We start from the raw sequence: 57,671 nt of genomic DNA, 5'->3' as shown, positions 1-57,671 counted from the left end.
CAGCACGCCAAAGCCAATAGCAAGCTGCTGAGCTAACCGAAGCTGAGTGAACATAAGGCATCCTTTAAGCATTAAATTAAGATCGTATTGTGATACTGAGGCATCTGAAAGTATTTATTTAATTCAAGTGTATACCATACGTAAATAAACCTTTGACAGATGTAGTAAATCACACAAAAGTAATAAGTGTCTCATATACATCTAAATAATGTGCGTTCTTGTCAATATCTCGTTATCTCTGTCAATTATGAGCCATACTGAGAGAGTCCACCATGAGTCGTTTCTGGCATGTTCAATGTGATGGTGTGGCAATTATTTAAAAAAATAATTTTTTTTGCATCCATCTAAATCAATAGCGCGTAAATGTTATTGAGTACGCTAAAACGCACTTAAAACCCAAGATAAAAAAAACATTCTGAGGTAACAACGATGACTAAATCTAAATTGGCAATGGCTTCTATCATGTCCGGTATTATTGCGCTAAGCGCTGTCACTGCGACCCCAGCTCTGGCTGCAGGTAAAGAGAAATGCTATGGCGTTGCAAAAGCGGGTAATAACGACTGCGCAACGAAAAACAGTTCTTGCGCTGGTACATCTAAAACTGATTTCCAAGGTGATGCCTTTATCGCAGTGCCTAAGGGCATGTGCTCTAAACTTGCGGGTGGTAGTCTGACGTCTAAAGGTTAAGCCTTATGGTTTAGCTGGGTTTATATCAGGAGCCTTCTGTGGTTAGCGGTTCACTGCGCTAACGGGTTCCTGAGCCTCTTTTATTGTTCTCCAGAAATTCGTTATTCACTTTCTAAGAAACATTTTTATTCACTTTGAAAAATAAGAGATGGAGTGCTCACCATGGATACTGTGAAGGGGTTTTCTGTGCCTGCGGCGAGTATTGGCATGGGGCTGCGGGCACCACACTATAATGACCTGCTGTCAGAGCTGCCGAATGTTTCCTGGTTGGAAGTTTACAGTGAAAACTATCTGGATGAGCAGAGTGTCCAGCGTCATATTTTACGCCAGGTCGCACAACACTACCCATTAAGCCTCCACGGTGTCGGACTATCTCTTGGCTCTGGGGATGCCTTAGATTCTAAACATCTTGCAGCGTTAAAGGCCTTAGTAGATGAGTTTCAACCGGCATTGCTGTCAGAGCATCTGAGTTGGAGCGCGGTATCGGGTCGATACTTTAACGACCTTTTACCAATTCCTTATACCCATGAGAGTCTTGAGCAATTTTGCCGGCAGGTTGAGATGGCTCAACAGGCACTTGGGCGTCAGATCCTGATTGAGAACCCTACGGCCTATCTGAATTTTAAGGCGTCTGTTTTTACGGAATGGGATTTTTTAAACCAGGTTGTTGAGCAAACAGGCTGTGGTCTTCTTCTTGATCTGAATAATATCTATGTTAACGCCGTAAACCACGGTTTCGACAGTCTCGATTATTTGAACAATATTGACCTTGATGCAGTGGGTGAATTGCATCTGGCTGGCTTTTCAGTCAATGACTATGAGCAGGGCCGTATTCTGATTGATACCCATGGGAACCGTGTCAGCGACGAGGTATGGCAACTGTTTGCACAGGTTAGGCATAAGCTGGGCTGCCAGGCTCCCGCTTTGGTGGAATGGGATACGGATATACCTGAAATGTCTGTTTTACTGGATGAAGTTGGTAAAGCTGAGCGCGTTCAACAGTTGGGTATAGAGGCATTGGCGGTATCAGGCTTGGCTTGTGAGTATGGAGTTAACCATGACTGACTTTGCTTCCGCAGCAGCTGATGTACCGCCTGCTCCTGAGCTCTATCGTTTACAGCAGCAGTTTGCTCAGGCGCTGATATCACCTGCATCGTCCGTGGATCACCCTAAGCTCTATCAAGGTATTCAGGAGACGCATTTTGATGCGGACCAACTGTTGCAAATCTACCGGAATAACTTTGTTCTAAGTCTGACAGAGGCTTTGGAAGTGACTTTCCCTGTGCTTCAGGTGATGGTTGGTGACGAATTTTTTGCCCAGCTAGCCAAAGCATTTATCCGTACCGTGCCGATGTCAAACGCTGCGGTGGCTGAGTTTGGCGGGGCTCTGCCGGACTTTATGCTTGATCTGGAGCAGCTGAAGGAGATGCCTTATCTCGCTGACTTAGCGCGCTTCGAGTGGGCTTATTCTGTGCGTATTAATCGTATTCCCACGACAGAGCCTTTTCCTTATCAGGGTTTATCTGAGGTCGGCGAAGATGATTATGAGCGGATTCACTTTATGGTTAACCCCGATATCACGCTTTTTCAATCCCCGTGGGCGATTATCGAGCTGTTTCGCCGCTTAAAAAACTGGCTTGAACGACAGGCGGATGCCGGGAAAGGTGATGTGCTTATCTCTGACGACGATGATCCCTTAGCAGGGTTTCAGTTGGATCAGCCCCAGAAGGGCTATATTGCAACCTCAGGTTTGGCAGAAGTGCTCTATCAAGAGCTAGACGACGGCGTATTTTGTCTGCTGGAGCATTGCCAGGCGGACAAACTATTTAGCCAGTTTGAGTACGATGCGGCTGACCTCTTGCTACAGGATGTCATTCGTACGGGGCTAATCACTGGATTTGGCGTTCTGAAAAACGCACAGAATAAAGGAATCGAAGAATGACATCACTTGCCTTATGGTATGACCGCTTTTTTAGCGGATTCGAAAAGCTTGCCAGTCCATTGTTGTTATTGTTCGTTAGGCTATGGGCGGCCAAAGCTTTTTTGCAATCCGGGTTAGTTAAAATCCAAAGTTGGGACAGTACCCTGTATCTGTTCGAAGAAGAGTATCAGGTTCCTCTGCTACCTTGGGAGCTGGCGGCTTACCTTGGAACGGCAGCGGAGCTGATTCTGCCCCCGCTTTTAATTCTAGGGCTGATGAGCCGAGGAGTGGCCTCTGCACTCTTTGTCTTTAATATTATGGCTGTGGTTTCCTACCCCGCTCTGTGGGATCAAGGGTTCTACGATCACCAGTTATGGGGCTTGATGTTCCTGATAACGGCTGTTTTTGGCCCTGGGGGTTTATCGGCAGATCACCTATTGAAGAAGACACTTTTTCAGGCGAATAAAAATATCTAGCCTAAAGGATATTCTTAGCAGAATGGTGCGTTATTAAGGCTCTTTAGGTAACGTACTGTTTGCGTTCACTGGGGCATCAAAGATACTAAGCCCGCAATGAGGGCAGTGTACTTGATGGCCTAGTTCTAACTTTTTATTGTGAATTATTTGGTTTAGATCCTCTTCCGAAATACCGTATTTCCGACTTAGACCCTTTAGCATCCCTTGTTCATATTCGGTCAGATTGCCATCTTCTAATGCGTTAACAACCTCCGCAACCATGGCGGACTTTCGATTTTGTAGCTCTTCTGAAAAGCGCGCGGCTAACATACCCGCAGGCAGAGCAACCGTACCAACCCCCAGTAGCATAATCATAATCGCGAGCATCTTCCCGCCTGCCGTTACGGGTGTAATATCACCATAACCAACGGTTGTTAAGGTAACAACGGCCCACCAGATCGCATCTAATACACTTTTAAACGCTTCGGGTTGCGCGCGATGCTCTAGCGTAAACATCACGCAGGCGGCGATAACAACCAGTACCAGCACGGCAAAAACAGCGGAAGCTAAGGATGCCAGCTCAGACGATACCACTTTAAGGAAAATATCCATGCTGCGAATATAGTGGGATAACTTTAGTAGTCGTAACAGTCTTAGAAGCCGCAGATAACGAAGGTCAATGCTGATAAATAGTGAAAGATAAAACGGCACAATAACGATCAGATCAACTAAGGCGATAGGTGAAAAAATATAGCGTAACTTACCTTTGAAGCCCGGCCCAAACTTAGGGTTATCGGCACTGACCCAGACTCGAATAAGGTATTCTAGGGTGAAAATAGCAACAGAGAATAGCTCGATATAATGAAATAATCCTTGATAATCACGGTTAATGTCGGGAATAGTCTCGACAATTACGACGGAGACATTAATCACGATTAAAAAGATAATAAACCCGTTAATCAGTCGGCCAATGGGTGAAAGAGCCATTTCGCCATCCAGTAAATGATAAAAGCGTTGGCGTAATAGCGATTGACTCATAGGGCTGTGATCCTGATGGCGGGTAATATGTGGTTTAAGTAGGGCTTAAAGCGATCAAGGGTAAAAAGATTATACCGGCAAGTAAACGGCTTATTGATTGAGTACTTAAATAACCGTTTAAATAGATGCTTTGAATAAACGTTTAATCCACGGGCGATGATGACGCGGGGACATATTATGCCAATAGAAAAAGAGATACCGGCGTTAACAACAGAGCGTCTAATATTGCGAAGCTATACTGACGCTGATTTAGATGATTATCTTGCTATGGTTTCGAACCCAAATGTCGTGCGATATGTGGGGCAAGGTACACCATTAAACCGTGAGCAAGCATGGCAAAGTATGGCCTATTTAATGGGGCATTGGTGGCTGAAGGGTTTTGGGCTTTGGGCCGTAGAAGAACGGGCAACAGGCCGAATGATTGGGCGTGTCGGTCTGTATCAACCAGAAGGATGGCCTGGATTAGAGTTAGGCTGGATGATTACGGAGGCCTACTGGCTTAAGGGTTTTGCTTATGAAGCGGCTCAGGCCGCTCTGGCTTATAAGCAAGAGCATTACCCTGATAAGCCACTGATTAGTCTGATTCATAGCGAGAATACAGCCTCAATTAAACTGGCTCAAAAACTAGGCGCTACATTTGCCTTCAGCCGAGATGTTGGTGATATTCAAGTGCTAGAGTTTACTTATTGAGATAGGGCTGATTAGGGCGGATCAAAGACCATTAGATTTTCTGCTCTCAAATTTCAGAATGAATAACTCAGAACAAGGATATCGTTTATGTCTCAACAACTTCCTCCCGTTACCTCGGCGTCATTAGACGTTTTTGATGCAACACATTTGCAGCCATTGCATCCCAATCTTGAGCGCTGGCGCGTACAGTTTAATCAACTGTTGGCAAGCTTGCCGCCGGAGAAAATCGCAGCAACACCGATAAGTGCCCGTCAGGCTTTAGCGGGTATTACGGCACGATTTGTTACCCAAGGGCCGGCACTATTTCGGGTTGCAGATGGCGAGTTAACCTCTGATAACAATAAGGTTTTACCTTTAAGACTTTATCAACCTGTTGAACAGCCAAAAACGTTAATGTTGTTTGTACATGGTGGTGGCCATATGGCCGGTAGTATTGAGGTTTATGATCCTATCTGCAGGCGTTTAGCAAAAGCGTCAGGCTGTGCCGTACTGGCTATGGATTACCCCTTAGCACCCGAAAACCCTTGGCCTGCAGGCATTGAGTCCGTTGCTGAATTAATGCAGAGATTGCCAGAGGTTATTCAGTCTTTTGATCTGTCTATAACGCTAACGATCAGTATAGTTGCAGACTCTGGTGGTGCGGCTATGGCGGCGACACTCTGTCTGCAGCAGCCTAAAAATATAGCCGGTTATCCAGAGTCTTTGGTGTTGATCTATCCCAGTTTAGATTACCGAATGCAGTCAGATTCTATTCAGCAGTTCTCCGAGGGGTATTTTCTTACGGAAGAACGAATGCGCTGGTATTTTGATCAGTATCTTCAGGGAAAAGCAGAGCCATTATCCATCTCGCCACAGGAGATGCCGGTACCGAAAAGTTTTCCTAGAACGCTGATAATGAGTGCCGGTTATGATCCGTTAAGAGATGAAGCGGGATTTTTCTTTGAAAAATTAAAGCATGCAGATATTTCTGTAACGGGGATTTGCTATCCACAGATGCTACATGCCTTCTTTAATTTGGAGTCCTTGGTGCCAGAAGTTTGTGATGATGCCTATAACGCCATCAGCCGCTTTGTAGCGGCTGATCTGACTAATAGGTAGAGGGTGATTAGAAATAACAGGGGGGTTAGCGTTGCTTTGCTTTTTTCCCTGTTTTTACTTCCCAGCAACGTACTTTTTGCACCAGATTACCGCTAATTTCTATAGTTTCAAGACGATAAGGGCCAATTTTGAGGCAGACTTGAGCTTCTGGAATTGATTCTAGGCGCTCAATAATTAAGCCGTTTAGCGTTTTAGGGCCGTCAATAGGTAGTGCCCAGTCTAGGGTTTTGTTGATATCTCGAATACTGGCGGTGCCATCAACCTCAAAGTTGCCTTTGGTATCTGGTTTGATGTCTTCATTATGGCCGCTCATTGGAGAGGTAAAGTCACCAACAATTTCTTCTAAAATATCTTCTAGAGTGACAATCCCCATGACATCACCGTACTCATCCACGACGATACCAATTCTACGCTTTAAGCGTTGAAAGTTGAGTAGTTGGGTCTGTAGAGGGGTGGTTTCAGGGATAAAATAAGGTTCACGAGCTTCTGCCAGTAGATCTTCTTTAGCCGGTACAGGCAGAGCCATAAAACGTGAGGCATTGCGCATATGTAAGATGCCTAGCACATTATTGATATCACCTTTGTATAGAACTAAGCGAGTGTGACGGCAGTTCTTCACCTGATCCAAAATAGACTCAATGGGATCGTCTAAGTCGATACCTTGAATATCATGGCGAGGAATCATAATGTCGTCTACTGTCATTGACTCTAAATCTAAAATGCTCAGGAGCATGGTTTTATGGCGACGAGGAATCATCGCCCCTGCCTCTAAAACTACTGTGCGTAATTCTTCAGGGGTTAATTGGTCATTGCTGTTGTCATTTTGGTTAATCCCCATCACCTTGATAAGCCCGTTGGTTATGGCGTTTACCATAAAAACCAAGGGGTACATCAGTTTTAGTAGAGGGTTTAAAATTAAAGATGCGGGATAGGCGACGCGCTCTGGGTGAAGTGCAGCCAGTGTTTTAGGGGTCACTTCGGCAAAAATAAGAATGACAAATGTCAATAACGCCGTGGCTATGGCGATACCTGCATCACCGTACATTCTTACCGCAATAACGGTCGCAATTGCTGATGCCAGAATGTTAACGAAGTTATTACCGATCAAGATGACACCGATCAGCCGGTCAGGGCGCTCAAGCAGGCGGCTAACACGTAGAGCAGACTTATCACGGTTCTTGGCGCGATGACTTAAGCGATAACGGTTAAGAGACATCATGCCTGTTTCAGAACTGGAGAAAAAACCGGAGCAGATAATCAGAAAAGCCAATAGTCCGAATAATATGCTAAGGGGGGTGTCGTTCAAGAGAGCGGGTTTCCTTTCAGGTTTATAGAATGGCGATTAACTCACATTTATAACACAGAGTTGGTATCAATTTAATGACACTTGCCGCGTTAGTTGATCGCCGGTGTCTTGCGTTAACAATATGAAGTGCAAAGCCTGTGATGCGCAAGTCTTCATTAGTTTAACAGAAATTCGAGGGCTATTTTGCTGCCGAAATAACCTAACGCTAATAGGCTTGCTCCACCTAATGTCCAGCGAACAGCGGTCATTCCACGCCATCCCAGCCAGCGATGCCCTGCTAAAAGTACAGCAAATACTAGCCAAGCCATAATACTGAGCGTTGTTTTGTGTACCAAATGTTGGGCAAATAAATCTTCAATAAAGATAAATCCACTTCCAATCGCCACAGTCAAAACAATTAAACCACTGCAAATGAGTTCAAACAGTAAGCGTTCCATCGTTTGTAGCGGTGGAAGCACCTGAATGATGCCACGGGTTTGTTTATGCTTAAGCTGGTAATTTTGAATCGACACCAGAAGGGCTTGGCAGGCTGCAATAACAAGCAGGCTGTAAGCCACAAGGGATGTCAGTATATGTAGAGTTAACCCTGAGGCTAGGCCATTGGTTGGCGCTGAAACTGGTCCCCATATAGCATAGGTTAAGGCCGCCATTGACATGGGAAATACACCAATAGCTAAGTTCAAAACAGGTTTCTTAAGACTGCTAAGCAAGAGCATTAGACTAATCGTAAATGTTGCTAAAATCCCCATTTCCGTCAAGCCTAGGTGTAAACCATCAGGCTGAAACATTGCTAACCAAACACTCAGGCCGTGATTGAGTATGGCTGCGCCGCCTAATAAGCGTATCAACGTTGGACGACTAGGGGCTTTACTTTGAAGTGCAAGCAGTTGATAGGTGGCCGCAGCACCGTAGAACACAATGGCGATCAGAGCTAGTGCAATAGCATCCATAATCTGTCAATTATCCCGTATAAATGCAGCTGAGCTGAAAAAATGAAGAGCTTTTGCGGCTCAAAAGAGAGGAGTCAATAGTAACTGATTGCGAGGTAAGCTGCACTATTACGAGTTGTACAATCATGGTTAAAGCCTATTTGCCCATAGATGCCAAGTGCCCGCACTGGTTATAATGCTCACAATGATCAAAATTATAATATTGAATCTATATCTGCTGTTGAAGCAGCGAGGATGTTTGGATGTTTGAGAATTTAACCGATCGCCTTTCGAAAAGTCTACGTTCCATCACCGGTCAGGCGCGACTGACTGAAGATAATATTAAAGATACTCTGCGTGAAGTCCGCAAGGCCTTGCTTGAGGCTGATGTAGCGCTTCCGGTGGTTAAAGCCTTTATTGAGAAGGTTAAAGAACGTGCGGTTGGTCAAGAGGTTAGCAAAAGCTTAAGTCCTGGTCAGCAATTTGTAAAAATTGTCCAACAGGAACTTGAGCAGATTATGGGTGAGGCGAATGAATCGCTAAATCTAAATGTCAGTGCTCCTGCGGTTATTTTAATGGCGGGTTTGCAGGGTGCGGGTAAAACAACCTCTGTTGCGAAATTAGCCCGCTTCTTAAAGGAGCGTGAGAAGAAAAAAGTTCTGGTTGTTTCTGCGGATGTTTATCGCCCTGCGGCGATTAAACAGCTGGAAACCCTAGCGGGTGAGGTTGAAGCCGAATTTTTCCCAAGCTCGACTGATCAGAAGCCTTTAGATATTGCTCTTGCCGCGATTGCTCATGCTAAGATCCAGTTCTTTGATGTTGTGATTGTAGATACTGCGGGTCGTTTGCATGTCGATGACGACATGATGGACGAGATCAAAGGGCTGCACGCTGGGGTTAATCCGGTTGAAACCCTATTCGTCGTTGATGCGATGACCGGCCAAGATGCTGCTAATACCGCAAAGGCTTTTGGTGATGCGCTACCATTGACCGGTGTTATTCTAACCAAGGCTGACGGTGATGCCCGTGGCGGCGCCGCGTTGTCGGTACGTCATATTACCGGTAAACCGATCAAGTTTATGGGTATGGGGGAAAAGGTTGATGCCTTAGAACCTTTCCATCCTGATCGTGTCGCTTCCCGTATTTTGGGCATGGGCGATATTCTGTCTCTGATCGAAGAAGCAGAGCAAAAAATAGATAAAGAGAAAGCCGAGCGATTAGCGAAAAAAGTTAAGAAAGGCAAAGGATTTGACCTTGAAGATTTTCGTGATCAGATTCAGCAGATGAAAAATATGGGCGGCATGGCCGGTCTTATTGATAAGTTGCCAGGCATGGGGCAGATGGCTGAAGTTGCCAAAAGTGGTGCAGCGGAAAAAGAGATGGGCAAGCTGGAAGCCTTGATTAATTCCATGACTCCGATGGAGCGCACCAAGCCAGATTTAATCTCAGGTTCTCGTAAACGACGCATTTGTGCAGGCTCAGGCTTGCAGATCCAGGATCTGAATCGTCTGTTAAAACAACATAAACAGATGCAGAAAATGATGAAAAAGATGGGAAATAAAGGCGGCATGTCTAAAATGATGCGCGGTCTAGGTGGTATGATGCCATCAGGAATGGGCGGCGGCGGTATGCCTCCACGTTTCTAAGAATCGATTTAGCGGGTTACGGCTGACCCGCTTGTAAAAAAGATCTTTGTTAGGATCTTTTTTATTGCTTTGAAAACAAGGTGCTAGGCGTTAGTCTAGCGCACTGTTTACAGCTTTAGTCGAAAAAATGTCATTTCTGAAAAAGAAATAACATCATGAGGCTTGCGTTTCGTTTGCGTAAGCCTACAATAGCGCGCACATTTTCAGACTGCCATATCTGCTCAATCGTGATGAAAAATTACGGTTGTTGCGGAATATTGTGCTTTTGTGGTTCCAAAAGACGGTGTTTTCACTTAGAATATGCCGCCTTTCGGGCCGAAAGGCCGTTAATGAAAGTCTGTAGCGAAATTTTGAGAACTCCGAACATAGGATAAAAAGGCAATGGTAACCATTCGTCTTGCTCGTGGTGGCTCTAAGAAGCGCCCGTTCTATCATTTGACAGTAACTAACTCTCGTAGCGCCCGTAATGGTCGTTTTATCGAGCGTGTTGGTTTCTTCAATCCACTGGCCAAAGGTCAGGAAGAGCGTCTACGCATCGATCTTGAACGCGTAGAACACTGGACAGCTCAGGGTGCAACTCTGTCTGATCGTGTTGCTCAGTTGCTGAAAGACGCAGCTAAGTAATAACTGCTGCCTGAAAAGGCCGCAGTAGCGAATTCCAGTGATGACCACTGATGTGGTTGTTACTTAGCTCTTTTGTGGTTTTAATTTATATTTTAACTGACAAAGAGTTGATTCAGTTTTTGTGATAAGCAAGGGCTGAATTAATATTAAGAGAGAGTAAGTCAGGCTTATGTCAGAACCAGAAGATTTTGTAGTCCTCGGTAGAATTACAAGTCCTTTTGGCATTCAGGGCTGGGTTAAGGTTTATTCTTTTACCGACCCGATAGACAGTATTCTCCAGTATAAGAAATTATCTTTGTGGAAAGATGACAAGCCATTAGGCGAGTTTGAAGTCAGCAAAGGTAAAAAGCACAGTAAAGGGCTTGTCGTTCTTTTCAAAGTGGTTGCGGATCGTAATCAGGCTGAAGCGCTGTGTGGTAGTGAAATTCGCTTAGCGAAGGATGTACTACCCGAACTGGAGGCAGGTGATTACTATTGGCACCAATTAGAGGGGCTAACCGTTTTCACTCCTGAAAATGTCAATCTGGGCACGGTGAGCTACCTGCTTGAAACGGGTGCTAATGATGTACTCGTGGTTAAAGCAACACCGGATAGTATTGATGACGCTGAGCGTTTGATTCCTTATTTGGTGGATCAGGTAGTGAAAAAGGTCAATCTCAGCGACGGCACAGTGCTTGTTGACTGGGATCCTGACTTCTAAACTGAATTTCAGCGATGGGATCAGTTTCTATTAAAGAGATTAAACTGTGTGGTTAGGCGTTGTATCCCTGTTTCCAGGGATGTTTGATGCAGTTACTGAGTATGGTGTAACTGGGCGAGCAGTTAAAAAACAACTGTTATCGCTAGAATTCTGGAATCCTCGTGATTTCACAACAGATAAACACCGCACAGTCGATGATCGCCCCTATGGTGGCGGTCCTGGTATGCTGATGAAAGTTCAGCCTTTACGCGATGCTATTTTAGCCGCTAAAGAAAAAGCCGGGCCGGATGCTAAGGTGATCTATATGTCTCCCCAAGGACGTCCTCTTGATCAAGAAGGGGTACGTGAGCTGTCTCAACGCGACCGCATTGTACTTGTTGCGGGTCGCTACGAAGGCATCGACGAGCGCGTGGTGGAGACATTAATAGATGAAGAGTGGTCAATTGGTGATTATGTTTTAAGCGGTGGTGAACTTGCCGCTTTGACCCTCATCGATACAGTATCACGGTTGGTTCCCGGTGTTCTCGGGCATGAAGACTCTGCTGAAGAGGATTCATTTTCCGATGGATTACTAGACTGTCCACACTATACAAGACCTGAACGAGTTGACGATCTTGATGTGCCGGACGTTCTTTTAAGCGGGAATCACGCAGCCATTCGTCGGTGGCGCCTTCAGCAATCTCTGGGTCGAACTTGGTTAAGGCGACCAGACTTGCTGGAAAAGGTCGACCTGGACGATGAGCGCCAGGCATTGTTGGAAGAATTCATCCGCAATCATGACGGTTCGCGCTAATGCGCAAGTCGAGCGGCTTAAATCTAGGAGCGAGCTAATGAGCAGCAAAAATACAGTAATTCAGGCGCTTGAAGCCGAACAAATGAGCAAAGAAATCCCTGTGTTTGCACCAGGTGATACTGTTGTTGTTCAAGTAAAAGTTAAAGAAGGCACCCGTGAGCGTCTACAGGCGTTTGAAGGTGTTGTACTAGGTAAGCGTAACCGTGGTTTGAACTCTGCGTTCACAGTACGTAAGATTTCTCACGGTGTTGGTGTTGAACGTACTTTCCAGACTTACAGCCCAATTGTTGACAGCTTGTCTGTTAAACGTCGTGGTGATGTTCGTCAGGCGAAACTGTACTACCTACGTGAACTGAGCGGTAAAGCTGCACGTATTAAAGAAAAGCTGTCTTAATTTATTAAAATTAAGTCAACTTACTGAAAAAACGGGTAACCTCTCACAGGGTCACCCGTTTTTTTATGCCTGCTTAATCCCTCTTTTTATGACTACTTGTCCACAGGCTTTCCTTTCTTTTCCTTCCGATAACATCTCCATGTCATAATAAACGTCCTGTATAAATTTTTAGGATAAGTCATAGCGGGAACCATTTATGGGGCTTTCAGTCTTAGACTTGTACTCAACACGCTATCAGCCTATTGTTTGCCGTTTAGTTTCTATTCTTTAATAAACCATCCTAGTTGAAATAGTGGGATGGTCGTGTCTATTGATCAGGATCTCTGTGATGAAAACAACTCCATTGTTACTGCAGCTGCAAGACGTTTGTACTCAGACAAAACGCTTGCTGATTGCTTCAGTTTGCCTTTTATTTGCTGCTCATGCTCAGGCCGCCACGCCTGAAGAGATGATCCTAAAAAAATTAGAAGGGGCCGGGCCTAACATTCCTGTTAATGAGGTGCGGCCTTCCCGTGTTGAATCTATTTATGAAGTGGAGCTAAGCACGGGCGAGATTCTTTATAGCACCGCTGATGGCGGCTATATTTTCACAGGTGATATGTACCAAGTCGCCCCGCAAGGTTTTAAAAATATTACAGAAGAACGTCGTATGGCGGCTAGAGCAAAAGAAGTGGCTGCACTGGATGAAAACCAGATGGTTGTTTTTCCTGCTACCGGTGAAAAGAAAGGTCAGATCACGGTATTTACGGATATTGACTGCGCCTATTGCCGTAAGCTGCACCAGGAGGTGAAGGAACTTAATGACATGGGAATTAGTGTGCGTTATTTAGGCTTCCCTCGCGCGGGTGTAGGCTCCGGTTCTTATTATTCGATGGTCTCCGTGTGGTGCTCCGAAAATCAGCAAGATGCAATGAGTCGAGCTAAGCGTGGTGAATCAATTGATGAGAAACAGTGTGAAAACCCCATTGCGGATCAGTATCGTTTAGGGCAACAGCTGGGTGTACAAGGCACACCGGCTATTTTCTTAGACGATGGCCGTTTATTACCCGGTTATATGCCTGCTAAACGTTTGGCCACAGCCCTAGGCTTAACGCTTTAACGGATCTGGCTTTTACCTATTCTGGTTCAATCGGTTAACTGAATTTAAACGTCCTTAAGAAATATCTTCAGGGCGTTTTTTGTTATTTAGCTCTTTTTCAAAGCATGGCTTGCCTTTCAGATGCTATTTATTAGGTTTGAAATGACCCCTTCGAAGAAATAACGCTGACATTTGCTTTTCAGAGGCCACCCTTGGTTTTTCTCCGACAGAAAAAACGCTAAGATGGGGCGTTCAACGGTAATGCAGCGAAGACCGCTAAAAGCAAGGTATCGTTAAAAGATAGCCGCTGCGCTCTCTGTGATGACTCACATCGAGATAAAACCGAAATAGAATATGCTGAAACAGGCATACCAGTCGTTTATGCAAGATAACAGGCAAGAGGGTCTCGTATTGAAACCGGTAAAAGTGGGTATATGTGGTTTAGGTACTGTTGGTAGCGGTACGGTTAATGTTTTGATCCGTAATGCTGAAGAGATTGCCCGTCGTACTGGTCGCCCTATTATTGTTGAGCAGATCGGTGCCCGTCGCGACAACCCCGCATGTGATACAACAGATATTGCTGTAACCCGTGATATTTTTGATGTGGTAAACAACCCTGAAATTGATGTGGTTGTTGAATTGATCGGTGGTTATGATGTCGCCCGTGAATTGGTGATGACCGCCATTGAGAATGGCAAGCATGTTGTTACGGCGAATAAAGCCCTAATTGCAGTGCACGGTAATGAGATTTTTGAAGCCGCTAAAGCCAAAGGTGTTGTGGTTGCCTTTGAAGCAGCAGTAGCCGGTGGTATTCCGGTTATTAAAGGTATTCGTGAAGGTTTGGCCGCGAATAACATCAGCTGGCTGGCGGGTATCATTAATGGTACTGGCAACTATATTATGACGCAGATGCGTGATTATGGCCGAGAGTTTGATGATGTACTGCAAGAGGCTCAGGACTTGGGTTATGCCGAAGCTGATCCAACCTTTGATGTTGAAGGTATTGATGCGGCCCACAAGCTGACGATTCTTGGATCTGTCGCCTTTGGTATTCCGTTGCAGTTTGATAAAGCTTATACCGAAGGTATTAGCAAAATCACGCCATTGGATATCGAACAGGCCGATGAGCTGGGTTATATCATCAAGCATTTGGGGATTGCTCGTCGCACGAAAGAAGGTGTTGAGCTGCGTGTACACCCTACACTCATTCCAAAAGACCGACTGATTGCTAATGTTCACGGTGTACTGAATGCCGTTATGGTGCATGGCGATGCCGTTGGCCCTACGATGTATTACGGCCCTGGCGCCGGTGCTGAACCAACAGCATCTTCTGTTGTTGCGGATATTATTGATGTGGCTCGTACGATGGGTGCTGACTATGCCAGTCGTGTGCCACCGCTGGCCTTTACTCAAGATTCGCTGGATAACGAAGCACCTATCCTTTCAATGGAAGATGTTGTCACTGCGTATTATGTTCGCCTGCAAGCGGTTGATCGCCCTGGGGTTTTGGCCCGTGTTGCAACGATCCTTAGCGATAAAGGCATCAGTATTGAGGCTATTATTCAGAAAGAAGCTAAAGATAGTGAAATGGTGCCGATTATTCTGATGACTCACAAATGCCAAGAACTACAGATGAACGATGCGATTCGCGAAATTGAATCTTTAGTCGATATCTGCGGTGAAGTTGTGCGTATCCGTGTAGAAGACTTGAATAGCTAAAAAACACATCAGATTGACAAAAATGTTCGCCCCGTACTCGACTAGGATGCGGGGCTTAATAACCGGCCTGTACCTTGAGAGGTCGTTATGAACCCTGAATACGAGAATCACACCGTGCGTTATATCAGTACTCGTGGCCAAGCGCCCGCCCTTAACTTTGAAGATGTTGTTCTGACCGGTCTGGCTAGCGATGGCGGCCTGTATGTGCCAGAAACCATTCCTCAGTTTTCAGCCGAAGAAATCGCCTCTTGGGCAGGATTGTCTTATACCGAGATTGCGTACAACGTCATGCACGCCTTTATTGGTGACGAGATTCCGGCTGATACACTGAAAAGCATGATTGACGATACCTATGGTACGTTCAAACATGATGCCGTAACCCCGCTTAAGCAACTGGATAGCAATCACTATTTACTAGAGCTGTTCCACGGCCCAACGCTGGCCTTTAAAGACGTGGCGTTGCAGATGTTGGGTCGCTTGCTGGATCACTTTCTGGGTAAGCGTAATGAGCATGCCGTTATTATGGGGGCAACGTCCGGTGATACCGGTTCTGCGGCCATTGAAGGCTGTAAGCCTTGCGAGCATGTGGATATCTTTATTCTGCATCCGTATAACCGTGTATCGGAAGTACAACGTCGTCAGATGACAACGGTATTGGCAGATAACGTATTTAATATCGCCGTTGAAGGTAATTTTGATGATTGCCAGGCGATTGTTAAAGAGAGCTTTAATAATCAAGGCTTCCTTGGCGGCAGCACTCGTTTAGTGGCTGTTAACTCGATCAACTGGGCGCGCATTATGGCGCAGATCGTCTACTACTTTGTTTCTGCTGTTGCAGTTGGCGCACCGCACCGTAAGGTATCTTTCAGTGTACCGTCGGCTAATTTTGGTGATGTATTTGCTGGATATATGGCTTATAAAATGGGCTTGCCAGTGAATCAGTTTATTGTTGCCACTAATGCCAATGATATTCTGCATCGTGTGATCAGTAAAAATGACTTCAGCAAACAACCGTTGATGCATACGCTATCACCGAGTATGGATATTGTGGTATCTAGTAATTTTGAACGCCTGCTATTTGATCTATACGACAATGATGGCGCGGCGGTTGAAGACCTATTAAATCGTTTTAACAATGAGCCTGTACAGCTCGAACAAGCGCGCTGGGATAAAGCCCGTGAGCTATTCGATAGCCTAAGCGTTGATGATGAAGCTACCATCGATGTTATTAAAGAAGCTTTTGAGCGCACCGGTGAGCTGCTTGATCCGCACACGGCAACGGGCTACCGTGCCGCAGAAACTTGTAACCGTGATAAGTCTGTACCTATGATCACATTGGCTACCGCTCATCCGGCCAAATTTGAAGATGCTATTGTTAAAGCGGGCTTTGAAGGTGCTCCTTTACCGCCTCATATGGCCGATCTGATGGAGCGTGAAGAGCGCTTTACCGTTCTACCGGCTGATGGCACAGCCATTCAGCAGTTTGTTATCGACAATAAGCGTTAGTCGATAGACGCTAGGTTAAGTTGGCGGTAGCTTGATAGGCAAAAGGAAAAGATAAAATAAAGGGGAGCCAAGGCTCCCTTTTATCTATTCTACTGGCTCAACCCAATCGTGTTTATTTTATCTCGCCTATACTTTGTAAGTCTATTTATCTCACGCCTATTTGTCTTGTTTCTAAAGTATCTGCCGTATTGGCTCTATAAATAGAAGAAGCGTTTTCTATTGGCTAGAGATTTTCTATTGAATACCCGTCTTTAAGGTAAGAGGATTCACTGTGAATAAAGGTGTTAAAGCGACTCGGTCTAACTTGGTGCGCTGGGTTAGCTGGTACAGTATTTGGACGGCCTTGGTACTGGTTTTGGTCTTTAGTCGTTATGGCGTTTATATGGAAACGCCTAGTTCATTTTTAGGTTGGAGCTATTTAGCGACAACATGGATTGGGCATGGCTTTTTTCTTTCCATCTTAATTTTGCCTTTCGTTATTATTCTGGCTTTACTGATACCTGTTCACTTCGTTATTAAGTGGTCTTTGATATTACTATCGAGTCTTGGAATAGCCCTTGTTGGCTTAGATAGTTTGGTGTTTGATCAGTATCGGTTTCATATCAATGGTTTTGTCATTAACTTGCTGATCAATGATACAGACGGTCAGATTTTTGACTTTTCGCTAAGCTCCCAATTAATGGCTATTGCTGGTGTTATCGGTGTTGTTGTTATGCAGTGGTTTATTGCTGGGCTACTATGGGAAAAGCTACAAGCACTCTCTAATGCAGTGAAGCTGCGTTATCTATTACCTTCTTTATTTATGGTAACGCTGACCAGTCATTTTATTCATGCCTATGCTGATGCGCTGTATAAATTTGATGTGACTAAGCAAGCTCGTTTTTTCCCACTACACTACCCAACAACAGCCCAAAAGCAATTTGAACAATGGGGCGTAGTAGATCCTGATGCTGCCGAACGAGCCCGTTTAATGACGGTAGGTAGCGGAACCTTAAACTATCCACAACAGCCTTTATCTTGCCAGAGACAAGATAAGCCGATGAACCTACTTGTTATCGCCGTTGATTCTTGGCGCTTCGATACTGCTGATAGTAAAACAGCGCCTAATGTGGCGCGTTTTGGTAAACAGCACGGAACACTCTTTGCGCAGCATTATAGTGGCGGTAACGGAACTCGAACGGGCATATTTAGTCTCTTTTATGGTCTGCCTGGAACCTACTGGGGGGCGATGAAATCAACCGCCACACCTCCGGTTATCATCGAGCAGTTGCAAAATCAGGGGTATCAGTTGGGCATCTTTGCAAATGCTAAACTAACCAGTCCTGCATTTGATAAAACCGTGTTTTCCTCTGTGCCAGATCTGCGTATTGGTACTGATGCGCCATCATCTCCTTTACGGGATATCAAGCTAACCGATGACTGGCTCGCTTGGCTTACAACGCAGCAAACCCGTACAGATAAACCCTTCTTTGGTTTTCTATTTTATGATGCGCCGCACTCTTATTCTTCTCCAGAGGGATATCCTGAAATATTTGCTCCGGTATGGGATGAGGTGAACTATTTGGAATTAAATAATAACTTTGATCCTGAGCCTTACTTTAACCGCTATAAAAATGCGGTTCATTTTACCGATAGTCAGATTGGCCGCGTTCTAAAAGACCTTGAATCAAAGAACTTGCTAGAAAATACCTTGGTGGTGATCACCGGAGATCACGGTCAGGAATTTAATGATCTGAAGAAAAACTACTGGGGGCATGGTGGGAATTTCTCTGATTATCAGATACGTGTGCCTCTGATTATGGCAGGAGGCCGTTTCTCCCGTGGTGCTGTTATCAACAAACGTACCAGTCATTTTGACCTAGCGCCAACACTTCTAAAGGATCTACTGGGCTGTACTAGTTCTGCTCAAGATTTCAGCAGTGGTCAGCATTTGTTAGAGCGTAAAGGGCGGGACTGGGTTCTAGCAGGCTCAGTGAATAACTACGGTGTTATTCAGCCGGATAAAATCACTGTAACGTACCACTCCGGCCAATACGAAGTGGTGGAGCCGGATTATACGCCGATGAAAAGTGATGCCTTGGACATTAACGTTATGAAAGATGTTATGAAAGAGATAGGGCGTTTTTACCAGTGAAACAGTCTTCTTCCTCACTATCTGTATCTTTAGCATCGCCGGTTTTTCTGCCTCGACCTCAGAATCCGATAGTGTTGGCTCAAGCAGCACAGCTTGGGCTACCTCCTTTGCTGGCCAAGATTTTAGCGGGCCGCATTCAAGGGGATCGATTTAATTTGGCTGGCATTGTTGATCCTGCGTTAAAGCATATCGCCAAGCCCAGTTTGCTAAAAGATTGTCAAAAGGCTGCAGAGCGTATTGCTCAGGCCGTTATCAACGGTGAGCGTATCGGCGTACTAACTGATTATGATGTTGATGGTATCACCTCTCATGCGGTGCTTTATCGTAGTTTAACCGAGCTATTTGGCGTGGCGGAGTCACAGATATTTAGCTTAATTGGCCACCGTATTAATGATGGCTATGGTGTAAGTGCGGGTTTAGTCGCTCGTATTTTACAGCAGGATTTACTGCCGAATATTATTATCACCGCAGATTGTGGCTCTAGTGATGAGGCAAGGCTTACCTTGCTGAAACAAGCCGGGATTGATGTGATCGTTACGGATCACCATGCGTTGCCTGAAGAGGGTGTTCCGGCTTCAGCGTATGCGATGGTTAACCCTACACAGCAGGGCTGTGATTACCCTGATGCGACAATCGCTGGCTGTATGGTGAGCTGGCTGGTTATGGCTCAAGTGCGAGATGTTTTGATTCAACAGGGTCGGTTAGCGGATCGTTCACCAAAATTAAGTTTTTTACTCAGTTATGTTGCGCTAGGCACCGTAGCGGACTGTGTTTCCCTAGGTGAAAGCGCGATTAATCGCGCGGTTGTCTCTACAGGGTTAAGCCTGATCAATCGTTTTGACCTACCTTGTTGGCGATCAATTCGTAAGCTGTTGCGCAAAGACAATGAGTTTTTTAACGCTGAAACCTTAGGTTTTCAACTGGGGCCGCGTATTAACGCCCGTGGACGTTTGGACGATCCCTATGCGGCTTTGCATTATATGCTGGCAACGACGGATCAGCAGGCAGAGCACTATCTGGCCATTCTGGATCAGGATAACGAAGATCGAAAAAGCATCGAGCAAGATATGGTGCGCGATGCTTTCGAGCTAATAAAGCCTCAACTGGCCGAAAATTATCAGGGTTTAACGGTCTTTTTAGAGAACGGCCATGCAGGCGTGCAGGGGATTGTTGCGTCACGTATTACACAAAAAACAGGCAAACCCAGTATTGTGCTCTGTCCTGCTTTGAATCCAGAGCATTTGTCGGGCTCTGCTCGAAGCGTGGAAGGAGTGCATATTCGTGATGTTTTACAGCAAGTGCATCAAATTGATGCGCAATTGATGGTCAAGTTTGGCGGCCATAAAGGGGCGGCAGGCTTAACATTAAACCGCTCAAGCTTCGATTTCTTTGCAAAAAGCTTTAATCAATCGATTATTTTAGCCCTAAAAACAGAGGTGTTACGGCCTGTTGTAAAAATCGACGAAACGTTACAGCCTTCAGAAATTTCAGAACAAACATGGCAACTGGTACAAAAACTGCAACCTTTTGGAAGAGAGTTTGAGGCACCTTGCTTCACCGGTGTATTCCTTGTTGAACAATTAAGGGCTGTTGGCGCGGATCAAAGCCACTTGCAACTTTTGCTCAGCGATGAAGGTGGGTTACAGGCCTGCAAAGGGATCTGGTTCAAGGCGTTAGCTGGTAATCAACAGATCGATTTTAAGGAAGGAGATCGAGTAGAGACCGCTTACCAGTTGAGTTTAAACGAGTTTCGAGGACGTCGAAGTATTCAATTAATGATTGAATATGCTAGAAAGATTTAACGCCTTACATACAGACTAATGGCTCGTAGCAGATCTAACTTTATAGGTTGGCAACAACTCATTTTTTTAAGGCTTACGTGGCGATATAATATTCGTTAAAACAACTTGGCACTTAATACATTTATTTTAAGGGCTTTGGCTTGTCACTGTTTTGTCAGAAACATCGATTAGGATGACGCAAGCTTTTGGCCCTTAACATTATCTTACTTGTGGCGAACACAGATCAAAGTCACAGAAATTCGTTGAAAAAATGGCGAATCTGACTATTGCCATGCGGGCGCAGGATGTTTAAAGTAGCTCCTGCGATTGAAACAATAACGGTTTAACATTGGCTGGGACGTTTAAATTAACGGCCAGTCAGTACACCGAAAATTTCTGCATTAATGCAGAGCGATTGAGTAGAGAAAGGAAATTATCAAATGAAAAAGACTCTTATTGCTACCGCTATTGCTGGTGCTATGAGCTTCTCAGTAGCTGCACAAGCTGCTCAACCTGCTCCAACAGTATATGGTAACCTCCAGATTGCTTTGGATCTTGAAGATGATGCGAACGCATTTGACAATGGTTCTACCATTGGCTTTAAAGGTGAAATGGCTGAAGAGAACGGTTTAACTGTTTTCTATAAAGCTGAATTTGAACACAATGCTGGTGCTGAGAAAGCGGCTGGTGGTTTGACTACTGGTGACCAAGCTTATATCGGTGTTAAAGGTAGCCTAGGTCAAGTTCGTGTTGGTTCTATGGACACTCTAGTGAATGATTTCATTCATGATGCAGTGTACGTACCTGAGTTCTTTGGTTTTGATTCTGCTTTCGGTTCTGGTGCTGGTAAAGAAATTCAGCAAGTTCAATACCAAGGCGACTTTAGCGCTGTTAAAGTAGGTGCATCTGTACAGATGAACACCAATACTGCAGCAAACAAAGATGAAGAAAACTCTGTTCAGCTTGTTGTTGAAGTGCCTGTAGAAATGGTATCTCTACGTGCAGCTTATGATTCAGCAAACAGTGAAGCAGCTGTTGCAGCTGTTGCATCTATCGACAACATCACTCTAGCTGCTAAATATGAGCTAGGTGAAGATGCTGCTGGTGATGACCTGAATGTAATGGGCGCATCTGCAGATTATAACTACGGCATGGGTAACGTTTATCTGATGGTTTCTGATTCAGATGCTAAGGGCGCAGATACTCAAGCAGCTCTAGGCGCTACATATAGCCTGACCAGCAGCCTGTATGTTTGGGGTGAGTTTGGTTCTGGTGACTACGATAAGAGCGAAACCTTTGGTGGTTCTTATCTAGGTGCTGTTCTTTCTTTCTAATCTCCTGATTAGCTAAGATACCGAACAAAAAGAACCAGCCTTCGGGCTGGTTTTTTTGTGTCTGGGTTTTATGCCGCGACTTATTCTGCCCGTTTGAGTATACGGAGCAGGTTCTGACGACCTACAAGTTGAGGTAACATTCACACTCTGACAGAATAGTGAGCACTAAAATGTGGGTCGGGCTTCAGCCCGTCAGCAAACCTGCCTCTAGCCTGCGAAACCTTTATCCTTTTGGCAAAATCCTTTAGTATCCGCCTCTTGATTTTTGCTTCGTTATTACATCGCTTATTCTTGCACTCTTTTTTGTACTCTGTATAGAGGTTACTGCCTTGGCTGCACCCCGCGCTAAAATCCAAACGGATAAAATTTTTAACGGCTTGGCAGAAAAATTCCGTAATAATGTTTACGGCACCAACAAAGGTTGGTTGCGCCAAGAAATTTTAGCCCGTGATTTGCAGCAGATTCCTTTTATTGCCCAGTCGAGACCCGTGCAGGTACTCGATATTGGCGGTGGTTTAGGCCAGATGTCTGACTGGTTTGCTCAGCAAGGTCATTGTGTCACTTTTACAGAGCCTGCGGATGATATGCGTGCTGAAGCGGAGCGTCTATTTCAGCAGCAACAGGCAGAGTACAAAGCCCCTGTAACAAGCTATCCCTATCGGCTACAGCAGTTGGCCGATCATGTTGAACCCGCAGAGCTTGTCCTGTGCCATGCAGTGCTAGAATGGCTACATCAGCCGCAAGAGGCTTTGCCGGTTATTGCTCATCAGATACAGCCTGGGGGCTGGTTATCATTGATGTTCTTTAATGAAGATGGCCTACGTTTTAGCAATATTGTTAAAGGTAATTACGATAAAGCCTTGAAAGACACCTTGGATGGCACTGGCCAGCGTTTGCGGCTAACCCCCATTAGTCCTCAGCAGCCAGAACAGGTGATTGAAGGCTTAAAGCAGCAAGATTTAGAAGTTGTTTCTGTTGCAGGGGTTAGGGTTTTTACTGACTACCTGCGCGAAAAGACACCTTCTGAAGAAGATTTAGAGAAATTGTTAACGCTAGAATGGCGTTACTGTCATCAAGAGCCATACTGGCGTATGGGGCGTTATATTCATGTGATTGCCCGTAAGCCTAGCAACTGATGCCCCTCACTCCCCTTAACCGGAAAGAAGCCTTACTATGAGCAGCTTATCACCCGCCGCAGAGCTTTTATTGCGCAATCAATCACAGATTCAGGGTCAGGTTTTAATGGCACATCTACCGGTGGGTGATGGTGTGGATAATGTTCTTCAGCCCTTATTAGCACCTGCGGTTCACTCGCTGCATTTGCTGATTGATGATTGGCGCAGTTTTAATGCCATGAATGGATTTAAAGCGCAAGAACCGCGCTTTCTACCCCTGTTTCAAGCCTATTTAGGGCAAGACAGCGAAACGGGCTTACTTGATGGCTATGATAATATTGTGCTGTTTATGCCGAAGGCCAAAGAACAGGCCCGTTTTTTAATTGCTCAATTACTGCCTCTATTAAAAGCAGGTGCTAATTTTTGGCTAGTGGGTGAAAACAAGAGCGGTATCAAGTCAGCGGATAAGCTCGTGCAATTGGTGGCAGAAGCCGTACTACCGGCCGGTAGCTTTCAGTTAAGTAAGACGGATAAAGCAAAGAAATCGGTATTGTTAAATCTGCATTTATCAGCAGAGGCTAACGTGGCAGCATCGCCATCTTTTGATGCGACGCCTTGGCAAGTTGAGTGGCCGCTGCCAAAAGATGATGAACGTTTAGAGATACTCAATGAATTAAAATTATTGAGCCTGCCTGGTGTGTTTAGTCATGGCCGTTTAGATGAAGGTACGGCCTTAATGCTAAAAAATCTACCACGCATTAAAGCCTCTAAAATCCGTCAACGGCGAGTGCTGGATATGGGATGCGGTACTGGTGTGATTGGTATGAGTCTATTAAAACGCTCCCCTGAAATAGCCGTTAGCTTTTGTGATGTAAGCGCTATGGCGCTTGAGTCCACTCGACGAAGCCTTGCCCATAATCATATGACCGGAGAGGTGATCGCCTCTGATATGTGGCAGGGAATCGAAGAGCGCTTTGATCTGATTATCTCTAACCCGCCATTTCATACGGGCCAAAGTACCGATTATGATCTTGCTGAGCGCTTTATCCGTCAGGCTAAAAAACACCTGAAACGCAGTGGCGAATTACGCATTGTCGCCAATCGCTTTTTGAAATATCCCGATATTATTGAAGCGACCTTTGGTCATTGTGAGCGCATCGCAGAAACAGGTCGTTTTTGTGTTTGGTCGGCAAAAATTTAACCGTTCAGTGTAGGTTGTCCTTTAGGGCGTTAGAGAGATCCCTCCGTGAAAAAAGAGCAAAAAGATGCAATTTTCGCCAACCCGCTAGATAAGGTTGCCACCTTTTCTTTTGATGAGAAGGTTGTGCAGGTTTTCCCCGATATGATTAAACGCTCGGTGCCGGGTTATAGCAATATGATCGGGATGACGGGTGTTATTGCTCGTCGTTACTGGCAACCGGGCACGCGTATCTACGATCTGGGCTGCTCCCTTGGGGCTAGTATGCTTTCTGTGTTGCATCAGATACCAGAAGTGGGACTTGAGATTATAGGCCTCGATAATTCACCGGCCATGATCGAACGTTGCCAGCAAGTGCTTGACCAGCAAGTTGCAGAGAAACAGTTAACCGAGGTTCGGTGTCAAGGTGTACATCTTGAGTGTGCGGATATTTGTACCGCGCCCATTGAAAATGCCTCCGTGGTGATTTTAAATTTCACCTTTCAATTTTTGCCGTTAGAGCAACGCCTGCCGTTGCTGAAGCGCATCCATGATGGCTTGGCCCCTGGCGGTGTGATTGTTTTATCGGAAAAGGTGCGCTTTGATCACAGCGAGCAACAGGATGCTCTGTTTGATCTGCACTTAGATTTTAAGCGTGCCAATGGCTATAGCGAGCTAGAGATCAGTCAGAAGCGGGCCGCGTTAGAGAATTTTTTGCAGGCGGAAAGTTTTGAAACCCATCATCAACGTTTTAAACAGGCAGGTTTCTCCCAAAGCTCTGTTTGGTTTCAGTATCTGAATTTCGCTTCATTATTGGCGATTAAGGCCCGTTAATCTAAACGGTGGGTTTTGGTTATCTCTTAGTTTTTGTTTTCATTATTGATTCACTTCTTATTATCTGGATTTGCGAGCTGAACACCATGCAGGATTATGCGCCGCTGTATCAAAAATTTGCTGAAGAGGGCTTAACCCGCTGGTTAGCTAAAGTGCCAGAGCAGCTTGAAACTACGCTCGATGGTAAGCGTTATTCTGAGCTTCCCGGTTGGCAAAGAGTGGTGGATAAGTTTGATATGCCAGAACAGCTAGCAGAGCAGGGCTATCAGGTTAAAGTCGATCTGGCTCAGAGCGCTGTAAAGGTGAGTACTGAACCCGCACTACCGGCTCCGCAGCAGGCCAAATATCGAAACTTATTAAAAAAACTAATGCCTTGGCGTAAAGGCCCCTTTGAGCTGCACGGTTCTTATATTGATACGGAATGGCACTCAGATTGGAAATGGGATCGTTTAGCGGAGTTTATCGCACCACTGCATAATCGTAGTGTGCTTGATGTGGGCTGTGGTAGCGGTTATCACTGCTGGCGTATGGCTGGTGCAGATGCGCGCTTTGTTGTCGGTATTGATCCTTCACCGCGCTTTCATATGCAATTTCAATTAGTGCGTCGTTTAATGGGGTTAGCGGATGGCAATCGGGTCTTTCATCTGCCCGTTGGCATAGAGGATGTTCCTGCTAATCTGGACTACTTTGATACAGTCTTTTCTATGGGAGTGCTTTATCACCGCCGTTCACCCATTGATCATCTGTATCAACTAAAAGAGGCTCTACGCCCCGGTGGAGAGTTGGTGCTGGAAACACTGGTTGTTGATGGTGATGCACAAAAGGTTTTGATGCCAGAGGGTCGCTACGCCATGATGGGCAATGTTTGGTATCTGCCCAGCCCTGATGCCTTGGTGCTATGGTTGGAAAAATGCGGCTTTGTGAATGTTCGTGTGGTCGATGTCTCTGTAACGACAACGGAAGAACAGCGCAGTACAGAATGGATGAGCTATCAGTCCTTGGCGGATTTTCTAGACCCTGCTGATTCTACAAAAACAGCCGAAGGCCACCCTGCGCCCAAACGAGCGGTTATTTTAGCGGAACGGCCTTATTGATAAAGCCTTATTCTTTAAAGTTATATCTAAATTCTATTTAGAATTAAGGGGTATTTCTTTGTTTAAGATAATTCTAATATTATTCCTGTTAATTAAGAGGCACTTTTATTAAGTGTTTTTGTTAAGTGTCGATTATTTCTCCGGAGAGTATTATGAATATTGATCGCGTAATGTTGATTTTTTCAGGATCTATGGTGCTATTAAGCGTGGCGCTTACTCAGTATGTACATGCTAATTTTGTTTGGTTCACCGTTTTCATTGGGGCCAACTTGATTCAATCCGCCTTTACAGGCTTTTGTCCTGCAGCGGTTATTTTCAATAAGATTGGACTTAAAACGGGCTGTGCTTTTAAAGGTAAAGCTTAACCGTTTAGATTTCAATGCCTTAGATAAGAAGCGACTTTAGCCTATCGGTTAAAGTCGCTTTTTTATTTCTAGGGCGTTTATTCTGTGTCTGAGCTTGGCAATAGCGCTTTATAGAAACCTTCTTGTAGGCTGCAGGCTGTTAAAATATCAAACATCGTTTCAGCACTTTGACAGACCTTTATCGCATCAAATAAGGGTGTTATCGGGACAAGCCCTTTGCGCATCATCCCTAGCCATTGTTTGCCTCGGGATAGCAGGAATTTGTCAGGGGCATGGGCTTGTTCACGCTTGAGATAAACTAATAGGACTGCGGCAAGATCGGCCTGTGTTGGCAAGGGTAATGTAGGATCTTGCTTTTTGATGCGGTAGGCCAAATAAGGATCTGCAATTAAACCTCGACCGATCATAATATCCGGGCAGCCACTAACCTCTCTGCAACGATCATAATCTTCAACGCTCCATACTTCTCCGTTAGCGATCACGGGGATTCTACTGGCCTCCCGTAATTTAGCCAACCATGACCAATGGGCTGGGGGCTTATAGCCTTCCGTTTTAGTTCGGGCATGGACAACCAGCTCGGTTGCGCCTCCTTCGTTAATGGCGGCTAAGTTTTCGTAGATAAGTTCTGTATCTTCATAGCCTAGGCGCATCTTCGCTGTTAGGCGGGCAGGGGTGTCAATCAGTGCTTGGGCACAAGCTTGAACAATGTTATGGATCAGCTCTGGGGTTTGCAGCAATACGGCCCCACCTTTATGTCGATTGACAAGTTTGGCAGGACAGCCAAAATTTAGATCAACGACATTAGCCCCTAGTTGCGCAGCCTTTATGGCATGACGGGCTAATAGCTGAGGATCACTGCCAAGTAGCTGAAAATGCACAGGAATCCCCGACGATGTTTTTGAGTGCTGTAGAAGCTCAGGGCTTACTTTGTAAAAGGTTTTGCTGGGCTGTAGCTCTGTTGTGACGCGGAGAAATTCAGTGACACAAAAATCGACCCCACCAATCTCACCAATCAGTCTGCGAACACCTGAGTCAACAACACCTTCCATTGGGGCAAGGGCGATACGGGGATAGGGTATATTGGTCAAAGTTAAGCTAGGCATGAGTGTTCTACATAGAGGGGGAATAGAGTATTTGATCTGCTTGATATGGATCAATTCGCATTTTCGAGGGGCAATGATATACCGTATTAGGGTAAAGCTCACGGAGGATTGTGATGCGTAAATACCCCCTTGGCCTGACCTGTCAGTCTTATAAATTGTCTACAATATCCCTGTGTTTTATTGCCTGATATTGTTAATCAAGGTAAATTAGCTCGGCTGCTGAGCTTGTGTCATGGGCGAGAGCATGGGCGCAGTGGCTTGCAAGCGATCTAAAATCTATTGCAAGAGATAATAAAAAGGTAGCAGGCTTAATGCCTGACCCGACCAAAAATGAAACGAGGAATGGCTTAATGCACTCTTCTGAGCTGATCTCCGAAGGTATCAATTTGATGCTGTTCGGTATGGGGTTTGTTTTCGTCTTCTTGACGCTGCTGGTTTTTGTAACAGGTTTGATGTCCTCTACGGTCAATAAACTTGTTAAACCGGCACCTGTTGTAGCGAACAAGCCAGCTCCTGTAAGCGCACCTGCCGCTGGTAACAATGATGAACTGATCGCTGTTATGACGGCGGCTGTTCATAAATACCGTTCCGGTAAATAAGTACGGCGCTTTTTTTAGCCAATAAAAACTCTCTAATAATGGAAAAGGCCAAACCCATGACCGAGTCCAAAAAACCACTAGGCATTACTGATGTTGTCCTGCGTGATGCTCATCAGTCCTTGTTTGCGACCCGCCTGCGCCTTGATGATATGCTTCCGATTGCTGAGAAGTTGGATCAAGTAGGCTTCTGGTCTCTAGAATCTTGGGGCGGAGCGACATTTGACTCCTGCATTCGTTATCTAGGCGAAGACCCTTGGGATCGTATCCGCGAACTTAAAAAGGCTATGCCTAAGACCCCTCAGCAGATGCTGCTACGTGGCCAGAACCTTCTGGGCTACCGTCATTATGCTGACGATGTGGTTGATAAGTTTGTTGAACGCGCTGCAACTAACGGTGTTGATGTGTTCCGCGTATTTGACGCAATGAACGATCCCCGTAACCTGCAACGTGCACTTGAGGCGGTTAAAAATGTAGGTAAGCATGCTCAAGGTACGCTTTCTTACACCACGAGTGCGGTTCATAATCTGGAAGCTTGGATTAGCTTGGCAAAACAGATCGAAGATATGGGTGCAGACTCTATCGCGATCAAAGATATGTCCGGCATTATGACCCCCTACGATGCTTATGAAATGGTATCTCGCCTAAAATCAGAAACCAATCTAGAAGTTCAGCTGCATGCGCATGCCACTTCGGGTTTATCTGATATGACTATCCTGAAAGCTGTTGAAGCGGGTATTGACCGCGTTGATACGGCGATCTCTTCAATGTCGATGACTTATGGCCATACGGCAACTGAATCGATTGTGGCGGCGCTACAGGGTACCGATCGTGATACAGGTTTAGATCTATTACTGCTGGAAGACATTGCGGCTTACTTCCGTCAAGTTCGTAAGAAATATGCGAAATTTGAAGGCGCTTTGCGCGGTACTGACTCACGTATTTTGGTGGCTCAGGTGCCTGGTGGTATGCTGACAAATATGGAAAGCCAGCTACGTGAACAGGGCGCTGGTGATAAGTTCGATGAGGTTTTGGCTGAGATTCCACGGGTACGTGAAGATTTAGGCTTTATTCCTCTGGTAACACCAACCTCTCAGATTGTCGGTACCCAAGCGGTGTTGAATATTCTGACCGGTGAACGTTACAAGAGCATCTCGAAAGAGACTCAAGGCATTTTGAAAGGTGAGTATGGCTCAGCTCCAGCGCCTTTTAATGCAGAGCTTCAAGCTAGGGTTCTCAATGGTGCAGAAGCGATTACCTGCCGCCCAGCGGATCTACTTGAGTCTGAAGTTGAAAAACTGACGGCTGAACTGAACGATTTGGCAAAAGAGAAAGGCTTTAAGCTTGCCTCTGAGTCGATTGATGATGTTCTAACCTATGCGTTGTTCCCTCAAATTGGTCTGAAATTCCTAGAGAATCGTGGTAATCCAGATGCCTTTGAGCCCGTCCCAACAGAAGAAGAAGGTACAAAAGCCGTGAGCAACACTGCGAACAAAAATACCGGCCCAGAAGTTTACACCATCACCGTTAACGGCCAGAACTATGTGGTACAGGTCACAGAAGGTGGCGATATCTCTAATGTTCAGCCTGCAGCACCTGTATCCGCAGCGGCTCCTGCTCCTGTTGCATCCGGCGGTGAGCCTGTAACAGCTCCGTTATCTGGTAACATCTTTAAAGTTATGGTTAGCCCAGGCGATGTGGTTCAGGATGGTGATGTGATCATTATTCTTGAAGCCATGAAGATGGAAACAGAAGTACGCGCACCACGGGCCGGTACTATCGGCGCGATTAGTGTTCGTGAAGGTGATGCGGTTACGGTTGGCGATACCCTGCTGGCTCTGTAAGTCCTGCTAATACAACGAGGTTGATCACATGGAACAACTTTTGAGCTTATGGCAGGGCTCGGGTCTTTATAATCTAACGTTTGGCCAGCTGACGATGATGATCATCTGTCTGCTGCTGCTATACCTTGCGATTGTGAAGGGCTTTGAACCCCTGTTGCTCGTTCCTATCGGATTTGGTGGCCTGTTGGCTAACATTCCTGAAGCGGGACTTGCGATGTCTGCTGCAGAGCAGGCGATCCATTTTGCCAAACCTGAAGTCCTTGCGGCTTTGGCTCAGGCGGTGGGTGCTAACACAACGAATCCTGAAGTCTTGTCGCATTTAGTCCACGATGCTGGGCCTAGTGCGTACGCATCGGCGCAGTTGATTGCTCAGGATGCCGGCTATGCTAACGGTATGCTGTACAGCTTCTACTCTGTGGCTATTGCCAGCGGTATTGCACCGCTTGTGATTTTCATGGGCGTTGGTGCTATGACCGATTTCGGGCCTTTACTTGCTAACCCTAAGACGCTGTTCTTAGGTGCTGCAGCTCAGTTCGGTATCTTTGCGACGGTATTGGGTGCGGTTGGTCTGTCTGCTATGGGCGTGATGGATTTCTCCATTCAGCAAGCGGCAGCCATTGGTATTATCGGCGGCGCAGATGGCCCAACATCAATCTATGTTGCTAGCCTGTTAGCGCCTGAGCTGCTGGGTGCTATTGCGGTGGCTTCTTACTCTTATATGGCTTTGGTGCCTCTGATTCAGCCGCCGATTATGCGCGCGTTGACCACACCAGAAGAACGTAAGATTGAGATGGTACAGCTGCGCACCGTATCGAAAGCAGAGAAAATTGTCTTTCCATTGACTCTCTTGGTACTTGTCGCACTCTTGCTACCGGATGCAGCGCCCCTGTTAGGTATGTTCTGCTTTGGTAACTTAATGCGTGAAAGTGGTGTTGTTGAACGTTTAAGTGATACGGCTCAAAACGCGTTAATCAACATTACTACGATCTTCCTAGGGCTTTCGGTTGGTTCTAAGTTGATGGCAGATAAGTTCCTTGCCCTTGAAACACTGGGTATTCTTGCGCTGGGTATCGTTGCCTTTGGTATCGGTACAGGTTGTGGTGTTCTGATGGCTAAGCTGATGAACAAGCTGACCAAAACGCCTGTGAACCCACTAATCGGTTCAGCTGGTGTTTCAGCGGTGCCTATGGCGGCCCGTGTATCGAACAAGCTTGGCTTGGAGTACAACCCGCACAACTTCTTGCTGATGCACGCAATGGGCCCGAATGTGGCTGGTGTGATCGGTTCAGCGGTTGCTGCCGGTGTGATGATCAAATATCTGGGTGGCTAATTAAGTTTCATTAGGTTCTACCTTGAATACTAGATCAGAACATTTGATCGACAGAAAAGAACCACTGCTTAGGCAGTGGTTTTTTTATGATAGCGCGTTTAATTCACTTGATTACAAGCTTCCTTTTCAATACCCGTTTTCAGAACACCTTGTTAGCGCCATAATAGGCGCTCATTTTACTAAAGCGACAGTTATGGACTTTCTAGCAGCTTTTTCACCTCTGACAATTAGTGTGATCGCAATAATTGCCGGGCTTACCGTTTATTTCCACGGCCCTGTTTACTCTCTGCGCACAGTAAATGCTGCCCCTTCCATTCTTACCAGTATTGGTATTTTTGGTACGTTTTTGGGTGTAGCCTTGGGTTTGATGGATTTTGATACAACAGATATTGAAGGCAGTGTACCTCAGCTGATTGAGGGTCTGAAAACAGCATTCTGGTCATCTATTGCAGGTCTGTTAGCAGGCATGAGTATCAAAATGCGCCATGTGATTAAGCATGTGCGTAACTATGAGACAGAGACACAGTACACCGGTGCAACGGTGGATGATTTAGCGACGCTGCTGGGTGATATTCGCTTGGTGCTTAACAAATCTGGCTTAGCAGATATTGGTGGTAATATTGAGGCTGGCACAAAAGGTATCGAGCAGCACCTTGGGCGCTTAGAAACCGTTATTAGCCACTATCAAGAAGAGATGGTTTCCGCTAACAGCAATGCTTTAACCAGTGCTATTACGGATCTAATGACCAGCTTTAATGACAAGATTACGGTGCAATACGGCGATAATTTTCGCCAGCTTAACCAAGCTGTTGGCCGTATGGTGGAATGGCAAGAAAACTACAAAGGCGAGCTGGCAAAGCTGCTCGAGCAGCAAAAAGCCAATGGCGATGTACTTGATAAGGCAACGGAAGCTTATCAAACCATGGTTCAGCATACGCAAGCATTCAATGAGGTTTCAGAAAAACTAGGCGATGTGATGACCGGCCTACAACAACAATCTGAATCCCTTGGCAGTTACTTAGATAGCCTAGCTAATCTTGTGAGTAAAGCATCTGACGGGTTGCCTTCCTTGGAAGGGCGTATTATGGCGCTGACAGATGAGTTGGCGAATGGGATTCGTGAAAGCCATCGACAGATGAACGCGCTTTTGACCGAAACGTCGAATACCATCGAAAAAACGGTGATTACGGTTAACAAGCAACTTGTGACGGATATGGGGCAGGTGAATAACCGCCATAGCGATATTATGTTGCAGATGCTCGATCGCAATGAAAAGCAGCTGGTACGTATGGATAGTGCTATGGAGCAAGAGCTTACCCATGCCCTACAGACCTTTGGCGGCCAGTTAACCGCGTTATCAGAGAAGTTTGTTAGTGATTATCTGCCGTTAACCGAGAAGCTAAAACAAGTGGTTGATATGGCCGGTTCACAAAAGCCATCTGCACCGGCCAATACGTCTTCATATTTAAATGCCCCTTCACCTTTAAGTATGAACTCATCAAATACAGGATCATCACATACAACCTCATCAAATACAGTCTCATCGGAGGCCGGCCTAGGGCCAAAGGTGAATCCAGATTTGCCTTCAAGTACAGCATCGTCTTTAGACGCAGGTTTGTCGACACAAGCAAAACCCAAGGCGTCGCTCAATGTATCTTCTGGGTCAGTGGCTCCGAAAGTGAAAACAGAGGAAAAGCCCTCGCTAATGCCCGGGCGTAGAGGTCTGCGTGCGGAAAGGAATCAGAAGTGAACAGACTCGATCATCGGCAAGATGAAGAAGAAAGTTTAGCCGCTGAAGAAGGTTCCCATTGGGTTGCCGTGAGTGACCTGATGGCAGGCTTAATGATGGTCTTTCTGCTGGTTGCCGTAGCTTATATGGTGATTCTTGAGCGGGAAACCCAGAAGATAAAAGAGGTTGCTCTATTATACCAAGACCTTCGGGATCAGCTTTATCAGGATCTTTATACCGAATTTAAAGATGACCTACCCAAATGGGGGGCTGAACTGAAAGCGGACGACCTAAGCCTGCAGTTTTACAATACGGATGTGATGTTTGATGTTGGCAAATCAAGCTTGCAGCCTGCCTTTGAAGCCATTCTGTCAGACTTTTTTCCACGGTACACACGGATCATCACTTCAGAAAAATATCGATACGATATTTCTGAGGTGCGTATCGAAGGCCATACTTCAAGTGATTGGACCAATGCCAGTAGCCAAGATGAAGCTTACATCAATAATATGCGTTTATCTCAAGCAAGAACACGCTCCGCACTAGGCTATGTCTTAGGCCTACCAAAGGTTGAATATCAAAAAACGTGGTTGAAAAGCCATCTAACCGCCAACGGACTGTCATCATCAAAACTCGTGGTGTCTGCCTCAGGGGAAGAAAATAGCGAGCGTTCTCGTCGGGTAGAGTTCCGTTTAAGAACTGATGCAGATTCTCGTATTCGTGAGATCTTAAAAGATGTTTTGGATAAAGATGATACTGCAAGTGCTAAAGGTAAACCTGAGATGGACTCTCATGAGCCTTAGTGCTAGATCGGTTAACGCAAGGAGGCACTATGGAATTACCTGATTTTAATCAAGATGAAGACTTGCTTCATCTTCGTCGAGAAATGGGGGCAAAACGATTAGGTCATTTTGTACTATTTGATGGCTCTAAACACTTAACTGGGCAGGAGCGTTCGCTGCTGGAAAACCAAGGTATTAAAACGTCTTTAGAGGGCATTAGGATTCTACCTGACCATACTTTAGCCATAAAAAATGGTCGTGTGGTGGTGTATTTTTTAAATGCAGAACTGACTCGAAGCCAGAGTCTAAGCTTAAGCCAAGGCCAAAAAAAGAGTCACACTAGAAAAGAGTACGTGCATGTGGCGGCTTGTAAGGTTTTGCAGGATAACGCCCGTGAAGCGCTGGTGGCAACAACATGTCAAAGTTCGCCCTTTCCTATACCCGACGATAGTAAGCGGCGCAGCTTATCAATTTGCCCTGATTGCCTCAGCCTTTTAGCTTATAAAGGTTTTAGTTTGACGCGTAATCGAAGAATTCGCTACAGCGAACAACTGATAAGAAGTTTCCAGTTGGCGGACTTTTTTAGAGTTTATACCCTCTATCCTGTACGAATTGAAGGCAAGCTTTAAGCTTGCCTTCATTCGATTTAATAAAAAGATTCAATTCAATAAAAAAAGTTTAAGACTTTTTCATCACTTCAACGTCAGCTTTAATGGAGTTGGCAATAAAACAGTTGCGATGGGCGCTATCGTGTAGCCGATCCAGCTCTTTTTCTGTCGGTTGTTTCTCGCCAGAAAACGTAACCGTTGCATTTAATTCAATACGGCTAACCACTTTTCCACGCTCTGCTTTAGTCAGATAACCAACTGCATCATCTTGATAGTTTTCAACTTTAAAGCCTTTTACGTCAGCAACGGCAAGAAATGTCAGCATATGACAACTTGATACCGCTGCAACAAGTAGTTGCTCAGGATCAGACGCTTGGGCATCGCCTAAAAAGCTGGCAGCTGATGACGCATTAATAACCTGACCGCCATTAAGTGTCAGAGTATGGTTTCGACAAAATGTAGTGTTGTCTTCGGGGTGTTCTTTACGCTGCCAAGAAAGTTGTGAGCGATGCTCAGACATAGTGTTCTCCCTAAAAGTGACGGTTCCAAATAAACAAGTATCTTCTAATGTTTGTGCGGATATAAGTCAAGATAGGCAGAATAGATTTAATGCAGACAATAAAAAACCCAGCAGTGTGACTGCTGGGTTTTTTATTTAAATATGGTGGGCCCTCCGGGACTCGAACCCAGGACCTGCCGATTATGAGTCGGATGCTCTAACCAACTGAGCTAAGGGCCCTTAAGTACTTGTGATTAAACCAAGATGACAACAAAATGGTTAAATCAAAAATCTTAAGTGCCGAGATTGTACAAAAGGTTGGCTTAATTCGCCAGTGTTTAGCGTATGAAACTGATTGATAATTCAGGATATTATGCAAAATGTTAAAAAATATTTAGATCGTGGGATGTTTTGCTTCGTGTTTGGCCTTTTAGGCCGGTTTACTCTATTTTTTACTTTTTGTGTTGCAATGTTTCGTTAAGGGTATTTTGTGGATGTAATTTTTTTCATAAAACTGAAAAAAGTAGTTGTAAAGCCATAAAGTCATGCTCTAATAGAGGAACTGCAACAGGAGTTGCAGTAGTAATGATGGGGCATCATTCGGATGAACCCTGTTAGATTTTATTCCCGGTGAGTCCGGGCGCAAGCAAGAGTAAAGAGGACGTTATGTCAGGTTTAATTACTGGTACCGTTAAGTGGTTTAACGATGAAAAAGGTTTTGGCTTTATTTCTCGTGAAGGCGACAGCGATGTATTTGTACATTTTCGCGCTATCAACGGTACTGGCCGTCGTAGCCTTGAGGAAGGTCAGCAGGTTACTTTTGAAGTAACTCAAGGTCAAAAAGGCCCTCAGGCAGAGAATGTAACGGTAGTTTAATCGCTACTTTTATGGCTTCTCAATACCTGCTCTTTGCAGCGGGTATTTTTTTGTTTAACGTTTAATCGTTATCACCTAAGTCTTCTATATCCACAACCCAAATAGCAATTTTTTGTTGCTCCGTGTAGGGCTGAATCTTAAAGCGCACATCCGCTTGCTGTAGCTTTATACCGTATATCTTTTCTTCTGCTTTTCCATGTCGATAGGCTGGTCTTGGATCTTGCTGTAGAACCTGCTCAATAAGCTTGGCTATGGCACCATATTTGGCTTCGTAATAGGTAAGAGCGATTTTTGCTTCAGGTGTCCAAAAAACAGGGTGCTCCGTTGGAGCTTCTGGGGCAAAGGCACTGCGAGCATGCTCTACGTTATCCACATAGGGAATATATGGCTTAATGTCCAAAACCGGCGTGCCTTCCACAAGATCTAAGCCACTAATATGAATGAGTACTTCTTTTGAGGTGATTTCAATTCTATCTAACACCACCACCGATAAACCGATAGGATTAGGTCGAAAGGTCGCGCGGGTGGCAAATACGCCCAAGCGCTCGTTACCGCCTAAACGGGGCGGGCGCACGGTGGGTTTCCAATGATCTTTTAAGCACTGATGGAATATAAACTGCACCCAGATATGACTGTTTTTTTCTAGCCCACGTACAGCATCCGGCTGATTATACGGCGGTAAAAGACGAATAATACCCGTAGACGCTGGGGCAAGGCCGGGTTGGCGGGGGATGCCAAATTTCTCTTTATAGCAGGATTGTATCGTGCCAATAACGGCAAGATTATAATGCTGATGCGGCACTGTATCTGTCAATTTGGACTCCGTGACTCTGCGAGCAGTTTATCTGTGAACAACGATCTTCATGTAAAAAACTTGTGTGGTATTTCGGTTATGAGAAAATACCAGCCAATTCGACAATCTGTTTGTCATGATAACCTGTTTGCCATAAAGAGGATTAGCCGGTGGTGAATCTCGCAATATATGCTGTTAAAGCGCAAGAGGTTATAGAGGCTGGCCAGTTTCTATTTGCCGAAGGTTGGTCGCCAGCCACAAGTAGTAATTATTCTGCCCGAATTGATCACAATCATCTTGCTATTACCGTATCAGGAAAACATAAAGGCCGCTTAAAGCCGAATGATATTATGGTAGTTGATTTACAGGGCCAGCCGGTGCAATCAAACCTAAAGTCTTCAGCTGAAACTCTTCTACATTGTGTGCTTTATGACTGGCGGGATGATATTGGCGCAGTGCTGCACACACACTCCGTTGCTGCCACTGTATTAAGCCGTGCTTTAGACCGTAGCGACCATTTAATCTTACAGGGTTACGAGTTGCAAAAAGCCTTTCCAGGCATTGACACTCATGAAGGTGTTTTGCGTATTCCTATCTTTGAAAATACACAGGATATTGAAGCGCTATCCCTAGAAACCATGGCCTACCTTAAACAGCACCCGATGGCACCGGCTTATCTGATTCGTGGTCACGGCCTTTATACATGGGGGGCGACCATGGCTGATACATTACGTCATATCGAAGCGATGGAGTTTTTAATGGCCTGCGAGCTTAAAAGCTTAACTCTTAGATGTAAAATTTAAATGCTGTTGTAATTCAAATCTGAAATATGAAGACTAAAAGGCAATCTGATGAGCTTTTTAAAACTATATGATAGCGCAGCACCAGATGCTGTGACGTTAAGCCTAACCCATGGCGAAAAGATTCAAGCCTTCTTAGCGGATCAGGGGGTTCGCTTTGAGCGTTGGCAAGCCAGCCAGCCTCTTGAGCAAGGGGCGGATCAAGAAGCCATTTTGGCGGCTTATGACCGCGAAGTAACCCGTTTAAAGCAGGATAATGGCTTTCAAACAGCGGACGTTATCAGCTTAACTCCAGACCATCCTGATAAAGCCGCTTTGCGAGAGAAGTTTCTGTCAGAGCATATTCACACTGAAGATGAAGTACGCTTTTTTGTCCGAGGCCAGGGCCTGTTTTATATGCATTTAGGCGACAAAGTGGCTGTTGTGGGTTGCTCCCAAAATGATCTTATCTCTGTGCCAGCGGGTACTAAACATTGGTTCGATATGGGGGATACACCTAACTTTACTTGTATTCGTCTGTTTACCAACCCAGAGGGTTGGGTGGCTCAATACAGCGGCGATAGGATTGCTGATAACTTTCCCCGCTTTGAACATTTAGTGAGCGCATAATCATGGCTAACACCGTTCGATTTAAAAATATTAAAGCTGTTGTTACTGATATAGAGGGCACGACGGGTTCCATCGATTTTGTACATCAGGTGTTATTTCCCTATGCCAAAGAGCACCTTCCTGGGTTTATTTTGCAGCAAAAAGATAATCCAGATGTCGCGGAGCAGCTCGCCGCTGTTCGCCAGTTGATAGGGCAGGAAAACGCGAGTATTGAAGCGATTACCGCTCAGCTATTACAGTGGATTGAAGATGACCAAAAGATAGGTCCGTTAAAAGCTCTGCAAGGGCTTGTTTGGCAGGCCGGTTATACTTCTGGCGATTATACCGGCCATGTTTATCCTGATGCCTATCAGTGTATGCAAGACTGGAAAAATGATGGCCTATGCTTGTTTATCTACTCATCCGGCTCGGTTTATGCCCAAAAGCTATTGTTTGGTTATAGCGACTTTGGTGATTTAACGCCCTGGTTTGAGGGGTATTTTGATACTCAAGTGGGTGGCAAGCGTGAAGTGGCATCTTATAAGGCTATTCAGGCCAGTATTGAGCGACCGGCTTCGCAGATTCTTTTTTTGTCGGATGTAGTGGAAGAGCTGGATGCGGCAAAGTTAGCGGGGTTTGAAACCGTTCAGTTGGTGCGTTCCAGAGGTATGGTCACAGGGAATCATCCGCAGGTGAGTGTTTTTTCTGAGATTGAGCTTTGATTAATAGACGTTTAGTCGATCTATGTTTCGTCGGTTTATGGTTTAGTGTTTAGTCAATCGATGTATCGTAATGAATATCAAGCACGTAATAGATTTGCTCACCGTTGGGTGCTTGAACTTTAATCTCATCATCTAAGGCTTTTCCTAAAAGCGCTCGAGCCATGGGCGCATCTATGTTGAGTTTCCCTTCTTTCATGTCAGCCTCATCGGGGCCAACAATCTGTAATTGCAGCAGGCTACCGTCTTCATGTTCTAGTTCGATATGTGCTGAGAAAAAAATACGCTGCAAATCATCGGGTTTTTTCTCCACAATGGTTAATGCTTCTAGACGTTTGTCCAAATAACGAATACGGCTCAAGGTTTTGTTCAAAAGCTGCTTGTTGTAGGTATAGTCGGCATTTTCACTACGATCGCCTTGAGCCGCAGCTTCTTTTACCTTCTGTGCTAGCTCTGGATGGCGTATTTTCCAGAGAAAGTTTCTCTCATTTTGTAGAGCGTCATAACCCTTAGGCGTGATTAGGTTAGTTTTTTGTTCACGGCGTGGGTCTTTTGCTGGATCTCGCCAGCGTTGCATATTGCGACCTTTCATAAAGGTTAGGATGCTCCTGTTGGGTTGTAGACAGTTTACTGAGTTATAAACGGTTGGGCATAATGTGGCTGAACAATAAAAAAGCCCATGCCGTGAATTGTAAACTTACGACATAGGCTTTATTCAATATTTATTGCAGCGGAAGCGGTTTATTAACGACTAGGTTTGAAACTGCTTAATCAGGCGTTCCAGATTTTGAGCACTTTGTTGGAGCTCACGCCCAGATTCACGAATAAGGCCTGTGCCTTTTTCGGTTTCTTCTGAGATATTTGAGATAGACACTAGGTTACGACTCATCTCATTGGCGACGCTGCTTTGTTCATCCGCAGCGGTCATAATCTGTGCATTTAATGAACTAATTTCTTGCATCGACCCCGCAATTGTACGGAAAGATTCACCGGCCTCATTCGCGCGCTCAACGGTAGTTTCTGCTTTTGCTCGGCTGGTATCCATGACATCGACCGCTATTTTTGAGCGGCTTTGCAGTTCATGGATCATCTCTTGAATCTGCTGGGTTGATTCTGCTGAGCGTTGAGCCAGTTGACGCACCTCATCGGCAACTACCGCAAAACCTCGGCCTTGTTCTCCTGCTCGGGCAGCCTCAATGGCAGCATTAAGCGCCAGTAAGTTCGTTTGTGCAGAGATGCCGCCGATGACATCCAAGATACTTTCAATTTTGGCCGTGTGATCTTCTAGCGCATTGATAACACTACTTGCGCCTTCAACCTCCTTGGCCAGTTCGTTGATGCTTAAGCTGGCTTCTTCTACAATTCTAAGGCCGTTTTCTGTTTGGCTATGGGCGTTACGGGTTGCTTCGTTGGCCTGCTCTGCGATATGGGCGGTTTGTTGCGCTGACGCCGCCATTTGGTTCATACCGGCGGCACTTTGTTCGGTTTCTGAACGCTGCTGGGTCACGCCTTCGATAGTATTTTCTGTAATCCCTGACATCTGGTGAATAGCACCAGATAACTGTTGCGTGGAAAGATCGACAGAATTCACAATATCTTGGAAGTTATCCATCATATGATTGAAAGCTCGGGCCATATCGCCCAATTCATCTTGGGTGCTGATATCCACACGCTCGCGCAGATTGCCGGAGTTTTTAACGGCCACCATAGTATTTTTAAGGGTAGTGACCTGAACTGTAATAATGTGAATAATAAAAAGAGCTAAGCCGCCAATCAGTAAGCTTAAAATACCAACGGTAATGGAGTATCGCAGCAGTGTTTGCCAAAAAATCTGATCCATGTCGTTAAGGTAAATACCGTTGCCCACAACCCAACCCCAAGGTGAGAAACCTTTCACATAGGATATTTTGGCCTGTGGTGCATCATGCCCAGGCTTTGGCCAAAGGTAACTAACGTATCCTTCGCCAGATTGTCGAACTACGCCAACAAATTCGCTGAAAATCTTTTTACCGTTGGCATCTTCAAGGTTCGCTAGGTTTTGACCATTAAGATCGGGCTTGATCGGATGCATCACGACAACGGAATTCATGTCATTGATCCAGAAATATTCATCGCGGTCATAACGCAGACCTTCGATAGCCCGTTGAGCCGCATCTTGGGCTTGCTCGCGGCTTATGTCTCCGGATTGTTCTAATTGATAGTAGTGATTTAAAAAACCATGCACGGTTTCGACCACATGCTTGGTTTTGATCTTGCGATCCTCCAGCAGATTGTCCTTTAGTGACATCAGGGAAACACTGATTAGGACTGCTGTTCCCATCGCCATCAGGCCGATAATGACCCACAGCTTGTACTTTATTTTGATATTGCCTAGGAGATTGTACATTTCTGCACTCGCTTTTTTTTATATGGTTGTTATCGTTTTTTAGCTTGTGATCCAGCAATAGTTTTTGGCGCTATTCTTCAGACAGCTACCTTTTATGGTCGATTTAAAACTTAATCGCCACATAGTGGATTCTAACCTTCATGTTTACAACAACTCTGCATTAATTCCGTCATATTCTGTTACAAATTTTGCAAGGAAGGGGTTTGTCTTGATCTAGCTCATCGGCTAGACCAATAGACAGTCTTTTCAGCGATTCGGTTCTTACTTGTGCCCTGTTGTAAACTTGCTATGCTTTCAAGCAACTATTTTTTAATCTCATTTTTAATCTCAGGCGTTCCCCAAAAGGACGGATCATGACGACTAAACTCACGCCCACATTTCAGCATAATGCAGTTGAAATTGTTGATAAAAAGACTGTATTTCAAGGCTTCTTTCGCTTCGATAAACTGCGCTTGAGAACACGGTCTTTTAGAGGTGGTTGGACTCAAGAAATGAGTCGAGAAGTATTTGTGCGTGGTAATGCAGTTGGCGTACTGCTGTACGATCCAAAGGCCGATCAACTGTTAATGGTTGAGCAGTTTCGACCGGGCTGTACTTATGATCCTAGTCAAAGTCCTTGGCAGTTTGAGCTGGTCGCTGGCATGACCGAGGCAGGAGAAAGCAACGAAGACGTGGTACACCGTGAAGCGGAAGAAGAAGCTGGTTGCCGTGTGCTTCACCTTGAGCATCTTTACAAATACTGGGTAAGCCCCGGTGGTATGGATGAACAGATCGATCTTTTTCTAGGTATTATCGACAGCCGTGATATTCAGGAAGGGGTTTACGGCCTAGAGGAAGAAAATGAAGATATACGAGTTGAGCTAGTGGATGCCACAGAAGCCTTTAAAGGATTAGATGATGGCCGTATTAATAATGCCATGGCTATTATCGGCTTACAGTGGCTACAGCTAAACCGAACACGACTGCGACAAGCTTACAGCGCCTAGATTGTATTTATAGATTGCGTATGTAGATCTTGGCTTTTAGCCTCTAGGCTTAGTGATGCCGCAGCGGGAGTTTTATCATGGGTTCAAAATCTAATAATCAAACCGCTAGCAGCCCTAGTTACGGTAGTTGGCAGCAGTACAATGGTTGGAAAGCGAAAAAGAACTACGTCGTTGACCTGAAAAAACAGATGGCCGAGTGTGAGGTTAATTATTGTCGTCTGCTAAAGCTGTTGCCTGATCTCGACGACACTCAGCAATGGCACTTTGCGGTGAGTGACGAGTCTCTACACTTGGGCGAAATGGCGATCAAGGTTACTGAACGCAGTAAATACACCACGTTGCTGCGTATTTTTCAAAAAGATAATTGGGGTGACTGGTTAAGTCAGCCAGAACTTTCTGTGCGACTGTACCATGATGCCCGTATGGCAGAAGTGGTCGGTTATCAAAAACAGCGACATTTTGATGGGAGGTATTTGTACCCCAATACTAAAATGCGTCAACCGGATGAGAAGCTGCAGATCAATCTTTTTTTGGGCGAGTGGCTCGCTCACCTAACGCAATATGGCCATACTGTCGAACCCGTAAATCTGCTCTATTAATCCACAATTCTCTGATACGAGTGAATATAATTTAATGACTTCTACGCCTCAGTCTCTGATTCAGCTCACGGATCTTCATCTTTTCGCCAATCCCGAACAGGACTTTAAAGGGCAAAATCCGTGGCAGAATTTACTTGATCTACTGGCGCAGATTGAGCAACAAGGGCTGCCCGATCTTTTTTTACTGACCGGTGATCTAAGCCAAGATGAAAGCTATGACAGCTACCTTATGTTGTATCAATTGATGGAACGTATCGGCGTATCTTGGTATTGGATCCCAGGCAACCATGACCAAGTCGACCTAATGTCTAAGCTTAAGCCGGTCATACCTTCGGTTACTTTGGGAGCTTGGCAGTGGCTGCTGCTAGATTCAAACTCGGGCGAGCCCTATGGCAAGCTCTCTTCGTCTCAAAGAATGCAGTTACAGGCGGCCCTTGAGCAACCTGAAGCCGAGCATATTGGTGTGGCGATTCACCATCAGCCTTTACTGGTAGGGCCGGCGCGCCAAGGTAAATTTTTGGTCGAGCTAGACACGCTTGATGATATTGCTGGCATTGACAGCATACCGCTTCAGGATGAAGGCTGGCTCTGGAAAACATTAGTCGATTGTTCTGCGGTAAAGGCTGTCATTTGCGGTCATGTACATCAATCACATGAAATTAAACGTGATGGCTTAACGCTTTATACAACACCTGCCACGAGTATTCAGTTTACCGCCGATATTAATGCCTTTGAGTTGGATATGCTGGCGCCGGGGTATCGCCGTTTTGGTCTTTACAATGATGGCCGAGTAGAAAGCCGAGTTGAGCGGCTGGCATCAATCGTATGAGTGTTGCTCATACTTGTCCTATATGCTTTAAAGTTATCAATAAATGATTTTAAATAATTTGACGTAATTAAGGATTCCGTTTTAACTAGAGCCCTAAATAGACCGTTAATTGAATTAGACCGTTAATATAGTCAATATAATTGAGCTTATCGGCATAGCAGCATCAACAGTCGACTACTTTAAGCCGGTTACCTTAAATAATAGGAGTGGATCACAACGATGATATCGCCCGAACGCCTGACTCACCTGAAACAGCTGGAAGCAGAAAGCATCCATATCATTCGGGAAGTAGCCGCAGAGTTTGATAACCCTGTCATGCTGTACTCTATCGGTAAAGATTCTGCCGTGATGCTGCATCTAGCGCGTAAAGCCTTTTACCCAGGGACACCTCCGTTTCCTCTTATGCACGTCGACACTACGTGGAAATTCCGCGAGATGATCGATTTTCGTGACAAGATGGCTAAAGAAGCCGGTATGGACTTGATTGTTCATACTAACGAGGAAGGACGTGCGGCCAATATCAATCCGTTTGATCACGGTAGCCGTAAGTACACCGACGTCATGAAGACTGAAGGCTTAAAACAGGCGCTGAACAAGTACCGTTTTGATGCCGCCTTTGGTGGTGCCCGTCGTGATGAGGAAAAATCCCGAGCTAAAGAGCGCGTGTACTCTTTTCGCGACAAATTCCACCGCTGGGACCCTAAAAACCAGCGTCCTGAGCTATGGAATCTGTTCAATGGCAAGGTGAACAAAGACGAATCGATTCGTGTTTTCCCGCTATCTAACTGGACTGAACTGGATATCTGGCAGTACATCTACCTCGAAGAGATTCCGATTGTGCCGCTGTACTATTCAGCACCACGTCCGGTTGTTGAGCGTGATGGCGCACTGATTATGGTTGATGACGAGCGACTGCCGCTGGCGGAAGACGAAAAGCCAGAGATGCGCTCTGTGCGTTTCCGTACATTGGGTTGCTACCCACTAACCGGAGCCGTTGAATCTGAAGCAGCAACATTGCCTGAGATTATCCAAGAAATGCTTTTGACCACGACCTCTGAGCGCCAAGGCCGAGTGATCGACCATGATGGTACCGGTTCGATGGAAGAGAAAAAGCGCGAAGGTTATTTCTAAGCAACGGATACACCGTTAGCCAGATGAACATGATTTAAGTCGAAGATGGAAGGCGGAACCCTCGCCTCTCTTCAGCGTTAAGCTTATGAGGACACAAAATGTCTCACCAGTCCGATCTGATTGCAGAAGATATTGAAGCGTATCTAAAACAACACGAACAAAAAGACCTGCTGCGTTTTATTACCTGCGGCAGTGTTGATGATGGTAAAAGTACTCTAATTGGCCGCCTGCTGCATGATTCCAAAATGATCTACGAAGATCAGTTGGCAGCCTTGACCAAAGATAGCAAAAAAAGTGGTACCACCGGCGAAGATATTGATCTTGCATTACTGGTTGATGGCCTGCAATCGGAGCGAGAGCAAGGTATTACGATTGATGTGGCGTACCGTTATTTTTCAACGGACAAGCGCAAGTTTATTATCGCGGATACACCGGGGCATGAGCAGTACACGCGTAATATGGCCACCGGTGCATCTACAGCATCATTGGCAATTATCTTAATTGATGCGCGCCACGGCGTACTAACGCAAACCCGGCGTCATAGCTTTATTGTTTCTTTGCTGGGCATTAAGCATGTGATCGTTGCGGTGAACAAAATGGATCTGGCGGATTACGCAGAATCCCGTTTCGATGAGATTGTGGCAGAGTATCAAGCCTTTGCTGAATCCCTTGATCTGCCGGATATCCGCTTTGTGCCTGTATCTGCTCTTAAGGGTGAAAACGTGACGCAAAGCAGTGCGTTAATGCCGTGGTATCAGGGCGCACCTTTGATGGATATTCTGGAAAGCGTTGAAGTTAATCACGATATTGCTCTTCAGGCCCTGCGTTTCCCTGTGCAGTATGTTAATCGCCCGAATCTAGATTTCCGTGGCTTCTGCGGCACCGTAGCGGCAGGCTTTGTTAAAAAAGGTCAATCGGTAACCGTGCTTCCATCCGGCAAAATCAGCACGGTTAAGTCCATTGTTACCTTTGATGGCGAACTGGAGCAGGCGCAACCAGGCCAAGCCGTTACGGTTACTTTAAACGATGAGATTGATATCTCTCGGGGTGATGTGCTGGTTGAAACGGGTAGCAATGCACTGGTTAGCAATAGCTTTAGCGCCCATATGGTCTGGATGCATGAGCAGCCCTTGCAGCTGGGTAAGCAATACAGCTTTAAAGTGGGCACGCACTTTACCAGTGGTTATATTACTCACATTGAACACCAGATTGATGTGAATACACTGGAAAAGACAGCAACCCAGGAATTACCGCTAAATGGTATCGGTTTAGTCACCGTTGAGCTGACTGAACCTGTGGTATTTGATGCCTACAAAGAGAGCAAATTTACCGGTAGCTTTATTGTCGTTGATCGATTGAGCAATGTAACGGTTGCAGCGGGTATGATTGATGCGACAGCAGAGGCAGGAACGCAAACGGCTGTAGGCCCGATCAGCGCCTTTGAGCTTGAGTTGAACGGCTTGATCCGTAAGCATTTCCCTCACTGGGAAGCACAGGATATCAGCAAGCTGTTATCATAACGGCTCGTTGATATAACCTAGATTCTATGGCATAACCTGTCGTGAAATAAAAAAAGCGGCTATCCATTTATGTGATAGCCGCTTTTCGTAAGTCATTAAAATAGAAGTAAAAGCTCTTAAGCCCTACTTTTTAGGCGCTAAAGAACTTCTTCGATGTGCTCTTTCCAGCCTTTATAAACCGCTTCTCTGCGTTTTTGATGATCAAGAACCAGTTTGTTGTGCTCAGACCAGTGATCGATCATGCGATCATGACACACAGGTTGATCACCTGATGCACAATCTTGCCATAGACTGAACCAGAGCTGGTTGTATTCCATTGCAGCTTCTAACTCAAGGTTCACCAAGTTATTCACACCATCCAGCCAGTGCTGTTGCACTTTTTGTGCTGGAATAGCTTGAGATAATACCGGTAGTACCGGAAATAATGCATTTGCCATGACTACAAACTCCTTTATAGATCCTTGCGATCTCATTCCTTAAAGCCTGACCTGAAACAGCGTCTGTCCCTTTATGATGCATCTCTATTTTAGATGATTTGCAGTAAGCAAGTGTGACGGGTGCTTGTCTTATATCAAACAATTTGCCGATTTTTTGTAACAGTACGTATTTTTATGCTTTAAGCAGGTCTTGCTTCTTAGGTTGAAAAATGGGAAAACGAGCCTCATGAATTCCATGACCGACTCAAAGGAAAAGTATGGCTATTAATGTAACTTGGCAAGGCGACTGCCGTTTTAATGTGGTCACAGAGGGTGGATTTGAGGTTTTTATTGATGCTGAAAATAAATCAGCGCCTTGTCCAACAGAAATATTATTGTCGGCATTAGGTTCTTGTAGTGCTACGGATGTTGCGCTTTATTTCAAAGATAATGATATTAAACTCAAAGGCTTAACGAATGACTTAACCTATGAGCGCACAGACAGCGAACCAAGGTTGTATCAATCGGTAAATTTACATTTTTCGATTAAAGCTGAAGGGGTCACAGATGCGCAGGTTAAAATAGCAATCGAAGACGCTATTAATAAATATTGCCATGTTTGTCTGATGCTGCAGCCCAGTATTCTGATCACTTATACCGTAGACGTTATCAACATCTAACAAGTCTTAAAATCAACGAGCAGGCCGGTTAAAGCCTGCTTCGTTTTAGTGCTTTATTCCGCTTCAATTAAGAAAAGCTTTGGATCGACAAAAACACCGTTCAAGCTGACACCCCAGTGCAGATGAGGATGCTTAATTTTGGCGGCGTAGTCTATTCCTGCATTAATATGATGGCCTGATGTGCCTATTTTTCCGATCTCTTCACCACGACGAATACGCTGACCCTCACGGATACGGAAGTTGATTTCTTTGAGGTGGCTGTAATGGGTGAATAAGCCCCGGCCATGATCAATGATGACCGTACTGCCGCCATAGAATAAGTTACGAATCATTACCACAGTACCATCCGCAGGAGCCGCCGCCCGTTGGCCATTTAGATCAAGGCCGTTATGGCTATCCAATAGCTTCCCGTTAAGGAAGGAGCGGTCGCCAAAGGCGCGCAGTTGTGCGCCTCGGGTTGGGTGCAAGAACGTGCGGGTATCAGGAGCTGTATTGCTCCAGCGTTTGATCAGTTTTTCGACCAAGGCTTGATCCTGTTCTATTTGCCGTTTTTGCTTAGATGTTAGATTCTTCTGAATGGGTTTGCGGCTCACCATGTACTTATCGTTGTGCTGAGGTGGGCGCACATTGATGATAATGTCACGATTGCGGCCATTAGGCTGCTCAATCGTTAACGGTGTTTTCCCAGCGGGAGTACTTAACGGAATACCAACCCAAGCCACCCAGCGGTTATCGCTTTTTCTATTGTAGGGGCGGTTCATCACAAAAACCCGCTGGCCTTGAAAGTAAGCCTCTGGTTCTTCATCTGTGCCTAAAGAAACGGGTAGTTCAATAACGGCAACACCGCCAGGCATAGGGTCAGGTTTGGGGTCGTAACCTGAAGGCGTTGCGGCCTGAGATACGCTGGCATAGCTTAATAATGCCAAGACCATAAGCGTAAACATAAAGGGAAGTGACAGTAACGGTGTCCGCCTAAAACGCAAGGACTGTAATTGTGTTAAGCCGCAAGGCTGGGCTGTTTGGCGCATCGTATTCCCCTTGAAAAGCGCAATAATAATCCTGAAAAGGCGTTTGTTATTGTAAGTCTTAATCGTTAACGGTTTATTTATCGGCCATTGTCCCAATAACTTTGCAGTGTAATACACCTTCTGCCAGTTGGGCAGTAACGACATCACCTTCATTAACGCCTTGATAATGACGGACAATGTGGCCGCTGTCATCCTCAACAATGGCATACCCTCGTGTCAGTGTTGCCAAAGGGCTGACTGTTTGTAGACGATGGCTTAACTCCGCCAGTTTCTGCGTTTTGGCTTTAAGCTGGTATTGCCATGTTCTTTTTAGGGCCTGTTGATTACTGTGTAGTTGCTCTTGTAGCCTTGAGATTGCTTGTGCAGGGCAGCTTTGTTGTAGGCGATGCAACAACTGATCCAGGTGTTGCTGTTGTTGTTTTTGTTGTGACTCAATGGATTTGTTTAAACGCTGGCTTAACTGTTCAAGTTGGCGCTTTTGCTGCTGTAGCTCTGTCTTAGGGTGACGCAGTTGATTGGCTAGGGTGGTTAGCTGCTGCTGTTCTCGATTAAGACGATTATGGATGCCGTTAATTAAACGTTGTTCAAACCGATTTAACTGCTGATTTTGCTGCTGAAGGTCGTTATAGCAACGTTGGTAACGGTGTTCCAGGTGGTCGAGCTGTTGTTGACTGTTTTGTAGCAGGCGCTCGGTCTGCCGAAACAGCGTTACTTCAGCTTGATCTAACCACAGCAGCCACTGCTGCAGATCTGGGCTAACCTGTTCTGCCGCTGCGGAGGGCGTTGGCGCCCGAAAATCTGCCACATAATCGGCAATGGTCGTATCGGTTTCGTGGCCGACAGCGCTAACGGTTGGAATAAAACTAGCGGCAATGGCACGGGCCACACGTTCATCGTTAAACGCCCATAAATCTTCTAAGCTGCCGCCGCCTCGACCAATAATCAGCAGGTCACTTTTGCCATGTATATGGGCAAGCTCAATGGCTCTGGCAATCGCATCTGGGGCTTCGCTGCCCTGAACAACCGTTGGGTAAAGCACGACCTCGGCTAACGGAAAACGACGCTTGAGTACGATCAGCATATCCCGAATGGCTGCCCCCGTTGGTGAGGTAATTAAGCCGATAACATCAGGGATAGGCGGCAGAGGTTTTTTCCGGCTACGGTCAAACAAACCTTCCTCTTTTAGCTTAAATTTTAGCGCTTCGTAGGCGCGCATTAACGCCCCACGGCCTTGCTCTTCCATTGTTTCAGCGATGAGCTGAAAATCGCCACGCCCTTCGTACAGGCTAACCTTGGCGTGTAATTGTACTTTATCGCCATTTCGAGGCCGAAATGCTAAAAAACCTGCACGATTGCGGAACATGGCACAGCGTACCTGACTATTTTCGTCTTTTAAACTGAAATACAGATGCCCAGAACTGGGTGTGCTCAGGTTTGAAATTTCACCTTGAACGACCACGAGAGCGAAGCGTTTTTCCAATAACAGACGCGCTTGACGGTTTAGCTGGCTAACCGTTAAGACATCGTTAGCATGGCTTTGAGTGTCAGCACTTTGACGGGTTAAAAGAAGATCATCGGATAAGCCAGAAAAGTTGAGATTCGTCTCTTTGGCTTTACCGGTGTATTGACCTTTCTCGGGTCGCTTTGCAGGCATTTTTTAATCCGTTTTGAGGTGTATGTAGCCGTAAATCTTTTGGTAAAGGCTAGATTGCGGGTTTTAAACCACATTTTTAATCAAAAACGATAGAAAATAGAATAATCCTAGTATGATTCTGGTTTACCCAGAAAAATAGTTGCGATAAAATATTGGGTTATTCTTCTTTCTATCCTCACTCTTCAGCAGGCTCGCGGAATATGTTACGTATTGCTCAAGAAGCACTCACCTTTGATGATGTTTTGCTGGTTCCAGGTTACTCCGACGTTCTCCCGAATGACGTTAGCCTGAAGACACGAATCACCCGTGGTATCTCTCTTAATATCCCGCTGGTATCTGCGGCGATGGATACTGTTACTGAATCTCGCTTAGCAATTGCGATGGCTCAGGAAGGTGGTATCGGTATTATCCATAAAAACATGACCATTGCTCAGCAAGCTCAGCAAGTGCGTCAGGTTAAAAAATACGAAAGTGTCATCGTTAAAGATCCTGTAACGGTAACGCCCTCTACAAGAGTAAGCGAAGTGCTTGCCCTGACAGCCGATACTCGTTTTTCTGGTATGCCGGTTGTAGAAGGTGACGAACTGGTAGGTATCGTAACCAGTCGTGATTTTCGCTTCAAACCAAATTTGGATGATGTTGTTGCTAACATCATGACGCCAAAAGAAAAGCTTGTAACCGTTAAGCAAGGCACATCCCTTGACGATATTAAAGCTAAGCTGCACCAGTACCGTATCGAGAAAATACTGGTTGTTGATGATGAATTCCATCTGCAAGGCCTAGTGACCGTTAAAGATATCGAAAAAGCCCGCACTTACCCAAGCGCCTGTAAAGATGAAGACGGTCGTCTTCGTGTGGGTGCTGCTGTCGGTACTGGCCCAGAAACAGAAGATCGTGTAGCAGCCTTAGTAGAAGCAGGTGTTGACGTGATTGTTGTCGATACCGCTCACGGCCACTCTAAAGGCGTTATTGACCGTGTTCGCTGGGTGAAAGAAAATTTCCCTCAGGTACAGGTTATTGGCGGCAACATCGCAACGGCAGCGGCTGCTATTGCTCTGGCTGAAGCCGGAGCTGATGCGGTTAAAGTGGGTATTGGCCCTGGTTCTATCTGTACCACCCGTATTGTGGCAGGCGTTGGTGTACCTCAAATCTCTGCAGTAGCGAATGTTTCTGCGGCATTGGAAAAATACGACATTCCTCTGATTGCAGATGGTGGTGTACGCTTCTCCGGTGATCTGGCTAAGGCGATTGTCGCTGGCGCAAGTGTTGTTATGGTTGGCGGTCTACTAGCCGGTACGGAAGAAGCACCGGGCGAGATCGAGCTGTACCAAGGCCGCTCTTATAAGTCTTATCGTGGTATGGGCTCTTTGGGTGCCATGTCCCAGTCTCAAGGTTCTAGCGACCGTTATTTCCAAGATAAGAGCGCAGGTGTAGAAAAACTTGTACCGGAAGGTATTGAAGGTCGTGTGCCTTATAAAGGTTCAATGACCGCTATTGTGCATCAATTGATGGGCGGCCTACGCTCTTCTATGGGTTACACCGGCAGCAGTGACATCCATGAGATGCGTACTAAGCCTGAGTTCGTGACAATCACAGGGGCGGGCATGATGGAGTCCCATGTACACGATGTGCAGATCACTAAAGAAGCGCCTAATTATCGGGTAAGCTGATCCGCTAACGCGTGATTAAAAAGCGGGGCCTTGCGCCCCCTTTTTTGATTCTAGCATGCGAGTTCTTTCCCGTTCTTTCTAAGCGAGCTAGGTTTATCTCTAAGCTATTTTTATAGCGAAGTCGCTTAGACGAATCGATTTCAAACAGGCTATCTATTCCGGATAGACCGTTACTTTATTGATGGGTTGGTAAAATAATGAGCCAAGATATTCATGCTCAGAAAGTCCTGATTCTGGATTTTGGGTCTCAATACACTCAGCTAATTGCACGTCGTGTGCGTGAATTGGGTGTATACAGCGAAATTCGCGCCTTCGATATGACTGAAGAAGAGATTCGCGACTATAACCCGAAAGGCATTATCTTGGCCGGTGGCCCAGAGTCTGTCACCGAAGCGGGTTCACCGCGCGCCCCTGAATGTGTCTTCACCATGGGTTTGCCTGTGCTGGGTATCTGCTATGGTATGCAGACCATGGCTGAACAGATGGGCGGTAAGGTTGAAGGTTCCGATGTGCGTGAATTCGGTTATGCACAGGTAAAAATCGAAGCAGACAACAAGCTAACCAAAGAGATCAAAGACCATCTTGATTCCGACGGAAAAGCTTTGCTGGATGTTTGGATGAGCCACGGTGACAAAGTAGCCGTTATGCCAGAAGGTTTTGAACTGCTGGCATCAACCCCAAGCTGTGCTATTGCGGGTATGTTCCACGCAGAGAAAAACTTCTTTGGCGTACAGTTCCACCCAGAAGTAACGCACACCCTACAAGGTGGTCGACTGCTAGAGCATTTCCTAATGGAGATCTGTGGTTGTGAAGCACTTTGGACTGCAGCCAATATTATTGATGATCAAATCAAGCGTGTACGTGAGCAAGTTGGCGAGCAAAAAGTACTGCTAGGCTTGTCTGGCGGCGTAGATTCCTCCGTTGTTGCCGCGCTATTGCATAAAGCGATTGGCGATCAACTGACCTGTGTTTTTGTGGATAACGGCCTACTGCGTAAGAACGAAGGCGACATGGTCATGGACATGTTCGCTAAGAACATGGGCGTTAAAGTGATTCGTGCCGATGCAGAAGAACTATTCTTGGGCAAGCTGGCAGGTGTATCTGATCCAGAAGCCAAGCGTAAAGTGATCGGCAATACCTTTATCGAAATTTTTGATGAAGAAGCCACCAAACTAAAAGACGTTCACTTTCTAGCGCAAGGCACCATCTACCCCGATGTGATCGAATCTGCAGCGTCTAAAACCGGTAAAGCCCACGTCATCAAATCCCACCATAACGTCGGCGGCCTGCCAGATGATATGAAGATGGAATTAGTTGAACCGCTGCGTGAGCTGTTTAAAGATGAAGTGCGCAAAATCGGTCTAGAATTAGGTCTGCCATACGATATGGTTTACCGTCACCCGTTCCCTGGGCCGGGTCTGGGCGTGCGTATTCTGGGTGAAGTTAAGAAAGAATATGCGGACATCCTGCGTGAAGCGGATGCGATCTTTATCGAAGAGCTGCATAACTTCGATTGGTATCACAAAACCAGTCAAGCGTTTGTCGTCTTCCTACCAGTTAAGTCCGTTGGTGTAGTGGGGGATGGCCGTCGTTACGAATGGGTTGTTTCTCTACGCGCCGTAGAAACCATCGACTTTATGACCGCCCGTTGGGCGCACCTGCCTTATGAACTGTTGGAGAAGGTTTCCAACCGCATCATCAACGAAATCAGCGGTATCTCCCGCGTAGCTTACGATGTATCCAGCAAACCACCCGCAACGATTGAGTGGGAATAAGCGTCACTTACTCCACTTGTTCGCTAGTGATTAGCTGATACCAAGAAGCCCCTGAAGAAATTCAGGGGTTTTTTTATATGGCAGTATTTGGTAGCTGATGGCACTCGGAAGAACACAGTGTAATCAGTCGCTGCATTCGCCCGTTTAAATGCAGTAATATTATTCCGTCACAATGGCAGTTTACTAACGTGGAAAGGAGTTCATGTGAGTCAAGAAGATGAAAAATACCCAGCCAGCGCGATATCTTCGTGGAGCGGCTTCGTTTATCAAGGAAAAGTTGCTCTATATCATTCACTTAAGCTTATTCATGATGGTGATTTAGACTTCGAGCTTCAGCTAGATAGTAGTGACGACTTCGCTATTTATAAAGATGGAGAGCTACAAACCGCCCATCAAGTCAAAGCGAAGATTAGTAAATATCGTAGTGGCTATTCCAAGGCTCTGGAGCAGTCCACGTTAATCGAATACGACAAAATAAAAGGGACGCCCCGTTACTTTCACGTATCCGTACAGCTAGACAATACCGATGATCACAAAGGCGCTAGCGGAGAAATAGTGAAACTCTACCGCTACGGAGACAATTTTCATTGTGGACTGGGTGAAATTGAAGGACTGACCAAAGCAATAATAAAAAAAATATGTGAGAAGCGGTCCATCACGGTAAGTGATAATCTCATAAATTTTAACTATTGCTTACTCTCAGAAAAAATAAGTACCAAGGCGATACACAATCACAAATTAAATCAAGTGGACGGCTTTTCAGAAAACAAAGCTGCTTACGAGAGCCGTATCAATGCAAGAGATATCCTAGAGGAATTGCTGGCCGAAAACCCCTATCAGAATCGTGACTACTATGCCGTTGAGTTGAAGGCCAGACTTCAAACCTACCTAGAAGAACGACTAGAACAGGCGCTACCAACAATGAGTGACGCCACCTATGAAAGAGCTAGGCGCCTGTGCTTGCACATACGCGATACACATATCAATGAATTAAAAAACTTATGCCAGATGATGAAGCCATCCGAGCGGTTTCAAGACATTCAGAAGAACGATATCAGGCGCTACACCAAGCTCATACAGGCTATTTCAGTGGAGCCCACATTCAACCATCTTCCGCATTACCTCGACAGCGAAAATCGGTTCTACGTACCTACAGCGCTTGACGTAGATGAAAGTGAAGAGTGTGAGTCTGACATGAACCATGAAATGAAAAACAACGGTGACCTGTTGAGACTACTTTTTGAGTACAACCATCTAATAGCCAGCAAAGCGGAAGCTTCATTCACCTTTGATACAAAATTCACAAACTCGGATGACTTCGACGACAAGCTGGCCACTGAAAAGCTTGAAAGCAACATTACCAAGTCGCTATGCATTAGCGTAATGACAAAAGACGACGCGGAGGGTCGACTGAATGATAAAGCAACTCATTGATGAAGCACTTGTTGCTCATGGCTTCGAGAGTAAGCGTGAATTGGACACCACAAGTTTTTATATTCGTGATTCTGGGTCTGCCATTAGGTTCGCTGTCGTACATAATCTTGATGAACTCATTACACCAGCTGAGCTGAACAGCCAGATCAATCACCTTGCTCCTGAGGAATTTCTCAGAAATCCAAGCTTCAAGAAAAACTGCGATTTAATTTGTATTCATCGCCTTGATGTTCTGGCTGAGTTCAAGGATCACGAAGAAGAAATCTTCGCAATTGAGGAAGATCCGCATTTTTATAAAAAATATATCCTCTATTACAGTATTGCTGAAGAAAGCGCTCTCACTGATTTTACCTACGATAAACTTGTAGCTGTGATTGCTGACAAAAAGGAGTTTGTTGATTACAAAGAAAATCCTCTAATAGCTTCACAATACAGCTTCGCTGCGAAGACGTTTATCAAGCTTCCTTTCTTGGAGCTACCTAGTCATCAAGGAAACCTCGTGTCCTTGAGACAGCAAGCAATTGAGGCCGTTGCAGAAGCTAGCTTAAGTGATACGTATGCGACTATTCAGCAAGTAACAAACACAAATGCCGATGAGATTATTAAGGGAATGATTAAAAATGAACTGGAAAATATCCAAGATTGAAATCTCAAGTTTCAAAGCATTCAAGCATATCTGCTTGGACCTTGACGAATCGGCCTTGCTAACTCTCGATGGTCCAAACGGTTATGGTAAAACAAGCATATTCGACGCCATCGAACTACTCCTTACTGGTCAGATTGCTCGAATACAAAACCTATTTTCTACTCTGCTAAGTAAAAGCACAACGAACTATGCAGACAATCTCTTCTGGAACAATCGCTCTGGCGAGAACGACCTCTGCATTAAAATTGAATTCAGTCATGATGATCGTAAACTTGTTTTAGCCAGACATTGTCCAGCTGAGAGATTCAAGAATCCAGCGAACAATCGTGCAGACAAGTATGAAAATTTTAAGTTGTACGAGCTGCCGGAATTTGAATCATTTGATTTTACGGATAGTAATCTGCGCGACAACAGCTTCCTTGACGACGTTTTTGGTAAAAATTTCAGGGAAAACTTCTCCTTCCTGAACTATTTAGAGCAAGGACAAAACCGACTGTTACACACTCGGGTTGATAAGCGTAAGAATGAGCTAGGAAGCCTTTTTAACATCAATGATATAGAGGCAGAGATTGAAAGCTGCAGCACTATAGACAGTAAGTTGACAAGGTACATCAACAATCCTGATCGAAAGGCAAAAGCTTCTTCACTTAAAGAAGAGATCGCCGCCCTACAAAGCTCGCTTCAGGCAGAGGCTGGTGTCGTTGAGTACAAAAAGCTCTCAACGACAGATATTCAACCAATATGGGACAAGGAAAACTTATTCTCAACGTACTCAGCGGTAGATCATGCTGCCTACCAGGAATCAGTTCGCAAAATTATTGCCCTTCTACCGCTCAAAGCTACGATAAAAACTAGGGTTCACAACGAGGCAATCGACACCGACATCGAACGTAACGAAGAATCTCTGAGAAGCTTAGCTCAGTTCGGTAAAGACCTTGACAAGCTTGATGGGCTTGAAGCAATCAAGAAGGGGATTGATGAGCTAGAGCGTTCAGCGGTCATCATCAAGCGCGGAGCCTCGATGATCAAGGTCGAAGAAGCCCAATCACTACCAAACTGGGCGGATGGGCGCCTTGAGTGGTTTGAGTTACAAATTGAATCCCGAAACAGCCTACGCGAAAAAAGCAGCGCGAATGCGAACATCATAGCCGAATTGGAACGCCTGAAAAGGCAGCTGATTGATGAACATAAGAAGTCCTATCCCGATGAGCAGTTGTGCCCTTTATGTGGCTCGGACTGGGAAGATCATAAATCAATGGTGGATGCCATTGAGGCAAGAACTAAGCAGATATCTGAATCACTAAGCAAGGACGGTAAGGACTTAGTTAACCTTATCGCTGCTATGGATGCTGAGCTGAAGCTTATCGACACCCATATACAAGGCAGCCTTAAACTCCTCTCGCCCACATATGAATCAAATCTTCATAAAGCACTGGTGAACATTAAACTTCGGCTTCCAGCAATAACACAGTTACTGGAGAGGCTACAAAGCGAAGGCATTCAATTTACTGACTCGTTTACGGAAGTTGATGATGTTGTAGATGAGCGACTTAAAGACCTCAAAGAAATTCTAAGAAATAAAAAACAAGTTGAAACTGATGCTCTAGCGTTGCCCGAGGACTGGCGAGAAACAATAAGCAGTGTCTTCAAAGACCTACAGGACTTCTACATAATCAAAGCTGAAGACCTGAAAGACAAAGAGCAGTACATATCGGTTAAAGCTAACGAAGCTAAAAACGCAAGGCTCCAAACCTGTATTACCGATCTTAAAGGTATCGAAAAAGAAACCCTGGCAGCCCAGAAAGCACAAGATAAAATCAAAAACCTCCGCGATACACTTAAGGAGACAGAGCAAAGGTATACCGATCAGACAATTTCGGCTATTGAGTTCATATTTCACATCTACAGTGGCCGACTGATTCAAAACTACCAGCGTGGTCTAGGCCTATTTAGGTAGTGTTCAAAAGTCTGTGTCACCCCTATAGTTAACCCTCTACAGGGAGTGACACATTATGTCCGATAAATACGAAATCGACATTCAGGCCTTCGCTAAGGCTCTTCAGTCCGGTCAGGGACTTAATGGTAAAGATGGCCTTCTGACACCACTGATTAAACAGATTACCGAAGCGGCCTTGGGCGCAGAACTCGATGAGCATATGGCTCAGGATGACCAGCCCAACCGTAAAAACGGTACCTCCCGTAAAACAGTTAAAACAGCCTCTGGCTCGTTTG

At 45.5% G+C, this 57,671-nt stretch carries 55 protein-coding genes, 1 tRNA gene and 1 pseudogene (1 of these 57 running past the window's edge); 44 read left to right on the top strand and 13 right to left on the bottom strand.

Going from position 1 to position 57,671, the window contains the following annotated elements; translation table 11 throughout:
* A protein-coding gene (locus G517_RS0107860) for a methyl-accepting chemotaxis protein (protein ID WP_028303954.1) crosses the window boundary here: on the bottom strand, positions 1-54 show its 5' end (the start). Its footprint begins 1,893 nt before the window's first position; the window shows 54 of its 1,947 coding nt (coding positions 1-54); its start codon is at positions 52-54; its stop codon lies beyond the left edge, outside the window.
* A gap of 375 nt (positions 55-429) precedes the next feature.
* Here G517_RS0107860 and G517_RS0107855 point away from each other — a divergent pair, with 375 nt between their 5' ends.
* From G517_RS0107855 to G517_RS0107840, 4 genes are all read left to right on the top strand, one after another.
* A complete protein-coding gene (locus tag G517_RS0107855; RefSeq protein ID WP_028303953.1) occupies positions 430-687 on the top strand; it encodes a BufA1 family periplasmic bufferin-type metallophore in 258 nt (85 codons plus the stop codon).
* A 162-nt stretch (positions 688-849) separates the two neighbouring features.
* Positions 850-1,752, top strand: coding sequence for an MNIO family bufferin maturase (gene bufB, locus G517_RS18275; protein ID WP_051206213.1), 903 nt, complete (start codon positions 850-852; stop codon positions 1,750-1,752).
* The gene (locus G517_RS20050) at positions 1,745-2,629 is read left to right on the top strand and encodes an HvfC/BufC N-terminal domain-containing protein (RefSeq protein WP_051206212.1); all 885 of its coding nucleotides are present in this window, start codon (positions 1,745-1,747) and stop codon (positions 2,627-2,629) included. The genes bufB and G517_RS20050 overlap by 8 nt, the downstream gene beginning before the upstream one ends.
* Positions 2,626-3,084, top strand: coding sequence for a DoxX family protein (locus G517_RS0107840; RefSeq protein WP_028303952.1), 459 nt, complete (start codon positions 2,626-2,628; stop codon positions 3,082-3,084). Before G517_RS20050 ends, G517_RS0107840 begins: the two co-directional genes overlap by 4 nt.
* Before the next feature lie 33 nt (positions 3,085-3,117).
* Here G517_RS0107840 and G517_RS18265 read toward each other — a convergent pair whose 3' ends face one another.
* Positions 3,118-4,101: a potassium channel family protein gene (locus tag G517_RS18265; RefSeq protein WP_051206211.1), complete on the bottom strand. Its 984-nt coding sequence runs from the start codon at positions 4,099-4,101 to the stop codon at positions 3,118-3,120.
* A 177-nt stretch (positions 4,102-4,278) separates the two neighbouring features.
* Here G517_RS18265 and G517_RS0107830 point away from each other — a divergent pair, with 177 nt between their 5' ends.
* A complete protein-coding gene (locus tag G517_RS0107830; protein ID WP_028303951.1) occupies positions 4,279-4,791 on the top strand; it encodes a GNAT family N-acetyltransferase in 513 nt (170 codons plus the stop codon).
* A gap of 87 nt (positions 4,792-4,878) precedes the next feature.
* Complete coding sequence (locus tag G517_RS18260; RefSeq protein ID WP_051206210.1) at positions 4,879-5,889, top strand: alpha/beta hydrolase; 1,011 nt, start codon at positions 4,879-4,881, stop codon at positions 5,887-5,889.
* 25 nt (positions 5,890-5,914) lie between these two features.
* Here the strand turns inward: G517_RS18260 and G517_RS0107820 are convergent, their stop codons facing one another.
* Both G517_RS0107820 and G517_RS0107815 read right to left on the bottom strand, forming a co-directional pair.
* Positions 5,915-7,195 carry an HlyC/CorC family transporter gene (locus tag G517_RS0107820; protein ID WP_028303950.1) on the bottom strand — a complete coding sequence of 427 codons (1,281 nt, stop codon included), beginning with the start codon at positions 7,193-7,195 and terminating at the stop codon, positions 5,915-5,917.
* A 155-nt stretch (positions 7,196-7,350) separates the two neighbouring features.
* Positions 7,351-8,145 carry a cytochrome C assembly family protein gene (locus tag G517_RS0107815; protein ID WP_028303949.1) on the bottom strand — a complete coding sequence of 265 codons (795 nt, stop codon included), beginning with the start codon at positions 8,143-8,145 and terminating at the stop codon, positions 7,351-7,353.
* 242 nt (positions 8,146-8,387) lie between these two features.
* On the opposite strand from G517_RS0107815, the gene ffh reads away from it, so the two are divergent.
* The 16 genes from ffh (at position 8,388) to G517_RS0107735 (ending at position 26,418) form a co-directional block, all read left to right on the top strand.
* Entirely contained in the window at positions 8,388-9,770 is a 1,383-nt protein-coding gene (gene ffh / locus G517_RS0107810; RefSeq protein WP_028303948.1) for a signal recognition particle protein, read from the top strand.
* 381 nt (positions 9,771-10,151) lie between these two features.
* Positions 10,152-10,394 (top strand): 30S ribosomal protein S16, encoded by a 243-nt coding sequence (gene rpsP / locus G517_RS0107805; RefSeq protein WP_028303947.1) that lies wholly within the window; start codon positions 10,152-10,154, stop codon positions 10,392-10,394.
* A 169-nt stretch (positions 10,395-10,563) separates the two neighbouring features.
* Positions 10,564-11,094 carry a ribosome maturation factor RimM gene (rimM, locus tag G517_RS0107800; RefSeq protein WP_028303946.1) on the top strand — a complete coding sequence of 177 codons (531 nt, stop codon included), beginning with the start codon at positions 10,564-10,566 and terminating at the stop codon, positions 11,092-11,094.
* 46 nt (positions 11,095-11,140) lie between these two features.
* Complete coding sequence (trmD, locus tag G517_RS0107795) at positions 11,141-11,887, top strand: tRNA (guanosine(37)-N1)-methyltransferase TrmD (RefSeq protein WP_028303945.1); 747 nt, start codon at positions 11,141-11,143, stop codon at positions 11,885-11,887.
* A 37-nt stretch (positions 11,888-11,924) separates the two neighbouring features.
* A complete protein-coding gene (rplS, locus tag G517_RS0107790; RefSeq protein ID WP_028303944.1) occupies positions 11,925-12,281 on the top strand; it encodes a 50S ribosomal protein L19 in 357 nt (118 codons plus the stop codon).
* Positions 12,282-12,609: 328 nt separating this feature from the next.
* The gene (locus G517_RS0107785; protein ID WP_051206209.1) at positions 12,610-13,380 is read left to right on the top strand and encodes a DsbC family protein; all 771 of its coding nucleotides are present in this window, start codon (positions 12,610-12,612) and stop codon (positions 13,378-13,380) included.
* A gap of 390 nt (positions 13,381-13,770) precedes the next feature.
* Positions 13,771-15,078: a homoserine dehydrogenase gene (locus G517_RS0107780; RefSeq protein ID WP_028303942.1), complete on the top strand. Its 1,308-nt coding sequence runs from the start codon at positions 13,771-13,773 to the stop codon at positions 15,076-15,078.
* A 114-nt stretch (positions 15,079-15,192) separates the two neighbouring features.
* A complete protein-coding gene (gene thrC, locus G517_RS0107775) occupies positions 15,193-16,584 on the top strand; it encodes a threonine synthase (protein ID WP_028303941.1) in 1,392 nt (463 codons plus the stop codon).
* Between the two features lie 271 nt (positions 16,585-16,855).
* A complete protein-coding gene (locus G517_RS0107770; RefSeq protein ID WP_051206208.1) occupies positions 16,856-18,718 on the top strand; it encodes a DUF3413 domain-containing protein in 1,863 nt (620 codons plus the stop codon).
* Positions 18,715-20,520, top strand: coding sequence for a single-stranded-DNA-specific exonuclease RecJ (recJ, locus tag G517_RS0107765; RefSeq protein ID WP_028303939.1), 1,806 nt, complete (start codon positions 18,715-18,717; stop codon positions 20,518-20,520). The genes G517_RS0107770 and recJ overlap by 4 nt, the downstream gene beginning before the upstream one ends.
* Before the next feature lie 419 nt (positions 20,521-20,939).
* Positions 20,940-21,833: a porin gene (locus G517_RS0107760; RefSeq protein WP_028303938.1), complete on the top strand. Its 894-nt coding sequence runs from the start codon at positions 20,940-20,942 to the stop codon at positions 21,831-21,833.
* Positions 21,834-22,162: 329 nt separating this feature from the next.
* On the top strand, positions 22,163-22,969 hold the full coding sequence (locus G517_RS0107755) for a methyltransferase domain-containing protein (RefSeq protein WP_028303937.1): 807 nt from the start codon (positions 22,163-22,165) through the stop codon (positions 22,967-22,969).
* Positions 22,970-23,006: 37 nt separating this feature from the next.
* Positions 23,007-24,149 (top strand): methyltransferase, encoded by a 1,143-nt coding sequence (locus G517_RS0107750; RefSeq protein WP_028303936.1) that lies wholly within the window; start codon positions 23,007-23,009, stop codon positions 24,147-24,149.
* A gap of 45 nt (positions 24,150-24,194) precedes the next feature.
* Positions 24,195-24,959, top strand: a complete 765-nt coding sequence (cmoA, locus tag G517_RS0107745; protein WP_028303935.1) for a carboxy-S-adenosyl-L-methionine synthase CmoA — start codon at positions 24,195-24,197, stop codon at positions 24,957-24,959.
* Between the two features lie 86 nt (positions 24,960-25,045).
* A complete protein-coding gene (gene cmoB / locus G517_RS0107740) occupies positions 25,046-26,053 on the top strand; it encodes a tRNA 5-methoxyuridine(34)/uridine 5-oxyacetic acid(34) synthase CmoB (RefSeq protein WP_028303934.1) in 1,008 nt (335 codons plus the stop codon).
* A 152-nt stretch (positions 26,054-26,205) separates the two neighbouring features.
* Positions 26,206-26,418, top strand: a complete 213-nt coding sequence (locus tag G517_RS0107735; protein ID WP_028303933.1) for a YgaP family membrane protein — start codon at positions 26,206-26,208, stop codon at positions 26,416-26,418.
* Between the two features lie 77 nt (positions 26,419-26,495).
* Here the strand turns inward: G517_RS0107735 and G517_RS18255 are convergent, their stop codons facing one another.
* Positions 26,496-27,521, bottom strand: coding sequence for a tRNA dihydrouridine synthase (locus G517_RS18255; RefSeq protein WP_084632123.1), 1,026 nt, complete (start codon positions 27,519-27,521; stop codon positions 26,496-26,498).
* A gap of 311 nt (positions 27,522-27,832) precedes the next feature.
* Here G517_RS18255 and G517_RS0107725 point away from each other — a divergent pair, with 311 nt between their 5' ends.
* The 6 genes from G517_RS0107725 to G517_RS0107700 all read left to right on the top strand — a co-directional run bounded on the left by G517_RS0107725 (position 27,833) and on the right by G517_RS0107700 (position 34,431).
* Positions 27,833-28,120, top strand: coding sequence for an OadG family protein (locus G517_RS0107725; protein WP_245543219.1), 288 nt, complete (start codon positions 27,833-27,835; stop codon positions 28,118-28,120).
* 56 nt (positions 28,121-28,176) lie between these two features.
* Positions 28,177-29,961 (top strand): sodium-extruding oxaloacetate decarboxylase subunit alpha, encoded by a 1,785-nt coding sequence (gene oadA, locus G517_RS0107720; protein ID WP_028303931.1) that lies wholly within the window; start codon positions 28,177-28,179, stop codon positions 29,959-29,961.
* Positions 29,962-29,989: 28 nt separating this feature from the next.
* Positions 29,990-31,291: a sodium ion-translocating decarboxylase subunit beta gene (locus G517_RS0107715; protein WP_028303930.1), complete on the top strand. Its 1,302-nt coding sequence runs from the start codon at positions 29,990-29,992 to the stop codon at positions 31,289-31,291.
* A gap of 193 nt (positions 31,292-31,484) precedes the next feature.
* Positions 31,485-33,041 (top strand): hypothetical protein, encoded by a 1,557-nt coding sequence (locus G517_RS0107710; RefSeq protein WP_028303929.1) that lies wholly within the window; start codon positions 31,485-31,487, stop codon positions 33,039-33,041.
* The gene (locus G517_RS18250; protein WP_245543218.1) at positions 33,038-33,823 is read left to right on the top strand and encodes an OmpA family protein; all 786 of its coding nucleotides are present in this window, start codon (positions 33,038-33,040) and stop codon (positions 33,821-33,823) included. The genes G517_RS0107710 and G517_RS18250 overlap by 4 nt, the downstream gene beginning before the upstream one ends.
* A 29-nt stretch (positions 33,824-33,852) precedes the next feature.
* Positions 33,853-34,431, top strand: a complete 579-nt coding sequence (locus G517_RS0107700) for a hypothetical protein (RefSeq protein ID WP_028303928.1) — start codon at positions 33,853-33,855, stop codon at positions 34,429-34,431.
* 49 nt (positions 34,432-34,480) lie between these two features.
* Here G517_RS0107700 and G517_RS0107695 read toward each other — a convergent pair whose 3' ends face one another.
* Both G517_RS0107695 and G517_RS0107690 read right to left on the bottom strand, forming a co-directional pair.
* Positions 34,481-34,930 (bottom strand): OsmC family protein, encoded by a 450-nt coding sequence (locus G517_RS0107695; protein ID WP_028303927.1) that lies wholly within the window; start codon positions 34,928-34,930, stop codon positions 34,481-34,483.
* Between the two features lie 142 nt (positions 34,931-35,072).
* A tRNA-Ile gene (locus tag G517_RS0107690) sits at positions 35,073-35,149 on the bottom strand.
* Positions 35,150-35,575: 426 nt separating this feature from the next.
* Here G517_RS0107690 and G517_RS0107680 point away from each other — a divergent pair.
* The gene (locus G517_RS0107680) at positions 35,576-35,785 is read left to right on the top strand and encodes a cold-shock protein (protein WP_028303926.1); all 210 of its coding nucleotides are present in this window, start codon (positions 35,576-35,578) and stop codon (positions 35,783-35,785) included.
* 61 nt (positions 35,786-35,846) lie between these two features.
* Here the strand turns inward: G517_RS0107680 and tsaA are convergent, their stop codons facing one another.
* Complete coding sequence (gene tsaA, locus G517_RS0107675) at positions 35,847-36,599, bottom strand: tRNA (N6-threonylcarbamoyladenosine(37)-N6)-methyltransferase TrmO (RefSeq protein ID WP_028303925.1); 753 nt, start codon at positions 36,597-36,599, stop codon at positions 35,847-35,849.
* A gap of 152 nt (positions 36,600-36,751) precedes the next feature.
* Here tsaA and G517_RS0107670 point away from each other — a divergent pair, with 152 nt between their 5' ends.
* From G517_RS0107670 to mtnC, 3 genes are read left to right on the top strand one after another with little or no spacing between them, the layout of a single operon-like run.
* A complete protein-coding gene (locus G517_RS0107670; RefSeq protein ID WP_245543217.1) occupies positions 36,752-37,381 on the top strand; it encodes a methylthioribulose 1-phosphate dehydratase in 630 nt (209 codons plus the stop codon).
* A 48-nt stretch (positions 37,382-37,429) separates the two neighbouring features.
* Positions 37,430-37,987, top strand: a complete 558-nt coding sequence (locus tag G517_RS0107665; RefSeq protein WP_028303923.1) for a 1,2-dihydroxy-3-keto-5-methylthiopentene dioxygenase — start codon at positions 37,430-37,432, stop codon at positions 37,985-37,987.
* Between the two features lie 2 nt (positions 37,988-37,989).
* Positions 37,990-38,688: an acireductone synthase gene (mtnC, locus tag G517_RS0107660; RefSeq protein ID WP_028303922.1), complete on the top strand. Its 699-nt coding sequence runs from the start codon at positions 37,990-37,992 to the stop codon at positions 38,686-38,688.
* Positions 38,689-38,737: 49 nt separating this feature from the next.
* On the opposite strand, the gene greB is transcribed toward mtnC, so the two are convergent.
* Positions 38,738-39,277, bottom strand: coding sequence for a transcription elongation factor GreB (gene greB / locus G517_RS0107655; protein ID WP_084632122.1), 540 nt, complete (start codon positions 39,275-39,277; stop codon positions 38,738-38,740).
* A gap of 159 nt (positions 39,278-39,436) precedes the next feature.
* On the bottom strand, positions 39,437-41,071 hold the full coding sequence (locus tag G517_RS0107650) for a methyl-accepting chemotaxis protein (protein WP_028303920.1): 1,635 nt from the start codon (positions 41,069-41,071) through the stop codon (positions 39,437-39,439).
* 353 nt (positions 41,072-41,424) lie between these two features.
* Between G517_RS0107650 and G517_RS0107645 the strand changes: the two genes are divergently transcribed.
* The 5 genes from G517_RS0107645 to cysN all read left to right on the top strand — a co-directional run bounded on the left by G517_RS0107645 (position 41,425) and on the right by cysN (position 46,136).
* Complete coding sequence (locus G517_RS0107645; RefSeq protein ID WP_028303919.1) at positions 41,425-42,057, top strand: NUDIX domain-containing protein; 633 nt, start codon at positions 41,425-41,427, stop codon at positions 42,055-42,057.
* A gap of 77 nt (positions 42,058-42,134) precedes the next feature.
* Positions 42,135-42,656 (top strand): DUF1249 domain-containing protein, encoded by a 522-nt coding sequence (locus tag G517_RS0107640; RefSeq protein WP_211224268.1) that lies wholly within the window; start codon positions 42,135-42,137, stop codon positions 42,654-42,656.
* 34 nt (positions 42,657-42,690) lie between these two features.
* Positions 42,691-43,485: a metallophosphoesterase gene (locus tag G517_RS0107635; RefSeq protein ID WP_028303917.1), complete on the top strand. Its 795-nt coding sequence runs from the start codon at positions 42,691-42,693 to the stop codon at positions 43,483-43,485.
* A gap of 219 nt (positions 43,486-43,704) precedes the next feature.
* On the top strand, positions 43,705-44,616 hold the full coding sequence (cysD, locus tag G517_RS0107630; protein ID WP_028303916.1) for a sulfate adenylyltransferase subunit CysD: 912 nt from the start codon (positions 43,705-43,707) through the stop codon (positions 44,614-44,616).
* A 98-nt stretch (positions 44,617-44,714) separates the two neighbouring features.
* Positions 44,715-46,136: a sulfate adenylyltransferase subunit CysN gene (cysN, locus tag G517_RS0107625; RefSeq protein ID WP_028303915.1), complete on the top strand. Its 1,422-nt coding sequence runs from the start codon at positions 44,715-44,717 to the stop codon at positions 46,134-46,136.
* 137 nt (positions 46,137-46,273) lie between these two features.
* Here cysN and G517_RS0107620 read toward each other — a convergent pair whose 3' ends face one another.
* Positions 46,274-46,573 carry a hypothetical protein gene (locus G517_RS0107620; protein ID WP_028303914.1) on the bottom strand — a complete coding sequence of 100 codons (300 nt, stop codon included), beginning with the start codon at positions 46,571-46,573 and terminating at the stop codon, positions 46,274-46,276.
* A gap of 257 nt (positions 46,574-46,830) precedes the next feature.
* Between G517_RS0107620 and G517_RS0107615 the strand changes: the two genes are divergently transcribed.
* Positions 46,831-47,232, top strand: coding sequence for an OsmC family protein (locus G517_RS0107615; protein WP_028303913.1), 402 nt, complete (start codon positions 46,831-46,833; stop codon positions 47,230-47,232).
* A 53-nt stretch (positions 47,233-47,285) separates the two neighbouring features.
* On the opposite strand, the gene G517_RS0107610 is transcribed toward G517_RS0107615, so the two are convergent.
* Positions 47,286-48,260 (bottom strand): M23 family metallopeptidase, encoded by a 975-nt coding sequence (locus G517_RS0107610; protein ID WP_028303912.1) that lies wholly within the window; start codon positions 48,258-48,260, stop codon positions 47,286-47,288.
* 73 nt (positions 48,261-48,333) lie between these two features.
* Positions 48,334-49,914: an exodeoxyribonuclease VII large subunit gene (xseA, locus tag G517_RS18245; RefSeq protein WP_084632120.1), complete on the bottom strand. Its 1,581-nt coding sequence runs from the start codon at positions 49,912-49,914 to the stop codon at positions 48,334-48,336.
* A 200-nt stretch (positions 49,915-50,114) separates the two neighbouring features.
* Between xseA and guaB the strand changes: the two genes are divergently transcribed.
* From guaB to G517_RS18235, 6 genes and pseudogenes are all read left to right on the top strand, one after another.
* Positions 50,115-51,584: an IMP dehydrogenase gene (gene guaB, locus G517_RS0107600; protein ID WP_028303911.1), complete on the top strand. Its 1,470-nt coding sequence runs from the start codon at positions 50,115-50,117 to the stop codon at positions 51,582-51,584.
* 197 nt (positions 51,585-51,781) lie between these two features.
* Positions 51,782-53,359: a glutamine-hydrolyzing GMP synthase gene (gene guaA, locus G517_RS0107595; RefSeq protein WP_028303910.1), complete on the top strand. Its 1,578-nt coding sequence runs from the start codon at positions 51,782-51,784 to the stop codon at positions 53,357-53,359.
* 204 nt (positions 53,360-53,563) lie between these two features.
* The gene (locus G517_RS0107590) at positions 53,564-54,793 is read left to right on the top strand and encodes an ABC-three component system protein (protein WP_028303909.1); all 1,230 of its coding nucleotides are present in this window, start codon (positions 53,564-53,566) and stop codon (positions 54,791-54,793) included.
* On the top strand, positions 54,774-55,439 hold the full coding sequence (locus G517_RS0107585) for an ABC-three component system middle component 1 (protein WP_028303908.1): 666 nt from the start codon (positions 54,774-54,776) through the stop codon (positions 55,437-55,439). The genes G517_RS0107590 and G517_RS0107585 overlap by 20 nt, the downstream gene beginning before the upstream one ends.
* Complete coding sequence (locus G517_RS18240; protein ID WP_211224267.1) at positions 55,414-57,396, top strand: AAA family ATPase; 1,983 nt, start codon at positions 55,414-55,416, stop codon at positions 57,394-57,396. The genes G517_RS0107585 and G517_RS18240 overlap by 26 nt, the downstream gene beginning before the upstream one ends.
* Positions 57,397-57,451: 55 nt before the next feature.
* A pseudogene (locus G517_RS18235) lies at positions 57,452-57,671 on the top strand (IS256 family transposase); the annotation flags it as partial.

The sequence above is a fragment of the Oceanospirillum maris DSM 6286 genome, from assembly GCF_000422865.1.
GTDB classification, from domain to species: domain Bacteria; phylum Pseudomonadota; class Gammaproteobacteria; order Pseudomonadales; family Halomonadaceae; genus Oceanospirillum; species Oceanospirillum maris.
Note: the sequence above shows the minus strand (reverse complement) of the source record. Positions and strands in the feature narration are given on the sequence as shown.

Excerpts from the sequence above, each read along its gene's own strand:
- G517_RS0107665 (WP_028303923.1), top strand. The coding sequence starts at position 37,430 with ATGAGCTTTTTAAAACTATATGATAGCGCAGCACCAGATGCTGTGACG.
- G517_RS0107840 (WP_028303952.1), top strand. The coding sequence starts at position 2,626 with ATGACATCACTTGCCTTATGGTATGACCGCTTTTTTAGCGGATTCGAA.
- G517_RS0107680 (WP_028303926.1), top strand. The coding sequence starts at position 35,576 with ATGTCAGGTTTAATTACTGGTACCGTTAAGTGGTTTAACGATGAAAAA.
- G517_RS0107645 (WP_028303919.1), top strand. The coding sequence starts at position 41,425 with ATGACGACTAAACTCACGCCCACATTTCAGCATAATGCAGTTGAAATT.
- rplS (WP_028303944.1), top strand. The coding sequence starts at position 11,925 with ATGAGCAGCAAAAATACAGTAATTCAGGCGCTTGAAGCCGAACAAATG.
- G517_RS0107855 (WP_028303953.1), top strand. The coding sequence starts at position 430 with ATGACTAAATCTAAATTGGCAATGGCTTCTATCATGTCCGGTATTATT.
- rpsP (WP_028303947.1), top strand. The coding sequence starts at position 10,152 with ATGGTAACCATTCGTCTTGCTCGTGGTGGCTCTAAGAAGCGCCCGTTC.
- G517_RS0107610 (WP_028303912.1), bottom strand. The coding sequence starts at position 48,260 with ATGCGCCAAACAGCCCAGCCTTGCGGCTTAACACAATTACAGTCCTTG.
- G517_RS0107815 (WP_028303949.1), bottom strand. The coding sequence starts at position 8,145 with ATGGATGCTATTGCACTAGCTCTGATCGCCATTGTGTTCTACGGTGCT.
- guaA (WP_028303910.1), top strand. The coding sequence starts at position 51,782 with ATGAGCCAAGATATTCATGCTCAGAAAGTCCTGATTCTGGATTTTGGG.
- xseA (WP_084632120.1), bottom strand. The coding sequence starts at position 49,914 with ATGCCTGCAAAGCGACCCGAGAAAGGTCAATACACCGGTAAAGCCAAA.
- G517_RS0107700 (WP_028303928.1), top strand. The coding sequence starts at position 33,853 with ATGGAATTACCTGATTTTAATCAAGATGAAGACTTGCTTCATCTTCGT.
- G517_RS0107750 (WP_028303936.1), top strand. The coding sequence starts at position 23,007 with ATGAGCAGCTTATCACCCGCCGCAGAGCTTTTATTGCGCAATCAATCA.
- G517_RS0107640 (WP_211224268.1), top strand. The coding sequence starts at position 42,135 with ATGGGTTCAAAATCTAATAATCAAACCGCTAGCAGCCCTAGTTACGGT.
- G517_RS18260 (WP_051206210.1), top strand. The coding sequence starts at position 4,879 with ATGTCTCAACAACTTCCTCCCGTTACCTCGGCGTCATTAGACGTTTTT.
- G517_RS0107635 (WP_028303917.1), top strand. The coding sequence starts at position 42,691 with ATGACTTCTACGCCTCAGTCTCTGATTCAGCTCACGGATCTTCATCTT.
- G517_RS0107650 (WP_028303920.1), bottom strand. The coding sequence starts at position 41,071 with ATGTACAATCTCCTAGGCAATATCAAAATAAAGTACAAGCTGTGGGTC.
- G517_RS18240 (WP_211224267.1), top strand. The coding sequence starts at position 55,414 with ATGAACTGGAAAATATCCAAGATTGAAATCTCAAGTTTCAAAGCATTC.
- mtnC (WP_028303922.1), top strand. The coding sequence starts at position 37,990 with ATGGCTAACACCGTTCGATTTAAAAATATTAAAGCTGTTGTTACTGAT.
- G517_RS0107830 (WP_028303951.1), top strand. The coding sequence starts at position 4,279 with ATGCCAATAGAAAAAGAGATACCGGCGTTAACAACAGAGCGTCTAATA.
- G517_RS0107725 (WP_245543219.1), top strand. The coding sequence starts at position 27,833 with ATGCCTGACCCGACCAAAAATGAAACGAGGAATGGCTTAATGCACTCT.
- G517_RS0107710 (WP_028303929.1), top strand. The coding sequence starts at position 31,485 with ATGGACTTTCTAGCAGCTTTTTCACCTCTGACAATTAGTGTGATCGCA.
- G517_RS0107735 (WP_028303933.1), top strand. The coding sequence starts at position 26,206 with ATGAATATTGATCGCGTAATGTTGATTTTTTCAGGATCTATGGTGCTA.
- G517_RS0107760 (WP_028303938.1), top strand. The coding sequence starts at position 20,940 with ATGAAAAAGACTCTTATTGCTACCGCTATTGCTGGTGCTATGAGCTTC.
- rimM (WP_028303946.1), top strand. The coding sequence starts at position 10,564 with ATGTCAGAACCAGAAGATTTTGTAGTCCTCGGTAGAATTACAAGTCCT.
- guaB (WP_028303911.1), top strand. The coding sequence starts at position 50,115 with ATGTTACGTATTGCTCAAGAAGCACTCACCTTTGATGATGTTTTGCTG.
- G517_RS0107615 (WP_028303913.1), top strand. The coding sequence starts at position 46,831 with ATGGCTATTAATGTAACTTGGCAAGGCGACTGCCGTTTTAATGTGGTC.
- G517_RS0107695 (WP_028303927.1), bottom strand. The coding sequence starts at position 34,930 with ATGTCTGAGCATCGCTCACAACTTTCTTGGCAGCGTAAAGAACACCCC.
- G517_RS0107715 (WP_028303930.1), top strand. The coding sequence starts at position 29,990 with ATGGAACAACTTTTGAGCTTATGGCAGGGCTCGGGTCTTTATAATCTA.
- oadA (WP_028303931.1), top strand. The coding sequence starts at position 28,177 with ATGACCGAGTCCAAAAAACCACTAGGCATTACTGATGTTGTCCTGCGT.
- G517_RS0107585 (WP_028303908.1), top strand. The coding sequence starts at position 54,774 with ATGATAAAGCAACTCATTGATGAAGCACTTGTTGCTCATGGCTTCGAG.
- ffh (WP_028303948.1), top strand. The coding sequence starts at position 8,388 with ATGTTTGAGAATTTAACCGATCGCCTTTCGAAAAGTCTACGTTCCATC.
- cmoB (WP_028303934.1), top strand. The coding sequence starts at position 25,046 with ATGCAGGATTATGCGCCGCTGTATCAAAAATTTGCTGAAGAGGGCTTA.
- bufB (WP_051206213.1), top strand. The coding sequence starts at position 850 with ATGGATACTGTGAAGGGGTTTTCTGTGCCTGCGGCGAGTATTGGCATG.
- G517_RS0107620 (WP_028303914.1), bottom strand. The coding sequence starts at position 46,573 with ATGGCAAATGCATTATTTCCGGTACTACCGGTATTATCTCAAGCTATT.
- G517_RS0107785 (WP_051206209.1), top strand. The coding sequence starts at position 12,610 with ATGAAAACAACTCCATTGTTACTGCAGCTGCAAGACGTTTGTACTCAG.
- cysN (WP_028303915.1), top strand. The coding sequence starts at position 44,715 with ATGTCTCACCAGTCCGATCTGATTGCAGAAGATATTGAAGCGTATCTA.
- G517_RS18265 (WP_051206211.1), bottom strand. The coding sequence starts at position 4,101 with ATGAGTCAATCGCTATTACGCCAACGCTTTTATCATTTACTGGATGGC.
- G517_RS20050 (WP_051206212.1), top strand. The coding sequence starts at position 1,745 with ATGACTGACTTTGCTTCCGCAGCAGCTGATGTACCGCCTGCTCCTGAG.
- cysD (WP_028303916.1), top strand. The coding sequence starts at position 43,705 with ATGATATCGCCCGAACGCCTGACTCACCTGAAACAGCTGGAAGCAGAA.
- greB (WP_084632122.1), bottom strand. The coding sequence starts at position 39,277 with ATGAAAGGTCGCAATATGCAACGCTGGCGAGATCCAGCAAAAGACCCA.
- G517_RS18255 (WP_084632123.1), bottom strand. The coding sequence starts at position 27,521 with ATGCCTAGCTTAACTTTGACCAATATACCCTATCCCCGTATCGCCCTT.